This is a genomic window from Nocardia sp. NPDC056952 (assembly GCF_042674185.1).
In the GTDB taxonomy this organism is placed as follows: Bacteria; Actinomycetota; Actinomycetes; order Mycobacteriales; family Mycobacteriaceae; genus Nocardia.
Genome location: NZ_JBHURA010000010.1, coordinates 115,344 through 173,014 on the forward strand (window position 1 = coordinate 115,344; position 57,671 = coordinate 173,014).

General features: G+C 68.9%; 51 protein-coding genes and 1 riboswitch (2 of these 52 cut by a window edge). Of the genes, 25 read left to right on the forward strand and 26 right to left on the reverse strand.

Annotated features, from left to right (window positions below; all coding sequences use genetic code 11):
• The 4 genes from ACFTS5_RS27890 to ACFTS5_RS27905 all read left to right on the forward strand — a co-directional run.
• Positions 1 to 80, forward strand: partial view of a heme-copper oxidase subunit III gene (locus ACFTS5_RS27890; RefSeq protein WP_301905794.1) — the final stretch only. It extends 532 nt beyond the left edge of the window; 80 of the gene's 612 nt are visible here — the last part of the coding sequence; its start codon lies beyond the left edge, outside the window; it ends in the stop codon at positions 78 to 80.
• 57 nt (positions 81 to 137) lie between these two features.
• Complete coding sequence (locus tag ACFTS5_RS27895; RefSeq protein WP_378636596.1) at positions 138 to 1,010, forward strand: c-type cytochrome; 873 nt, start codon at positions 138 to 140, stop codon at positions 1,008 to 1,010.
• 73 nt (positions 1,011 to 1,083) lie between these two features.
• Positions 1,084 to 2,223, forward strand: a complete 1,140-nt coding sequence (locus ACFTS5_RS27900) for a ubiquinol-cytochrome c reductase iron-sulfur subunit (RefSeq protein WP_358071506.1) — start codon at positions 1,084 to 1,086, stop codon at positions 2,221 to 2,223.
• The gene (locus tag ACFTS5_RS27905) at positions 2,220 to 3,842 is read left to right on the forward strand and encodes a cytochrome bc complex cytochrome b subunit (protein WP_378636599.1); all 1,623 of its coding nucleotides are present in this window, start codon (positions 2,220 to 2,222) and stop codon (positions 3,840 to 3,842) included. Before ACFTS5_RS27900 ends, ACFTS5_RS27905 begins: the two co-directional genes overlap by 4 nt.
• Before the next feature lie 77 nt (positions 3,843 to 3,919).
• Here ACFTS5_RS27905 and ACFTS5_RS27910 read toward each other — a convergent pair whose 3' ends face one another.
• Complete coding sequence (locus ACFTS5_RS27910) at positions 3,920 to 4,417, reverse strand: polyadenylate-specific 3'-exoribonuclease AS (RefSeq protein WP_378636821.1); 498 nt, start codon at positions 4,415 to 4,417, stop codon at positions 3,920 to 3,922.
• Positions 4,418 to 4,595: 178 nt separating this feature from the next.
• On the opposite strand from ACFTS5_RS27910, the gene ACFTS5_RS27915 reads away from it, so the two are divergent.
• Positions 4,596 to 5,981: a class II 3-deoxy-7-phosphoheptulonate synthase gene (locus ACFTS5_RS27915; RefSeq protein ID WP_378636602.1), complete on the forward strand. Its 1,386-nt coding sequence runs from the start codon at positions 4,596 to 4,598 to the stop codon at positions 5,979 to 5,981.
• A gap of 78 nt (positions 5,982 to 6,059) precedes the next feature.
• Here the strand turns inward: ACFTS5_RS27915 and pknB are convergent, their stop codons facing one another.
• Positions 6,060 to 7,985, reverse strand: coding sequence for a Stk1 family PASTA domain-containing Ser/Thr kinase (gene pknB, locus ACFTS5_RS27920; protein WP_378636824.1), 1,926 nt, complete (start codon positions 7,983 to 7,985; stop codon positions 6,060 to 6,062).
• Positions 7,986 to 8,110: 125 nt separating this feature from the next.
• Here pknB and ACFTS5_RS27925 point away from each other — a divergent pair, with 125 nt between their 5' ends.
• A complete protein-coding gene (locus tag ACFTS5_RS27925) occupies positions 8,111 to 8,479 on the forward strand; it encodes an Rv2175c family DNA-binding protein (protein ID WP_378636605.1) in 369 nt (122 codons plus the stop codon).
• A 32-nt stretch (positions 8,480 to 8,511) separates the two neighbouring features.
• Here the strand turns inward: ACFTS5_RS27925 and ACFTS5_RS27930 are convergent, their stop codons facing one another.
• From ACFTS5_RS27930 to ACFTS5_RS27945, 4 genes are all read right to left on the reverse strand, one after another.
• The gene (locus tag ACFTS5_RS27930) at positions 8,512 to 9,624 is read right to left on the reverse strand and encodes a phytoene/squalene synthase family protein (protein ID WP_378636608.1); all 1,113 of its coding nucleotides are present in this window, start codon (positions 9,622 to 9,624) and stop codon (positions 8,512 to 8,514) included.
• Between the two features lie 38 nt (positions 9,625 to 9,662).
• A complete protein-coding gene (locus tag ACFTS5_RS27935; protein WP_378636611.1) occupies positions 9,663 to 11,324 on the reverse strand; it encodes an alpha-(1->6)-mannopyranosyltransferase A in 1,662 nt (553 codons plus the stop codon).
• 101 nt (positions 11,325 to 11,425) lie between these two features.
• A complete protein-coding gene (gene crtI / locus ACFTS5_RS27940) occupies positions 11,426 to 13,012 on the reverse strand; it encodes a phytoene desaturase family protein (protein ID WP_378636613.1) in 1,587 nt (528 codons plus the stop codon).
• Positions 13,013 to 13,025: 13 nt separating this feature from the next.
• Positions 13,026 to 14,180: a polyprenyl synthetase family protein gene (locus ACFTS5_RS27945; protein WP_378636827.1), complete on the reverse strand. Its 1,155-nt coding sequence runs from the start codon at positions 14,178 to 14,180 to the stop codon at positions 13,026 to 13,028.
• A 250-nt stretch (positions 14,181 to 14,430) separates the two neighbouring features.
• Between ACFTS5_RS27945 and ACFTS5_RS27950 the strand changes: the two genes are divergently transcribed.
• The gene (locus ACFTS5_RS27950) at positions 14,431 to 15,432 is read left to right on the forward strand and encodes a methylenetetrahydrofolate reductase (protein ID WP_378636616.1); all 1,002 of its coding nucleotides are present in this window, start codon (positions 14,431 to 14,433) and stop codon (positions 15,430 to 15,432) included.
• 9 nt (positions 15,433 to 15,441) lie between these two features.
• Here ACFTS5_RS27950 and ACFTS5_RS27955 read toward each other — a convergent pair whose 3' ends face one another.
• Both ACFTS5_RS27955 and ACFTS5_RS27960 read right to left on the reverse strand, forming a co-directional pair.
• On the reverse strand, positions 15,442 to 16,020 hold the full coding sequence (locus ACFTS5_RS27955; RefSeq protein WP_378636619.1) for a DUF2867 domain-containing protein: 579 nt from the start codon (positions 16,018 to 16,020) through the stop codon (positions 15,442 to 15,444).
• Between the two features lie 146 nt (positions 16,021 to 16,166).
• Positions 16,167 to 17,744: a DHA2 family efflux MFS transporter permease subunit gene (locus ACFTS5_RS27960; RefSeq protein ID WP_378636622.1), complete on the reverse strand. Its 1,578-nt coding sequence runs from the start codon at positions 17,742 to 17,744 to the stop codon at positions 16,167 to 16,169.
• An 84-nt stretch (positions 17,745 to 17,828) separates the two neighbouring features.
• Here ACFTS5_RS27960 and ACFTS5_RS27965 point away from each other — a divergent pair, with 84 nt between their 5' ends.
• Entirely contained in the window at positions 17,829 to 18,311 is a 483-nt protein-coding gene (locus tag ACFTS5_RS27965) for a MarR family winged helix-turn-helix transcriptional regulator (protein ID WP_378636625.1), read from the forward strand.
• A gap of 40 nt (positions 18,312 to 18,351) precedes the next feature.
• On the opposite strand, the gene ACFTS5_RS27970 is transcribed toward ACFTS5_RS27965, so the two are convergent.
• From ACFTS5_RS27970 to ACFTS5_RS28025, 12 genes are all read right to left on the reverse strand, one after another.
• Complete coding sequence (locus tag ACFTS5_RS27970; RefSeq protein WP_378636628.1) at positions 18,352 to 19,500, reverse strand: LLM class flavin-dependent oxidoreductase; 1,149 nt, start codon at positions 19,498 to 19,500, stop codon at positions 18,352 to 18,354.
• Positions 19,497 to 20,306 (reverse strand): DUF1684 domain-containing protein, encoded by an 810-nt coding sequence (locus ACFTS5_RS27975; protein ID WP_378636630.1) that lies wholly within the window; start codon positions 20,304 to 20,306, stop codon positions 19,497 to 19,499. The genes ACFTS5_RS27970 and ACFTS5_RS27975 overlap by 4 nt, the downstream gene beginning before the upstream one ends.
• Entirely contained in the window at positions 20,303 to 21,670 is a 1,368-nt protein-coding gene (locus tag ACFTS5_RS27980; protein ID WP_378636633.1) for an NtaA/DmoA family FMN-dependent monooxygenase, read from the reverse strand. Before ACFTS5_RS27980 ends, ACFTS5_RS27975 begins: the two co-directional genes overlap by 4 nt.
• A complete protein-coding gene (locus ACFTS5_RS27985; protein ID WP_378636636.1) occupies positions 21,667 to 22,794 on the reverse strand; it encodes an LLM class flavin-dependent oxidoreductase in 1,128 nt (375 codons plus the stop codon). Before ACFTS5_RS27985 ends, ACFTS5_RS27980 begins: the two co-directional genes overlap by 4 nt.
• On the reverse strand, positions 22,791 to 24,458 hold the full coding sequence (locus ACFTS5_RS27990) for a dipeptide ABC transporter ATP-binding protein (protein ID WP_378636638.1): 1,668 nt from the start codon (positions 24,456 to 24,458) through the stop codon (positions 22,791 to 22,793). The genes ACFTS5_RS27985 and ACFTS5_RS27990 overlap by 4 nt, the downstream gene beginning before the upstream one ends.
• A complete protein-coding gene (locus ACFTS5_RS27995; RefSeq protein ID WP_378636830.1) occupies positions 24,455 to 25,282 on the reverse strand; it encodes an ABC transporter permease in 828 nt (275 codons plus the stop codon). The genes ACFTS5_RS27990 and ACFTS5_RS27995 overlap by 4 nt, the downstream gene beginning before the upstream one ends.
• 67 nt (positions 25,283 to 25,349) lie before the next feature.
• Positions 25,350 to 26,399, reverse strand: coding sequence for an ABC transporter permease (locus ACFTS5_RS28000; protein ID WP_378636641.1), 1,050 nt, complete (start codon positions 26,397 to 26,399; stop codon positions 25,350 to 25,352).
• 2 nt (positions 26,400 to 26,401) lie between these two features.
• Positions 26,402 to 28,021: an ABC transporter substrate-binding protein gene (locus tag ACFTS5_RS28005; protein ID WP_378636643.1), complete on the reverse strand. Its 1,620-nt coding sequence runs from the start codon at positions 28,019 to 28,021 to the stop codon at positions 26,402 to 26,404.
• The gene (locus tag ACFTS5_RS28010; RefSeq protein ID WP_378636646.1) at positions 28,018 to 29,088 is read right to left on the reverse strand and encodes an LLM class flavin-dependent oxidoreductase; all 1,071 of its coding nucleotides are present in this window, start codon (positions 29,086 to 29,088) and stop codon (positions 28,018 to 28,020) included. The genes ACFTS5_RS28005 and ACFTS5_RS28010 overlap by 4 nt, the downstream gene beginning before the upstream one ends.
• Before the next feature lie 28 nt (positions 29,089 to 29,116).
• Positions 29,117 to 30,076 (reverse strand): ABC transporter substrate-binding protein, encoded by a 960-nt coding sequence (locus ACFTS5_RS28015; protein ID WP_378636648.1) that lies wholly within the window; start codon positions 30,074 to 30,076, stop codon positions 29,117 to 29,119.
• A gap of 32 nt (positions 30,077 to 30,108) precedes the next feature.
• A complete protein-coding gene (locus tag ACFTS5_RS28020; RefSeq protein WP_378636651.1) occupies positions 30,109 to 30,870 on the reverse strand; it encodes an amino acid ABC transporter ATP-binding protein in 762 nt (253 codons plus the stop codon).
• Entirely contained in the window at positions 30,867 to 31,877 is a 1,011-nt protein-coding gene (locus ACFTS5_RS28025; protein ID WP_378636654.1) for an amino acid ABC transporter permease, read from the reverse strand. The genes ACFTS5_RS28020 and ACFTS5_RS28025 overlap by 4 nt, the downstream gene beginning before the upstream one ends.
• A gap of 110 nt (positions 31,878 to 31,987) precedes the next feature.
• Positions 31,988 to 32,081: riboswitch (SAM riboswitch) on the reverse strand.
• 153 nt (positions 32,082 to 32,234) lie between these two features.
• On the opposite strand from ACFTS5_RS28025, the gene ACFTS5_RS28030 reads away from it, so the two are divergent.
• Entirely contained in the window at positions 32,235 to 33,080 is an 846-nt protein-coding gene (locus ACFTS5_RS28030; RefSeq protein WP_378636657.1) for a hypothetical protein, read from the forward strand.
• Positions 33,081 to 33,173: 93 nt separating this feature from the next.
• Here the strand turns inward: ACFTS5_RS28030 and ACFTS5_RS28035 are convergent, their stop codons facing one another.
• From ACFTS5_RS28035 to ACFTS5_RS28055, 5 genes are all read right to left on the reverse strand, one after another.
• A complete protein-coding gene (locus ACFTS5_RS28035) occupies positions 33,174 to 34,346 on the reverse strand; it encodes a glycosyltransferase family 2 protein (protein WP_378636659.1) in 1,173 nt (390 codons plus the stop codon).
• Between the two features lies 1 nt (position 34,347).
• Positions 34,348 to 35,103, reverse strand: a complete 756-nt coding sequence (locus tag ACFTS5_RS28040) for an LppM family (lipo)protein (RefSeq protein WP_378636832.1) — start codon at positions 35,101 to 35,103, stop codon at positions 34,348 to 34,350.
• A 146-nt stretch (positions 35,104 to 35,249) separates the two neighbouring features.
• Complete coding sequence (locus ACFTS5_RS28045; protein WP_378636662.1) at positions 35,250 to 36,248, reverse strand: carotenoid biosynthesis protein; 999 nt, start codon at positions 36,246 to 36,248, stop codon at positions 35,250 to 35,252.
• A 4-nt stretch (positions 36,249 to 36,252) separates the two neighbouring features.
• A complete protein-coding gene (locus tag ACFTS5_RS28050; protein ID WP_378636665.1) occupies positions 36,253 to 37,818 on the reverse strand; it encodes a phytoene desaturase family protein in 1,566 nt (521 codons plus the stop codon).
• The gene (locus tag ACFTS5_RS28055; RefSeq protein WP_378636667.1) at positions 37,815 to 38,441 is read right to left on the reverse strand and encodes a GNAT family N-acetyltransferase; all 627 of its coding nucleotides are present in this window, start codon (positions 38,439 to 38,441) and stop codon (positions 37,815 to 37,817) included. The genes ACFTS5_RS28050 and ACFTS5_RS28055 overlap by 4 nt, the downstream gene beginning before the upstream one ends.
• Positions 38,442 to 38,558: 117 nt before the next feature.
• Between ACFTS5_RS28055 and ACFTS5_RS28060 the strand changes: the two genes are divergently transcribed.
• From ACFTS5_RS28060 to ftsZ, 15 genes are all read left to right on the forward strand, one after another.
• Positions 38,559 to 39,008, forward strand: coding sequence for an SAV_6107 family HEPN domain-containing protein (locus ACFTS5_RS28060; protein WP_378636670.1), 450 nt, complete (start codon positions 38,559 to 38,561; stop codon positions 39,006 to 39,008).
• Between the two features lie 125 nt (positions 39,009 to 39,133).
• Complete coding sequence (locus ACFTS5_RS28065) at positions 39,134 to 39,562, forward strand: DUF3040 domain-containing protein (RefSeq protein WP_378636672.1); 429 nt, start codon at positions 39,134 to 39,136, stop codon at positions 39,560 to 39,562.
• Positions 39,563 to 39,964: 402 nt separating this feature from the next.
• A complete protein-coding gene (gene mraZ, locus ACFTS5_RS28070) occupies positions 39,965 to 40,396 on the forward strand; it encodes a division/cell wall cluster transcriptional repressor MraZ (protein ID WP_056816815.1) in 432 nt (143 codons plus the stop codon).
• A gap of 193 nt (positions 40,397 to 40,589) precedes the next feature.
• Entirely contained in the window at positions 40,590 to 41,588 is a 999-nt protein-coding gene (rsmH, locus tag ACFTS5_RS28075; RefSeq protein WP_378636675.1) for a 16S rRNA (cytosine(1402)-N(4))-methyltransferase RsmH, read from the forward strand.
• Positions 41,585 to 42,610, forward strand: a complete 1,026-nt coding sequence (locus ACFTS5_RS28080) for a hypothetical protein (RefSeq protein ID WP_378636677.1) — start codon at positions 41,585 to 41,587, stop codon at positions 42,608 to 42,610. Before rsmH ends, ACFTS5_RS28080 begins: the two co-directional genes overlap by 4 nt.
• Complete coding sequence (locus tag ACFTS5_RS28085; RefSeq protein WP_378636680.1) at positions 42,607 to 44,484, forward strand: peptidoglycan D,D-transpeptidase FtsI family protein; 1,878 nt, start codon at positions 42,607 to 42,609, stop codon at positions 44,482 to 44,484. Before ACFTS5_RS28080 ends, ACFTS5_RS28085 begins: the two co-directional genes overlap by 4 nt.
• 170 nt (positions 44,485 to 44,654) lie before the next feature.
• On the forward strand, positions 44,655 to 46,244 hold the full coding sequence (locus ACFTS5_RS28090) for a UDP-N-acetylmuramoyl-L-alanyl-D-glutamate--2,6-diaminopimelate ligase (protein ID WP_378636683.1): 1,590 nt from the start codon (positions 44,655 to 44,657) through the stop codon (positions 46,242 to 46,244).
• Positions 46,241 to 47,737, forward strand: coding sequence for a UDP-N-acetylmuramoyl-tripeptide--D-alanyl-D-alanine ligase (gene murF, locus ACFTS5_RS28095; protein ID WP_378636685.1), 1,497 nt, complete (start codon positions 46,241 to 46,243; stop codon positions 47,735 to 47,737). Before ACFTS5_RS28090 ends, murF begins: the two co-directional genes overlap by 4 nt.
• On the forward strand, positions 47,734 to 48,810 hold the full coding sequence (gene mraY / locus ACFTS5_RS28100) for a phospho-N-acetylmuramoyl-pentapeptide-transferase (protein WP_101463569.1): 1,077 nt from the start codon (positions 47,734 to 47,736) through the stop codon (positions 48,808 to 48,810). Before murF ends, mraY begins: the two co-directional genes overlap by 4 nt.
• Positions 48,811 to 48,860: 50 nt before the next feature.
• Entirely contained in the window at positions 48,861 to 50,297 is a 1,437-nt protein-coding gene (gene murD, locus ACFTS5_RS28105) for a UDP-N-acetylmuramoyl-L-alanine--D-glutamate ligase (RefSeq protein WP_378636836.1), read from the forward strand.
• A 45-nt stretch (positions 50,298 to 50,342) separates the two neighbouring features.
• A complete protein-coding gene (gene ftsW, locus ACFTS5_RS28110; RefSeq protein ID WP_378636688.1) occupies positions 50,343 to 51,836 on the forward strand; it encodes a putative lipid II flippase FtsW in 1,494 nt (497 codons plus the stop codon).
• A gap of 55 nt (positions 51,837 to 51,891) precedes the next feature.
• A complete protein-coding gene (murG, locus tag ACFTS5_RS28115) occupies positions 51,892 to 53,007 on the forward strand; it encodes an undecaprenyldiphospho-muramoylpentapeptide beta-N-acetylglucosaminyltransferase (protein WP_056816454.1) in 1,116 nt (371 codons plus the stop codon).
• Complete coding sequence (gene murC / locus ACFTS5_RS28120) at positions 53,004 to 54,518, forward strand: UDP-N-acetylmuramate--L-alanine ligase (protein ID WP_378636691.1); 1,515 nt, start codon at positions 53,004 to 53,006, stop codon at positions 54,516 to 54,518. Before murG ends, murC begins: the two co-directional genes overlap by 4 nt.
• Positions 54,519 to 54,526: 8 nt before the next feature.
• A complete protein-coding gene (locus tag ACFTS5_RS28125; protein WP_378636838.1) occupies positions 54,527 to 55,204 on the forward strand; it encodes a cell division protein FtsQ/DivIB in 678 nt (225 codons plus the stop codon).
• A gap of 160 nt (positions 55,205 to 55,364) precedes the next feature.
• Complete coding sequence (gene ftsZ, locus ACFTS5_RS28130) at positions 55,365 to 56,624, forward strand: cell division protein FtsZ (RefSeq protein WP_378636693.1); 1,260 nt, start codon at positions 55,365 to 55,367, stop codon at positions 56,622 to 56,624.
• Positions 56,625 to 56,692: 68 nt separating this feature from the next.
• Here ftsZ and ACFTS5_RS28135 read toward each other — a convergent pair whose 3' ends face one another.
• Entirely contained in the window at positions 56,693 to 57,238 is a 546-nt protein-coding gene (locus ACFTS5_RS28135; protein ID WP_378636696.1) for a hypothetical protein, read from the reverse strand.
• 178 nt (positions 57,239 to 57,416) lie between these two features.
• Between ACFTS5_RS28135 and ACFTS5_RS28140 the strand changes: the two genes are divergently transcribed.
• Positions 57,417 to 57,671: the beginning of an AAA family ATPase gene (locus ACFTS5_RS28140; protein ID WP_378636698.1), read on the forward strand. Its footprint extends 2,535 nt past the window's final position; only the first 255 of its 2,790 coding nucleotides appear in the window; its start codon is at positions 57,417 to 57,419; the stop codon falls past the right edge of the window.

Sequence of the window (57,671 nt, forward strand, 5' to 3'; positions counted from 1 at the left end):
CGATCGTGGTGTCCTACTACTGGCACTTCGTCGACATCGTCTGGATCGGGCTGTTCGCCACGATCTACTTCGTCCGATAGCGCGCGGCGCACACAGCATTTGCACAAGTCGGTTCCGTCTACTCCAAAGGGACACAGATGAGTTCATCTCCCCCGTCGGCCCCAGAGCCCGCCGGCCACGGCGCCGGGCAGGACGCACAGGCCGCCAAGGCGCGTAAGCAGCGCCGTGCCCGTCGTCGTATCGCGGGTGCTCTCGCGCTGATGATCGGCTTGGTCGGAGCCGGCTTCCTGGCTACTGCGCTCACCCCGCAGGCGCAGGTCGCGACCGCGCACGAGGACCAGTCCGCGCTCATCCGCGAGGGCAAGCAGCTCTACGACACCTCCTGCGTGACGTGCCACGGCGCGAACCTGCAGGGTGTCGCCGACCGTGGTCCGAGCCTGATCGGCGTCGGCGAGGCCGCGGTCTACTTCCAGGTCTCCTCCGGTCGCATGCCGATGGCCGCCAACGGCGCCCAGGCGCTGCGCAAGCCGGAGAAGTTCGACGCGCACCAGACCGACGCGCTCGGCGCGTACGTCGCCGCCAACGGCGGTGGCCCCTCGGTGATCCGCGACGCCAACGGTGAGATCGCCCAGGAGTCGCTGCGCGGCGACGACATCGCCCGTGGCTCGGAGCTGTTCCGCATGAACTGCGCCTCCTGCCACAACTTCACCGGTCGCGGTGGCGCGCTCTCCGGCGGCAAGTTCGCGCCGCCGCTGGCCGAGGCCAGTGAGCAGCAGATCTACCAGGCGATGGTCACCGGCCCGCAGAACATGCCCAAGTTCTCCGACCGGCAGCTGACGTCGGAGGAGAAGCGCGACATCGTCGCCTACGTCAAGAACTCCGCCGAGGAGAAGTCACCCGGCGGCTGGGATCTCGGCGGGTTCGGTCCGGCGACCGAAGGTTTGGCGATCTGGGTCATCGGCATCACCGCCGTGGTCGGCGCCGCGATGTGGATCGGATCGCGGTCATGATCGGTCAGCGCGCGGAGGCGGCAGCGCAGCGTAACCACGCAGCGCGCCCGAGCATGACGAATTGGATGCAGCCATGAGTGGACAGGAGCACAGCGACATGGGTCGCGAACCCACCGAAGACGAACTGGACGCGATGTCGCGTGACGAGCTGGTCGAGCTCGGCACCAATCGCGACGACGTCGATGTCGTCTACCGCAACGAGCGGTGGCCGGTGCCGGGCACCAAGGCCGAGAAGCGCGCCGAACGTGCGGTCACGTTCTGGTTCGCCGTCTCCGGCCTCGCCGCCGCCGCGCTCATCGGTGTCTTCCTGTTCTGGCCGTGGGAGTGGAAGGGCTACGGCGACGAGGGCCACAGCGCCTACTCGCTGTTCACCCCGCTCGTCGGCCTGACCTTCGGCATCTCGGTGCTGGTCATCGGTGTCGCGGTGGTGCTGATCCGCAAGCGGTTCATCCCCGCCGAGATCTCGATCCAGCAGCGCCACGACGGCCCCTCCGACGAGGTCGAGCGGCGCACCCTGGCGGCCGAGCTGCAGGACGCGCTCGACACCTCCACCCTCGGTCGTCGCAAGATGATGCTCGGTACCGCGGGCGCCGGTGTCGGTGTGCTCGGTATCGGCGCACTGCTGGTGTTCGTCGGCGGCATGGTGAAGAACCCGTGGGCCAAGGGCGACAAGTCGCCGCTGTGGGTCTCGGGCTGGACCCCGGACTACCCGGGCGAGACCGTCTACATCCGCCGCGACACCGGTCGCCCCGGCGACATCGTGCTGGTGCGTCCCGAAGACCTGGACGCCGGCTCGATGGAAACCGTGTTCCCGTGGAAAGAGAAGTGGCGCGGCGATGAGCACGCCACGCTCGAGTCGCTGCGCGGTATCCGCAACGCGGTCATGATGATCCGGTTGCGCACCGAAGACGCCGAGAAGGCGATCAAGCGCAAGGGCCAGGAGAGCTTCAACTTCGGCGACTACTTCGCCTACTCGAAGATCTGCACCCATCTCGGCTGCCCCACCTCGCTGTTCGAGCAGCAGACCAACCGGATCCTGTGCCCCTGCCACCAGTCGCAGTTCCTCGCGACCGAGTGGGCAAAGCCGGTCTTCGGTCCTGCCGCCCGCGCACTGCCTCAGCTGCCGATCACCGTCAACTCCGAGGGCTTCCTGGTCGCCGCAGGCGACTTCATCGAGCCGCTCGGCCCGGCCTTCTGGGAGCGTCGTTCATGAGCGTTGTGGCCAATCAGGCAAATGAGATGGACGAGCGGTATCGCGCCGCCGCGTTCATGAAGCGTTCGATCAACAAGGTCTTCCCGACCCACTGGTCGTTCCTGCTGGGTGAGATCGCGCTCTACGCGTTCATCATCCTGCTGCTGTCGGGTGTGTACCTGACGCTGTTCTTCGACCCGTCGATGACCCACGTGGTCTACGACGGCGCCTACCAGCCGCTGCGCGGCGTCGGCATGTCGCGGGCCTACGAGACCGCGCTCAACATCTCCTTCGAGGTGCGCGGCGGTCTGTTCGTCCGGCAGATCCACCACTGGGCGGCCCTGCTGTTCGCGGCGTCGATCATCATCCACCTGTTCCGCATCTTCTTCACCGGCGCGTTCCGCAAGCCGCGTGAGGCGAACTGGGTGATCGGCTCGCTGCTACTGATCCTGGCGATGTTCGAAGGCTTCTTCGGCTACTCGCTGCCCGACGATCTGCTCTCCGGTACGGGTCTGCGCGCCGCGTTCTCAGGTATCACCATCGGTGTCCCGGTCGTCGGTACCTGGCTGCACTGGCTGATGTTCGGCGGCGACTTCCCCGGCGACATCATCATCCCGCGCCTCTACATCGCGCACGTGCTGCTGCTGCCCGGCATCATCCTGGCGCTGATCGGCGCGCACGTCGCGCTGGTCTGGTACCAGAAGCACACCCAGTTCCCCGGACCGGCCCGCACCGAGCACAACGTCGTCGGCGCGCGCATCATCCCGGTGTTCGCCGCCGACCAGGGCGCGTTCTTCGCGTTCACCCTCGGCATCGTCGGCATCATGGGTGGCGTCCTGCAGATCAACCCGATCTGGAACCTCGGTCCGTACAACCCGTCCCAGGTGTCGGCGGGTTCGCAGCCCGACTTCTACATGATGTGGACCGACGGTATGGCGCGTCTGATGCCGCCGTGGGAGCTCTACCTGGGTCGGTACACGATCCCGGCGGTGTTCTGGGTCGCGCTCATCATGGGCCTGGTGTTCACGCTGCTGATCGCCTACCCGTGGATCGAGAAGCGCCTCACCAACGACCACTCGGCGCATCACAACCTGCTCCAGCGTCCGCGTGACGTGCCGGTGCGTACCGCGATCGGCGCCATGTCCATCGCGTTCTACGTGGTGCTCACGCTGTCGTGTGTCAACGACATCATCGCGCTGAAGTTCGACATCTCGCTGAACGCGACCACCTGGATCGGTCGTATCGGCGTGCTGTTGCTGCCGCCGATCGCGTACTTCATCACCTACCGGTTCTGCATCGGTCTGCAGCGCAGTGACCGGGCGGTGCTCGAGCACGGCATCGAGACCGGTGTGATCAAGCGTCTGCCGCACGGTGAGTACATCGAGGTGCACCAGCCGCTGGGCGGGGTCGACGCACACGGCCACGCCATCCCGCTGGAATACCAGGGCGCCCCGGTGCCCAAGAAGATGAACAAGCTGGGTTCGGCGGGCAAGCCCGGCACCGGTAGCTTCCTCAAGGCCGATCCCAAGGCCGAGGGCGAGTCCTGGGCCGAGATCGAGGAGAACGAGGAGCACCGGATGCTCACCGTTCTCGCCGAGCAGCAGGCGATCGCGAACAACAGCGAGCCGTTCGGTCACTGATCGAGCATCGCGAACAACGAAGGCCCCGAGTCGAATTCGACTCGGGGCCTTCGCTTTTGTCCTACCGGCGCGGTGTTCTACAGGCGCGGAGTGCGCCGATATGTCTCGATGGCCTCGAACTTGGCCAGGTTGTGGCGGGCGTCGGCGAGTGCGTCGTGCGCGTCATCGGGGATAGGCGGCAGGGCGGGGCTGCCGTTGACGGCCCAGTGCTGGCGCAGTTCGTTGGTGTAGCGCGGCATGCCCTTGGGCAACGCTGTCATGTCACCCCACAGTTGGCACAGCGCCACGTGGTCGTACGCGCCGACCCAGGCCCACAGCTCCGGCTGCACGCTGGGCCGGGGCAGGAAGAACTTGAACAGGTCGTCGCGGATCTGTTCCCTGGTGCGATACAGCGGCGACCCGGCGGCCGGCAGCTTCGGCAGCACATGCTTGCGCACCCACGGCCCGGCCCGCCCGGCGTCGAATTCGGTGGAGACCGCGTAGTACTCGCGCCCGTCCTCACAGACGACGCCGATCGAGATCAGGTCGATCGTCACCCCATCCTCGATGAATTCCGAATCGTAGAAATATCGCAGGGAGATCGCCTCTTCGTGCCGGTGGGTTGCTCGTGGGCTCCGGCGCGACGGGCGATGGACCCCACGATGGGTCGACGAAACCCTATGTGGGCGCTCTGTGCGTGCTTCGCACGGGTCGGCGGTGGCTTCGCGGGTACGCCGGATAGTCGCCCGTGCGCGCGGGTCGTATTCTGATCTGGTGACCTGGACCGTCGACGTACCCATTGACCGCCTGCCGGAACTGCCGCCGCTGCCCGAAGAGCTGCGTGGTCGCCTCGATGCCGCGCTGGCCCGGCCCGCTCTGCAGCAGCCGTCCTGGGACGCCGACGAGGCCGCCACCATGCGCACTGTGCTGGAGAGCGTGCCACCGATCTGCCTGCCCGCCGAGGTGGAGGACCTCAAGGCACAGCTGGCCGCTGTCGCGCGCGGTGAGGCGTTCCTCATGCAGGGCGGTGACTGCGCGGAGACCTTCGCCGACAACACCGAGCCCCACATCCGCGGCAATATCCGCACGCTGCTGCAGATGGCCGTGGTGCTCACCTACGGCGCGAGCATGCCGGTGGTGAAGGTGGCGCGGATCGCGGGCCAGTACGCCAAGCCGCGCTCGTCCGACACCGATGCGCTGGGCCTGAAGTCCTACCGCGGCGACATGGTGAACTCGCTCGTCGCCGACGAGGCTCTGCGTCGCCACGACCCGTCGCGTCTGGTCCGTGCGTACGCCAACGCCAGCGCCGCGATGAACCTGGTTCGTGCCCTGACCAGCGCGGGCACGGCCGACCTGCACCGCCTGCACGACTGGAACCGCGACTTCGTCGCCCAGTCGCCCGCGGGCGCGCGCTACGAGACCCTCGCCGAGGAGATCGACCGCGGTCTGCGCTTCATGGCCGCCTGTCAGGTCAACGACCCGAGCCTGAAGACCGCGCGCATCTACGCCTCACACGAGGCGCTGGTCCTCGACTACGAGCGCGCGATGCTGCGGCTGAGCGAGTCCGAGACCGGTGAACCGCTGCTCTACGACCTGTCCGCGCACTTCCTGTGGATCGGTGAGCGCACCCGCCAGCTCGACGGCGCCCACATCGCGCTGGCCGAACTCCTCGCGAACCCGATCGGGCTCAAGATCGGGCCCACCACCACGCCGGAACTGGCCGTGGAATACGTCGAGCGGCTCGACCCGAACAACGAGCCCGGCCGGCTCACCCTGGTCGCCCGCATGGGCAACGGCAAGGTGCGCGATGTGCTGCCCCCGATCATCGAGAAGGTGCAGGCCACCGGCCACCAGGTCATCTGGCAGTGCGACCCCATGCACGGCAACACCCACGAGTCGTCCACCGGTTTCAAGACCCGCCACTTCGACCGCATCGTCGACGAGGTCCAGGGCTTCTTCGAGGTGCACCACGCCCTCGGCACCCACCCCGGCGGGCTGCACATCGAGCTGACCGGCGAGAACGTCACCGAGTGCCTCGGCGGCGCCCAGGACATCTCCGATCTCGACCTCGGCGGCCGCTACGAAACGGCCTGCGACCCGCGCCTGAACACCCAGCAGTCCCTGGAACTGTCGTTCCTGGTCGCGGAAATGCTGCGCTGAATCAGCGGGACGAGCCCGGGGCGGTCAGCGGGGACCGCGCCCGGGCTTTTCTTTGTCCTTCTCGGGATCCTTGCCCCTTCAAGGCAGGGCGGTGAGCGTGACGACGCTGCCCGCCTCCACATTCGAGTTGAAGCCGGGTACCTGGCCGATGACCAGGGAACTGTCCGAATCGGTGAGGGATTTGACCTCGACCCGTAGACCGAGCTGTTGCAGTTTGGACCGGGCACTGCCGACGCTTTGACCCATCACATTGGGGACCTTGACCGCATTCGACACGATCAGCGTCACGGTATCGCCCGATTGCAGGGTGGTGCCGACGGCCGGCTCGGTGGCGATGGCCTTGTCGCCCTCGACGCTCTTGTCGAACTGCACGCGTGTCTCGCGAACGACCAGGCCCGCGGTGGTCAGCGCACTCGCTGCCTCCTCGGCGGTCTTGCCGCGGACATCGGGCACGTTCACCGGCTGGGAACCCTTGCTGCGGTACACCTTCACCTGCGCGCCCATCGGCAGGATCGTGCCCGGCGCGGGCTCCACCTTGGCCAGCGAACCCTTCGGTGCGGTACTGGCCGCCTCGCCGCTGTCGATGGGCTGCAAACCGGCATCGCGGATCGCCTGGTTGGTGGCGCTGAGCTGGTCGCCGGGCTTGATGTCGGGCACCCGCGGTTTGCCGTTGGAGATCAGCACCGCGACCGTGGAACTCTTGGTCACCCGCGACCCGGCCGACGGATCGGAGCCGACGACCCCGCCCACCGGGACCGTGTCGGAGGCCTTCTGCCGTAACTCCGTCTCGAAACCGGCTTCCTGCAGGACCGCGACGGCCCGCTCGGAGTCCATGCCCGCGATCGGCGGCACCGCGGTGTAGCGACCGACGCCGATCCACCAGCCGCCGATACCGACCAGCAGGGTCAGCGCGGTGACGATGCCCACCCACACCAAACCTGTTCGGCGCGAATGATCGTCGCCACCGCCGAACGCGCTCGCCGCCGGTGCGGGGGCGGGGGCGTACTCCTCCGGGCGCGGGCGCGGTGCGGTGACCACCCGGGTGTGGTGCGGTTCGGGCGCGGGGGAATGGTGCGCGGCCATCGGCGGCGGGGTCGCCGGGCGCTCGCCGGGATGATGCGCGGCACCGGTCTGATAGCTCTCGCTGAGATGTTCGGCCGAATCGCGCGGTGCGGGCACCCGGTAGGGCGGCAGATTCAGCTCCATCGCGATCGTCTGCAGTTTCGCCGCCATCTCGTTGGCGTCCGCGAAGCGCTGCGCGGGGTCGCGGGAGGTGGCCTTGGCGACCAACGCGTCGAATTCGGGCGGTACGCCACCGATGAAGTTGCTCGGGGCGGGCACATCGTTCTCGACCCGCTGATACGCCACCGACAGCGAGTTGTCGCCGGTGAACGGCACCCGCCCGGTGAGCAGTTCGAAGATCAGGACGCCGAAGGAGTACACGTCGCTACGGGCATCGGCGGTGCCGGTGGTGACCTGCTCGGGGGAGAGGTAGGCGGCCGTGCCGAGGATCACGCTCGCGGAGGTGGTGTTGGCCGCGGCCACGGCACGGACCAGGCCGAAGTCGGCGATCTTCACCTCGCCCGCGTCGGAGATCAGCACGTTCTCCGGCTTCACATCGCGGTGGACCAGGCCCGCGTCGTGGGCGGTGCCGATCGCGCGCAGCACCGGCTCGGCCACGGCGCGCACGGCGTGTGGCGGCATCGGCCCGCGTTCGCGCAGCAGCTCACGCAGCGTGCCGCCCTCGACCAATTCCATGATCAGGAACGGGTATTCGCCATCGACGCCCTGGTCGTACACGGCGACCAGCGACGGATGCTTGAGCTTGGCCACCGCCCGCGCCTCGAACTCGAAACGGCTGAGGAACTGCGGGTCACCGGCGAACTTCGGGTCCATCACCTTGATCGCGACGGGGCGATCGAGCCGGGTGTCGGTCCCGCGGAAGACCATCGACATCCCGCCGCGAGCGATCGGCGCATCGATGCGATAGCGCCCTTCCAGCATCTGGCCGATCAAGTGATGTCCTCCGGCATTCAACCGGCCGCCGTGTGCGGCCACCACGATGGTAACCGGGTGGTGTGGGCATGCCAGACGATGCGTGCGCGCCGACACGTACTACCGTTGTGGGAGTGAGTGCCTTCCCCTGCAGCGACGACGTGCTGCCCGACACCGAAACCATCGTCTCGCTTCCCGAGGCGGCCGATATTCTCGGCATCCCGGTCACCTCGGTGCACCAATTGCTGCGTGACCACCAGATCCTCGCGATCCGCCGCGACGGCGTCGCGGGCATTCCGTCCCGCTTCTTCGATTCCGAGGACGAGATCGTCCGCATGCTTCCGGGCGTGATCACCGTCATGCGCGACGCGAAGTACACCGACGAGGACATTCTCGGCTGGCTCTACACCGACGACCCCTCCTTGCCCGGCCGCCCGGTGGACGCTCTGCACGGGCAATTGGCCCGCGAGGTGGTTCGCCGCGCGCACGCCGAACCCTTCTGACCGTCACACCGCAGGATCGCGCGCGACCACGATCAGTGGCCGTTGCCGGCGAACCGCAGTGACCAGCGGTGGCCGCTGGGGGTCGTGAAACCCTTGGCGGCGACCAGGATTCGGCGACGGTGGGGGACCGTGGCCCGGGTGGTGAAGACCTGGTAGTCGGCCGCTTCGATGCGGTCCAGGATTTCGGCGTAGAGGACGGCGGCGGTGGTGATCGCCGGGCGTACGCGGGGGGCGAGCAGGGCGATGCCGGGGAGGGCTTGCCGGTAGATGTCGCGGTTGACGGCGATCAGGTGGGCCAGCGCGCGCCGCAGCGGTGCGTCGGTGTGGCCCCGACGACGGCAGTCGCGCAGGTGGGCTTCGTCCACGCCGAACGCCGTCAGCTCGTCGAGGGGCAGGTAGACGCGGTCGCGGTCGAGGTCTTCGGCGACATCGCGCAGGAAATTGGTGAGCTGGAAGGCCTCGCCGAGGGCCGCGGCGGCCGGTTCGGCCTCGGTGACGGGGACGACGGTGCCGAGGACCGGCAGTAGTTGCAGGCCGATGGCCGCGGCGGATCCGCGCATGTACTCGCGGAGCTCGCTCATCGTTGCGTAGCGGGTGCGGTGGGTGGCCGTACCGGGGACGTCCATACGCATGGCGTCGAGGAAAGTCCAGATGTGGGTGTGCGCGATGTCGTAGCGGCTGATGGTGTCCGCGGCCGCGGTGATGATCTGATGGCGGCGCGGGTCGGTGGTGTCGAGGTCGCCGTGTTCGAGGGCCAGTCGCAGGTGTTTCTCGACGAGGTCGAGGTGCTGGGCGGGGGAGACGTCGACGACCTGCGGAGGTTCACTCGGTACGGGAGCGTGCGGCTGGGCCGAGGTTCCGGCGAGCCGCGCTGGGGCGCGTCGACCAGCGATGAGATCGGTCGGAGCGAGGCTGTGCGGGGCGCCGTCGCGGGGGTCGAGGACGCGGGCTGGGTTGTCGGCATGGTCGACGATGTCGTCGACCATCCGGGCGAACGCGTACAGCGCGTGTACGGCCTGCCGACGTTCCGGTGAGAGCAGTGTGGTGGCCACGTAGTAGGTGCGCCCGTGCTCGGCGGCGATCCGCCGGCAGCTCGCGTAGGCCGCATCCAGATCGGCGGTCAGCGGTCGGGCATCTCCGGACACGTTCACTGTGTCGTGTCGAAGCCTCTGCGCGCGAGGGCTCATGCTCGAACTGGCGGCGCCGATTCCGTGGCAACGGCCTTCGAACCGGCCGAACGCAGATGCAGCGGATCGACGGTGCGCAGCGACACCGCCGCGACCACGGCGGCGAAGGTCGCGAGCGCGACATGCCAGAAGTTGTAGAGGCCGATCGACCCGTCGGGCTGGAACACCAGCATCAGCCATGTGCAGATCCCGACCAGCCACATCAACGTGCGGGTCGACATCGCGAACCCGGCGGCCAGCGCGAGCGGCCACGAGTAGTACCAGGGCAAAGCGGCGGGGGAGAGCAGCACGATCGCGACGAAGGCGATGATGATGCCCATCACGGCCTCACGCTCACTGTGCCGGAACCGCCACCAGGTCGCGACGAGCAGCGCGACCATGGCGATCTGGCACAGCAGGCGGGTCACGTCCAGCACGGAGTTGAAATCGAGCGGGGTCACCCAGGTGACCATGTGCGCGAGGATCGTCGGCAGCGACAGCCAGTTGATGATCTTGTTCGAGCCCTGCAACGCGGTGACCCAGCCGAAACCGACTCCCGCGATCACCGACGCCGCGCCGAACACCAGCGCGAACACGCCCACGCCGATACCGGCGATCTTGGCGAAGACGAACAGCGGGTGCGGCATATCCGCGGACGGTCTGGCAGCGTCGGGGTGTTTCTGTTCTTCGGCGAGTGCGGCGTCGGAATCCACCGCGGCTCGCCGCTCGGCGGCTCGCCGTTCCTTCTCGTGCAGAATCCAGATCCACACCAGGAACGGCAGTGCCACGCCTGCCGTCGCCTTGATCGCCACGCCGATGGCGACCACCACGATGCCGGCCACATGATGGCGTTCGAGCACGAGCGCGACGCCCGCGCACATCAGCCCGACCATCAGCATCTCGTTGTGCACGCCACCGATCAGATGCACCAGCACCAGCGGGTTGAGCACGGCCAGCCACAGCGCGACCGTCGGCTTTCCGCCCAGATGCTTGGTCAGATACGGCACCGCCCACATCATCAGCGCCAGTCCGGGCAGCATGACGACGCGCAGCGCGATGGTCCCGGCGATGACGTTCTCGCCGGTGAGCGAGGTGATCGCACGGCCCATCAACAAGAAGACGGGGCCGTACGGGGCGGTGGTGGTGGTCCAGACCGGGCTCACGTTGTCCAGCAGCACGCCGGGATTGGCGACGGGACCCACCTGATAGGGGTCGAAACCGTCACGCAACAGGGCACCCTGGGCGAGGTAGGAGTAGGAGTCACGGCTGAACATCGGCGCCGCGAACAGCAGGGGCGTGATCCAGATTCCGACGATCGCCCGCAACTCGTTGAGCGTGACCGTCGATTCGCCCTGGCCGATGGTGGTGCGACCCAGCCGGACCCACGCCGTGATCATCAGCAGCACGCCGATCCAGATCACGATCGTCGACAGCACGTATCCGTGGCCGAATCGCAGCCACGACAGGTGCAGCGCTTCGAGCAGCGGATCGCGTTTGCGAACAGCCCCCGCACCGAAGCCACCGAAGGTGATCATCATGGCGCCGAAGAAACCCATCAGAGCGGCGTGGCCCTCGGGGCTCCTGGCGAACTCGCCTGCGGTGCGCAGCCAGGTCCGGACGCCCGGGTCGCTCCCGGCGGGTAGGTGACGCTGGCGCTCGAGGGTGCGCGTGTTGTCCATGGTGCCTACGGTCGTCTCGGAGGGCGGCATGTTCGGTCGGTCCCCCCGGATGGTCGGCGGTCGCAACCGCGAGCTGATAAGTCGGCCGTCAGTTTACGGCTTCAAGTTGGAACACTAACCCGGTGGTCGGTACCGGCGTGTGCCCGGCTGCCGGTGATTCGTGCCGCCGCCAGCTTGCCGGACAGCAGTGTGGTGGGCACACCCACCCCCGGAGTGGTGCCGCAACCTGCGAGAACGACGTTGTCCACACCCCTTGGCAGATTGCGTGGCCGGAATGGCCCGGTTTGCCGGAATACATGGGCGAGGGAGAACGGAGTGCCCGCGATCATGCCCTGGGCGGCCCACGTGGCGGGTGTGTCGAGGTGGTCGACGCGGAAATGTTCGGCGATGCCGGTGTAGCCGCGCTGCTCCAGTACCCCGAGCAGCTCGCGCAGGTAGGCGGGGGCGAGCCGGTCCCAGTCGAGCGGGGCGGCGGTCAGGTTGGGGCACGGCGCGAGCACCGACAGTGGTTCGAAGCGCCCGGTGGCCCGGTCGACGAACTGGTCGGCGTCGGTGAGCGCGGGCCGGGTGAGCAGCAGCGACGGATCGCTCATGAGCCGGCCGCGGCCCTTGCGCGCGGCGATCTCGGCGAAGGTCTGTGCCCAGGCGGCGCCGAACTCGATGGTGTGATGGGCCTGTACGGGCCAGCGTGCGGCGACTTCGGCCGGGATGGTGCCGTGGGCGACGACGGCCGAGGGAGAGGCGCGCAGGCCGCGACGGTGGCGCAGGCCGAATGTCGGCAGTGAGCCGATATCGGCGGTGAGGACCACCGCGTCGCAGGGGTAGGTGCGCCCGTCGGCGGTGCGCACCGCTTCGGCGCGTCGGCCACGGCCCTTCTGCCCCTGTCCGTTCGGTGTCCGTGCGGGGCGATAGTCTATGCCGTCGACGTCGGCATTCAGTACGAGCTGACCACCCGCGGCCGTGAACGCCTCGGCGAGCGCCGCCGTGATCGCGCGCATTCCGCCTTCGGGGAAGTAGACACCCAGGCAGGTGTCCATGTTCGGGATCGCGCCGTAGACGGCGAGCGCGTCGTCCGGCGACATGCCCGCGTACAGCGCCTGGAAGGTGAACAGCCTGGTCAGTCGTTCGTCGCCCAGAAAGGACCGTACGCGTGGCCCGAGTTTGCCGAAGCCGCCGAGCTTGGCGAGCGCGGTGAGCGCGGCCCGGGAGCGCGGTGTGCGCACCATGTCGAGCGGCGAATCGAAATCGGCGTTCATGAACTCGTCGAACTCGGCGTCGTAGACGCGGCCGAGCCAGTCGCGCAGTCGGCGGTAGTTGCGCGCTTCGGTAGGCCCACAAGCACTTTCGACCTCGGCGGCCATCAGATCGGCGTCGTCGAAGACGCGGATGTCGCTGCCGTCGGCGAAGCGTGCGTGATAGGCGGGCGCGAGGCGGTGGATGCGCAGGCCCACGCTCTGCCTGGTGTGCCCGACGGCGGCCAGCGCGTCGTCGATCACCTCCGGCAAGGTGAGTACCGTTGCGCCGCTGTCGATCTCGTAGTCGTCGAACCGGTATCGACCCACCCGGCCGCCCGGATGATCGGCCCGTTCCAGCACCGTCACCTCGCGACCCGCGCCCCGCAGGTGCAGCGCGGCCGCCAGACCTGCCAGCCCGGCTCCGACTACGACGACGTGATTCCCTTGTCCCACAACACTTTTCCTATCAGGCTGCGCGGCGAGTGGCAGCCAGTGCCATGGTGTGGAGCAACTGCTTGGCCTCCGGCGTCGCGGAACTGGTCGCGATGGCGGCGAGCCCGGTGTCGGTGAGCTCGGTGATCCGGCGCTCCACGTCGTCGACCGCGCCCAGGTCGGTGAGCACTGCGCGCAGCCGGTCGACGGCGTCGTCGTCGAGGTCCGTGCCGAGGCCGGTCCGGATCAGCGCGGCGGAGGCCGGATCGGCCCGGCGCAGCGCCTCGGCGATCAACACGGTCCGCTTGCCCTCCCGCAGGTCGTCGCCCGACGGCTTCCCGGTCACCGCCGGGTCGCCGAACACGCCGAGCAGGTCGTCACGCAGCTGGAACGCGATCCCCACGTCGGTTCCGTAGATCCGCAGCGCGTCCACCAGTGCCTCGTCGGCACCCGCCAGCGCCGCGCCCAGATGCAACGGCCGTTCGATCGTGTACGCGGCGGTTTTGTACCGGTTGATCCGCAACGCGGCCTCGACCGACTCGTCGCCGCCCGCCTCGCCGTTGATGTCGAGGAGTTGCCCACCGAGCACCTCGGTCCGCATCCGGGCCCACACCGGCGCGAACCGGGCCAGCGCCCGCGGGCTCAAACCGGCCTCGTGCACCAGATCGTCCGCCCAGGCCAGCGCGAGATCGCCGATCAGAATCGCGACCGCCGAGCCGTAGGCGGCGCCGTCGCCGGGCCAGCCCGCCGCCGCGTGCCGATCCTCGAACTCGATGTGCACGGTCGGGAACCCGCGCCGAGTACGCGAGGAGTCGATGATGTCGTCGTGCACGAGCGCGCACGCCTGCACCAATTCCAGGGCCGAACAGGCGGTGAGTACGGCGGCGGCATCCGGCCCGGCGGGATCGCCACCGGCGCCCAGCCAGCCGGTCCACGCGAATCCCGGTCTCGTGCGCTTGCCGCCACGAACCACGAACTGTCCGAGCGCTTCGACGGCGTCGAGGAAGACGGGCCCCAGCGGCTCGACGATCTCACGCCGGGTGGCGAAGAAACTGGTCAGCACCTGTTCGACAGCGGCGACGAAGGCCGGTGTGCCCGGGGTCAGCGCGACGAGATCGACCGAGGTCAGAGCGTCGGCGGCGGACCGGGATAGCGGGGTACCGATTCCGGCGGACAGGGCGGCCTCCAGGGGCGAAGTGGGCGAACAGCGGGACCGGTTGGGCACTCGGTGGTGCGGTCACCAGCGTTGTCTCGAACGATACGCGGGCGGACCGGGCGCGCTCGCGGCGCACAGGGCCGCTGCGACGCAGCCCACATCCGGGTTTCCGCGGTGCTGCCGCCCGCGGGCATGTCCATCGGCCTTGACGCATTGTCCGATGTTCGGCGCCCGGTTTCCCAGTCGGTGCCGGGGCGTCATCGCCTCCCACTAGACTGAGCCGGTGGATTTCGACAATGGACGGGGAAGTTCGACCCCAGATCGACCCGCCCAGCGGCCGTCGATCGTCTCGAACACCCCCTCGGTGGTGCAGAGTCTGCGCACCCATTCGGGCAACGGCGTGCCGTTCTCCGTGGAGTTCAATCCTCCGCGCGACGAAGCGGGCGAGGCTCGGCTGTGGCGCGCGGTTCGCGAGTTCGAACGCATGCATCCCGCCTTCGTGTCGATGACCTACGGTGCGGGCGGGTCCACCCGCGACCGCACCGTGCGTATCACCGGTGCGCTCGCGCAGGAAACCACCCTGCTGCCGGTCGCCCACCTCACCGCGGTCGGGCACAGCATCGCCGAACTGCGCTCCCTGATCGGCTCGTACGCCGACTCCGGCATCTGCAATGTCCTGGTCCTGCGCGGTGACCCGCCCGGTGACCCGCTGGGCGAATGGGCCAAGCACCCCGGCGGGGTCGAATACGCGGAGGAACTGGTCCGCATCGTGCGCGATCTCGGGGACTTCCACGTCGGCGTCGCCTCGTTCCCCCAGGGCCACCACCGCTCGCCCGACCTCGACCACGACACCCACCACCTGGCGGCGAAACTCCGTGCGGGAGCGGAGTATTCGATCACCCAGATGTTCTTCGACGTCGAGCACTATCTGCGTCTGCGCGACCGCGTGATCGCCATGGACCCCATCGAGGGCGCCAAGCCGATCATCCCCGAGCTGATGCCCATCACCTCCCTGCGCACGGTCGCCCGCGCCGAAGAACTCAGCGGCCGCCCCGTCCCCGCCGACGTGGTAGCCCGCCTCACCCGCGCGGCAGGCACCGGCCCGGAGGAAGACCGTGCCGCCGTCCGCGCCGAAGGCATCCAGATCGCCACCGAAATGGCCCAGCGCCTCACCGAAGAAGGCGCCCCCTGCCTCCACTTCATCACCTTGAACTTCGCCAAGGCCACCAGCGAAGTCCTCACCAACCTCGGCTACGGAGTATCCGCCGCCCCCCTCAGCGCCTAGGAACAGCGCTTACCGCTTGACGGCCAGGTCGTTCCAGGTGTGTTCCCAGCTGCGGGTCATCGCCGGGTAGACGATGCCGTAGCGGAAGGGCTTGATCAAGGCCATGTAGAAGCGGCCGAACCAGCCGTTGGGCTTCACCAGGACGGCCATTTGTAGGTGGTAGCCGGTGTTGTCGGGGACCCAGCCCAGGTGCATGATGCCGTGCATCGTGCCGTTGGCGATTTCGGCGGCGTATTCGTTGTCCAGGACGTAGAGGGCAGTGAGGGGGCTGTCGTCGGTGGGGACGTCGGTGTCGCGCAGGTCGGCGGGGAGGCGGTCGCGGAGGGAGGCGACCCGGGTGCCGGTGCCTGCGTCTTCGCGGTCCCAGCCGAACAGTTCGCCCAGCTTCCAGCGGATCTTGAACAGCAGGCCGCTGATGCCGGTGGACTCGGAGGCGCGTTCGGCCTGGAGGGCGGCGAGCAGGGCGGGGAAGTCGTCGGGACCGCCACCGGGGGTCCGGAATTTCCAGATGTCCTCGACATGGAAGTCGGGAGCGATCTCGTGGATGCGCCAGGGTTGGCCGGTGTGGGCCGATTCGGGTAGTCGCATAGCTGGAACCTCCATGTGTACGGCGGCGTATAAGTCGAGAGTAGCGCTGATATACGCCTACGTATAGAAGGGGGAGTGTGATTGATGCGGGCTTGACGAGAGCGTGGGGGCCGCGAAACGAGTCCGGGCCCCCGGGTGAACTGGTGCTACTCGTGTCGTTCGGGTTTGACGAACGCCGTAGTGGCCAAGGCGAGCACGAGCAGGCCGGCGCACAGGTAGCTCGCCACCTCGATGCCCGCGGCCATGGCCGCGCGCGCCGCTTCCGCGATGGGCACTGTGTCCGGGTTTTCGGCGAACGCTCCGATCGCCGAACCGGCGCTGTCGGTGACGGTCGGCTCCAGTTGCCGCACTTCGGGTTCGGGCAGGCCCGCGTCGGTCAGGCGGTCGCGCAGGCCGGTGCCGACGGTGCTGAAGTAGATGGTGGTGAGGACGGCGATGCCCAATGCTGAGCCGAGTTCGCGTGCCGCGCTTTGAATTCCCGAGCCCTGTCCCGCGCTCTCGCCCGGCACGTCGGCGAGCACGATATTGGTGACCTGGGCGGTAGCGAAGCCGACGCCGATGCCGTAGACGAACAGCGCGAGCGCGATCGACCACCAGCTGCTGTCCGCCGCGGCGAACAAGCCGAGCAGCGCCAGTCCGGCCGCTTCCAGCAGCAAACCGATCCTGACCTGGCCCAAGGCCGAGACCGAGGCCGTCAGTGAGAAACTCGCGCCGCTGGCGACGAAACTGCCGATCGCGAGCGGCAGGAGGGCGAGCCCGGCCTGCAGCGCGGTGTAGTCGAGGGCGAATTGCATCCACAGCGGCAGGACCGCGATGATGCCGAACTCGCCGACGCCGACGATCAGTGTCACCACATTGCCCCTGCGGAACGAATCGATCGAGAACAGCCGCACGTCGACCAGCGGTTCCCCGTCGGTACGTCCGAGTAGCGCCTGTCGGCGCCAGAAGAGCCCGAGGGCGAGGGCGGCGCCGACGAACGCGACGAGAACTGGTGAAAGCCCACTGCGCCAAGCGAACCCGCCGATGCTCAGCGGCTCGGTGACGACCAGCCATCCGTAGTGCCGGCCCTCGATCATGGCGAAGGCGAGCAGCCCGAGGCCGAGTGCGGACTGGGCCGCTCCGAGCCAATCGACGTGACCGGCGTTCTTCGGTGCGGCGGGGAGATGGATCAGCACGGCCACCATGATCAGCGCGACCGCGGGGATGTTGATGCCGAAAGCCCACCGCCAGGAGAAGTCGGCAAGCCAGCCGCCGAGCAGCGGGCCGAGCGCCGCGGCCGCGCCGATCGTGGATCCCCAGATCGCGAAGGCCTGTCCGCGAGCCTTTCCGGTGAATGCCGCGTTCACCAGAGCCAGCGAGGTCGGCAGGATCATCGCCCCGCCGACGCCCTGCAGGAAGCGGGCCGCGATGAGCAGGCCGCCACTGGGCGCGAGCGCGGCGAGCAGGCTGGTGGCGCCGAAGACGACCAGCCCGATCAGGAACAGCCTGCGTGCGCCGTAGAGATCGCTGAGTCGGCCGGCGACCAGGAGGAGCGCGGCGAAAACGATCGCGTACGACTCCTGGATCCATTGCGCCTGAATCGAGGTGATCGCCAGGTCCTCGACGATCGGCGCGAGGATCACGTTCACGATCGTCAGGTCGACCACGATCAACGCGACGCCGAGTGAGACGGCGATCAGCCCCAGCCACAAGCGCAGCGGTGGAGTCTCGGTTTCTGTCCGCACTATACCTCCGTCGTAAAGTTACTTTACGATGAAGGTAAATGGCGGGCAGGTAAGTTGTCAATCGGTGGTCGACGAGAGGACGAGATGGTGGAGCAGACGTCCGGCGATGTCGCGATGCGGCGGCAGCGGCTCGCCGCGGGGCTCATCGACTACGGCGCGAGCTTCACCGAACTGGGCCGCCGATTCGCGGAAACGCTCGGCGTGCACTCCACCGACGCCTTCGCGCTGATGGAGATCGCGGCCGCCGAACACGCCGAAGAACCGCTGTCTCCCGCGCTGCTGAGCAAGCGGATCACCCTGACCTCGGGGGCGATGACCACCCTGCTCAACCGGCTGGAGCAGGCGGGATATATCACCCGCAGCCGCGAGCACGCCGATCGCCGGGTCGTGACGTTGCGGTGCAGCGCGAACGCTCGACAGCTGGCCGACGAGTTCTTCCACCCGATCAACGCCGAGCAGGACGCGATCCTCGCCGAATACGAGCCCGACCAGCTCGCGCAGTTCGAGCGGTTGCTCGAGCGGTTGCGCACGGCGATGGACCCCGGACAGCCGAAGGGCGCCCCGTAGTCGAGTCGACGTTGCGGGGCGCCCAAGGGTGGTCGGCCGATCAAGCCGCGCGGGCCGCCCGCAATCCCCACGCATCGGCCAGCAGGCGGTGTGATTCGAGCCGGTCGGCGTGGTCGTGGGTGATGGTGGTGATCAGCAATTCGTCTGCGCCGGTAACCCTTTGGAGGGCCTCGAGCCGTTCGACCACGGTGGTGGGCGAGCCGACGATCTGCGAAGCCAGGCGATCGTCGACGAGGCGGAGTTGATCCGGGGTGAGCGGGGACGCTGTTGCGGGATCGGGGTATTCGGCCGCGCCGCCGCTGCGGATGCTGTGAACCCAATGTCCGTACGTGCTCGCGAGGTGGCGGGCGGTGTCGTCGTCGGCCGCGGTGACGACGTCCGCCGAGACGATCACGTGCGGTTCGGCCAGCTGAGCCGACGGCCGGAACGCCGCCCGGTACGCCTCGACCGCGTCCAGTGCGGACCCCGGCGCGACGTGGTAGGCGGCCGCGAACGGCAACCCCGACTTGCCTGCCAGCTCGGCGCTTTCGCCCGCCGAACTGCCGAACAGCCACAGCTCGGTGTCGATGCCCTCGCCGGGAACGGCGTGCAGCTCGACACCGCCTGCGGTGAAGTAGCGGCCGTCGAGGAGCGCTTGCACCTCGGCCACCTGGTCGGCGAAGTCCAACGACTCCGCGCCGGGCTGCTGCAGCGCCTCGGCCGAGGCGAGGAACTTCGTGCGGTCGGTGACGCGGCGTGGATCGAACGGTGGCGGCACCACCACACCGTCACGCACCTCGGTCCGGCCGGTGACCGTGTCCAAGATCGGGTGCCCGCCCTTGGTGGTCGTGGCCGCGGCGCCGAACTGGCTGCGCCGATGCCCCGACCGGCCCAGACCCAGATCGAGTCGTCCCGGGTACAGCGCGTCGACGGTGCCGAAGGCCTCCACGATCGAGGCCGAGGTGTGATGGCCCACCTGTACCGCGCCGGTCCCCACCCGGATGCGCGAGGTCGCCGCGGCGACCAACCCGAGCAGCGTCAGCGACGACGAACTCGCCACCGACACGAAATGGTGTTCGGCCAGCCAGTATCGGCGATACCCCCACTGCTCGGCCTGCCGGGCGAGGTCGACGGTATTGCGCAGTGCCTGTGCGGCACTGGAGCCTTCGCTGATCGGTGACAGATCGAGAATCGACAGCGCGACGCTCATAGCTTCGGATCCTGTTCTCCCGCTTCGATCGCCACGCGCAGCCGGTTCTCGCGCGGTGCGACCGGGCAGGTGGCGAAGTCGGTGAACGCGCACGGCAGGTTCACCGCCCGGTTGAAGTCGAGCGTGACGGTGCCGTCGGCCTCGACCGCGCCGACGGCGAGCGAGCGGGCGGCCGGGTAGGTGGTGACGCCGCTGGTGGCGTCGGTGAACAGCACCTTCAGGTCGTCGGGGGTGCCGAAGGCGAGCAGCGCCTCGTGGCTGTCGCCGATGCGGAATTCGATGATTCCCGCGGCGCTGTGGTGGTGCTCGAGCCCGTCGACCACGGCGCCGGTCGTGACGGTGCGTGCTTCGCCGAACGCGGTGAAGCGCCCGGTCACCACCCAGCGGGCGTCGGCCGGGTAGGCCGCGACCCCGGTGAACGCGGTCAGTGTCGGCGCGGCCGGATCGTGCACGCGCACCGCGTACTGACCGGAGCGCCGGATCACCTCGAGGACCCGCTCCTCGTTGAGCACGCTCACCCCCGGCGCGCCCTCCACGGGCGTCACGATCTGCACGCCGCCGATCCGCTCGCCGTCCACATCGAGCCGGTCGGCGGGCTGGGCGGTGATGAACACCTTGTCGTCGGTGACCCACCAGGTGCCGGGGACGCCGTCCAGGCGCGCCGGGCTGTCGGTGAGCCAGTGCAACCCCGCCAGGCTGAGCCAGCCGAGAGGATCGCGCAGGCCGTCCTCGCGGGCGTGATGCCAGCGCGCCCAGTCGTCGGCGAATGTCGTGGTGGGGGTCGGGTTCTCGACGGTGATCGTCATGACGCGCGTGCTCCTTCGGCGACGGTGTGGTGGTGGGGGTGACGCAGACCGAGATGGTCGCGCAAGGTAGTGCCGGTGTATTCAGTGCGGAAGCTGCCGCGTTCCTGCAGTTCGGGGACCACGGTGTCGACGAATTCGTCGAGCCCGCCGGGTGTCAGGTGCGGGACGAGGATGAAACCGTCGGACGCGTCGGACTGCACGTACTGGTCGATCTGCTCGGCGACCTGGGCGGGTGTGCCGATGAACTGCTGGCGGGCGGTGACCTCGATGATGAGTTCGCGGATGCTGAGGTCGCCCGCCTCGGCCTGTTCCCGCCACGCCTTCGCCACGGCCAGTGGATCTTTCGTGTGCCGGACCCGGCCGCGGGTGATCTCGGCGGCGGCGTCGGGCTCGACATCGGGCAGCGGGCCGTCGGGGTCGTAACCGGAAAGGTCACGGCCCCAGACCTGTTCGAGGAAGGCGATGGCGGTCTGCGGGCTCACCTGCTGGTAGCGGATGTCGCGAGCCCGTTCGTGCGCCTCGTCGGTGGTGTCGCCGAGGACGAACGTGGCCGCCGGCAGCACCAGCAGATCACGGTGTGCGCGACCGTATTTCGCCAGCCGGCCCTTGACGTCGGCGTAGAATTTCTGGCCCGCCTCCAGGGTGCCGTGCCCGGTGAAGATCGCGTCGGCGGTCTTCGCACCGAACTCGCGGCCCTCGTCGGAATCGCCCGCCTGCAACAGCACCGGATGCCCCTGCGGACTCGGCGGAACGACGAACGGCGCCGCGAAGTCGAATTGTGAACTGCGGAAGGCGGTGACGGGAATGTCGCGGGCGAAGATTCCCCGCTCGCGATCGATCACCAGTGAGTCGGTGGGCCAGCTGTCCCACAGTGCCCTGGTCGCGGCGACCACCTGTTCCGCTCGCCGATACCGCTCACCGTGTTCGAGGTAACCACCGCGCCGGAAGTTCTCGCCGGTGAACGCGTCCGAGGAAGTGACCACATTCCACGCGGCCCGACCGCCGGAGAGATGATCGAGCGAGGCGAACTGCTTGGCGACCTCGAAGGGTTCGTTGTAGGTGCTGTTGATGGTGCCCGCCAGCCCGAGCCGCTCGGTCACCGCCGCCACCGCGTTGAGCACGGTGAAGGTGTCCGGCCTGCCGACCACATCCAGGTCGTGGATCTGCCCGCGATGCTCGCGCAGCCGCAATCCCTCGGCCAGGAAGAAGAAGTCGAAGAGGCCGCGCTCGGCGGTGCGCGCCAGATGCTCGAAGGACGCGAAATCGACCTGCGATTTCGAGGCGGGATCGGCCCAGACGGTGGTGTTGTTCACGCCGGGGAAGTGCGCGGCGAGGTGGACTTGCTTGCGTGGTTTCGAGGTCACCGCGCTGCTCCTGTCGTGGCGTATCGGCTGAGTGGACGGGGGAGACCGAGGCGCTCACGCAGGGTCGCGGTGGTGGTGCTCGGCGCGACAGCGGACCGATGGGTGGTGAGCTCGGCCAGCGAGGCGTGCAGGGCCAGCGGTCGCAGGACCACGCCGTCGACGGCGTCGGCGCGCGTGATCTCGGCGAGGAGATCGTCGAGCGCGGCGGCGGTACCGACGTGGTGGAATCCGAGCGGCGGGTGGTCGGCCGCCCAGTGATCGAGCTCGCGCACCTCGGCGAGTGCGGCGTCTGCCGAATCTGCCAGGTGCACAGGCAGATCAAGCAGGATCTGCACCGTGTCGGGATCGCGGCTCTCGGCGGCGATCGCCGCGCGCAAGGCCACGCGATGCGCGGCGGCGGCCGCGAGATCGGGGGCGCTGATGCGGATGATGTCGGCGCGGCGAACGGCTACCTCGGTCGACTCGGGGGTGTCGGCGCGGACCGTGATGACGGGTTGGCCCTGCGGCGAACGCGGGGTGATCGACGGGCCCTTGACCGAGAAGTTGTCGCCGGTGAAGTCGATGTAGTGCAGGCGGTCACGGTCGATGAACCGGCCGGTGGGTACGTCGCGGATCTCGGCGCCGTCCTCCCAGCTGTCCCACAACCGGGTCACCACCTCGATCGCTTCGTCGGCCTCGTGCCACAGCGACTTCGGATCTTGTACCGCTTTGCGCCCGAAGGCCTTCGCCTCCACCTCGGTGGTGGACACGGTCACCTCCCACCCCGCGCGGCCCAGGCTCGCGAAGTCGAGCGCGGTCACGGCCTTGGACGCGTGGAACGGTTCGGTGTGGGTGACCGGTACCTGCGGGATCAAGCCGATCCGGCTGGTCAGCGGGGCGGTGCGGGCGGCGATCGCGACGGCGTCGAGCCTGCCGCGGGTCACGGCCGCGCCCCCGGACTGGATGCCGAACGAGTCGGGCAGGAAGACGGCGTCGAACCCGAGCTGCTCGGCCGAGGCGATCACGGCGGTCCAGTAGCCGGCGGTGAACAGGTCTTCGGCGCCGGAATCGGTGCGCCGCCAGGACGCGGGGTGCGTTCCGGTGCCCACCGTTTCGATGCCGAGGAACAGTCTGGGCTGGCTCATCGGGTGTGGTCCTTTCCGTCGAGGGGATCGATCCGGGCGCCCGGCGCGGGAATCGCCGCGAGCAGCTCCCTCGTGTACGGGTGTCGCGGATCGGTGAACAGGGTTGCGGTGGAACCGGTTTCGACGACGCGACCGTGGCGCATCACCGCGACCCGGTCGCTGATCCGGCGCACCACGGCCAGGTCGTGGGAGATGAACAGGTAGCCGAGGGCGAGTTCGTGCTGGAGGGTGTCGAGCAGGTCGAGGATCTGCGCCTGCACCGAGGCGTCGAGCGCGGACACCGGTTCGTCGAGCACCAGCAGGTCGGGGTGTAGGGCCAGCGCGCGGGCGATCGCCACGCGCTGTCGTTGTCCGCCCGACAGTTCCGCGGGCCTGCGTTTCGTGAAATCCGCCGGTAGCGCGACCTGTTCGAGCAGCTCGGCGACTCGTTTCGTCCGGTCGCCGATCCCGTAGGCGCGCAGCGGTTCGGCGATGATGTCGGCGACCTCCCAGCGTGGATCCAGCGAGGAGTACGGGTTCTGATACACCACCTGGAACCGTCGACGCAGCGTGCGCAGGCGGTTTCGGCGGGCGCTGGTGAGGTCGTGGCCGTCGAAGGTGACCGTCCCGCTGTCGGCGTCGGTGAGTCGCAGAGCGATACGCGCCGTCGTCGACTTGCCCGAACCGGATTCGCCGACCAGCGCGAGCGTTTCCCCACGATCGAGACTGAACTCCACATCGTCGACGGCGGTGATGGAGCCCGCTCCCGCGTGGAAGCGCTTGTGCAGGGCGTGAACCGACAGCAACGGCTTTTCCGCTCGGGGTCGCAGGGGCCGGAATTCGGTGGGCGACAGGGCCGGGGACGCGGCGAGCAGGCGCTGCGTGTACGGCTGTGCCGGGTGGTGCAGAACCTGTGCGGTAGTGCCGGATTCGACGACCTTGCCCTGCTCGAGCACCACCAGTCGATCGGCCCGTTCCGCGGCAACGGCCAGGTCGTGGGTGATCAGCAGGACAGCCGTCCCACGGGCCGCGATCCGCTCGGCCAGCCGATCGAGCACCTGCCGCGCCACCGTCGCGTCGAGTGCGCTCGTCGGCTCGTCCGCGATGATCAGCTCCGGCCCGCACGCCAGCGCGATCGCGATCAGCACGCGCTGACACTGCCCGCCGGACAGCTCGTGCGGATACTGCCGCGCCCGCACCTCCGGGCGATCCAGCCCGACCTCTTCCAGCAGGTCGAGAGCCTGGAGTGCCGCCCCGCGCCGGTCGGCCAGCCGATGCACCAGCAGCGCCTCGGCGACCTGATCACCCACCCGCAGCACCGGATTGAGGGACAGGCCCGGATCCTGTGGCACGAATCCCACCCGCGCCCCGCGCAGCCGCCGTAGCGCCTTCTCGTCGCCCGGATCGACCCGCTCACCGGCGAACTCGACCTTGCCCGCCACGATCCCCGCCGAATCCCCGAGCAGCCCGATCACCGCGTGCGCCAAGGTCGATTTTCCCGACCCCGACTCGCCGACGAGGGCGAGGACCTCTCCTCGCGCCACCTCGATCGACACACCGCGCAGCGCGGACACCGGCCCCGCACTGGTCCGATACTCGATATGCAGATCTTCGACCCGGAGCAACGGCTGGTCCGTTCCGGCCGAGCTCAGCGTGGGGCGCGTTCCGTTCGTCGTGTCGCTCATCGTGTTTCGGTCCTTCCAGCGAATCGACCCACCCGCTGAGCCGACAACACCACGGCGATGATGACCAGGCCGGGCAGCGTCGTCAGCCACCAGGCGGAGGCGAGGAAGTTGCGGCCCTCCGAGATCAGCGAACCCCATTCGGGGGTGGGTGGTTTGGTGCCGTAGCCGAGGAAGCTGAGCGAGGACACAGCCAGCACCGCCATGCCGAATTCGACCGCGGCCAAGGCCAGGACCGGCTGGAACGCATTGGGTAGCACATGCCGGACGAGCACCGCGTACCAGCGCACGCCGGACGCGTGCGCGGCCTCGACATAGGGCGCGTGCCGCACCCGTAGCACCTCCGAGCGCATCACCCTGGCGAAGTTCGCGATCAGCGAGACACCCACGGCGACAGCCACATTGCGGGTGCCGAAGCCGAGCGCGGTGACCAGGGCCAGCGCGAGCAGCAGCGACGGGATGGACAGCAGCACATCGACGATCCGCATGATCGCGGTGTCGACGATGCCGCCCGCGGCGCCCGACAGCAGCCCGAGTACCGACCCGACCACCAACGCGATCCCGACCGCGGTGAGCGTGGCGGTGAGCGAGAGCCCCGCACCGTGCACCATCCGCGTGTACAGGTCGCGCCCGAGATTGTCGGTGCCGAACCAGTGCGCCGCGCTGGGGGCCTGGAACTTCTCCGCGGGCACTCCGATCAGCGGATCGCCGGAGGCGAACACCGAGGGCGCCACCGCCCAGCCGACCGCGACGGCCAGCACCACGCCCGACACCACCAGGCCCAGGTGCGCGCGGGCCCATCGGGCAGTTCGGGCCGCTCGGTGCACGCGCGCGATGCCGTGATCGGTCACCGATTCGGGCCGTGCGGTCGGCGCCGGTCGGCGCACGAGGATGTCAACCACGTTCACTCCTTTCGGTGTCGGTGTTCGAGCCGTCCGATTCGCTGGACTTCCCAGCGACGGACACGGCTTCGGCGGGGGTGCCCGCGATCGGTACGGCACGACTGCGCCGCGTCCCGGTGATGCGCGGATCGAGCAGCGGATAGAGCAGGTCGACCGCCAGATTCACGCCGACGAAGATCAGCGCCGAGAGCAGCACCACGCCCTGGACCACGGGGATGTCCTGGTTGAGCACGGAGGTCTGGGTGAGCCGGCCGACGCCCGCGCGGGCGAACACCGACTCCACCACCACCGACCCGGCCAGCATCGTGCCGACCAGCACCCCCGCGATGGTGAACGCGGGCACGCTGGCCAGCCGGGCGATATGACGGCGCTGCACCCACCAGCGGGACGCGCCCTTGGCCAGCGCCACATCGGTGAACGGCTGACGCCAGGTCTGTTCCAGCCCGGCGGCGAGAACCTGGGCGAGCACCGCCCCGATCGGTAGCGCCAGCGTCAGCGCGGGCAGTAGCGTCCCGCGCAGCCCGGTCCCGCCGAAGGCGGGGAACCAGTGCAGCCGGAAGGAGAACAGCTGCAACAGGAGCAGGCCGGTCCAGAATGTCGGCACCGAGACGCCCAGCGGTGGTAGCGCACTCAGGGCGTTGCGCAGCCAAGGCCGTTGCGTGTAGGTAGCGGCGAACGCGAGGATCGTCCCGCCGATGATCGCCAAGAGCAGTGCGAGAGCGGCCAGTCCGAGAGTGGGCGGGACAGCGTCACCGATGGCTTCGGTGACCGGCTGGCCGGTGTTGATGGAGCGGCCCAGATCGCCGCGCAGGGCGTTGCCGAGCGCGGTCAGGTACTGCTCCCACAGCGGCTTGTCCAACCCGTACCGGGCTTGCATCTCCGCTACGGCCGCCTTGTCGACCGGGGTGCCGAGGCCGGCGCCGTCGGCCGCCATCGAGACCGGATCCGAGGGCAGCGCGTACAGCACGAGGAAGGAGATCGTGAACGCCGCCCACAGCACCCAGATCGCCTGCAGTACGCGCGAACCCACGTATCGGCCCATGATCAGTGCCCGCTCAGCCAGGTGTCGAAGAACTGCAGTCGGGCCGAGGCCTCGAACTTCACGTCCTGGGTGTGTCCGGCCACGCCGATCGCCTGCGACAGTTCGATCGTCGGCAGGTAGAGGCCGTTGTCGAGCACCAGCTTCTGCACGGTCGCGAGCAGTTCCGCGCGCGCCGCCGGGTCGTTGGTGGCCAGCTGCTTGTCCAGCGCCTCGTCCAGGGCCGGGATCGGGCCACGGGCACTGAGATTGCGACCGGTCAGCGAGAACGAGGTCCGCAGGATGTCACCATCGGCGCGGGTGGAGTTGCCGTAGAAGGAGTCGTAGTCCTTGGTGTTCATCTTCGCGGTGCTCTCCGGTCCGGAGACCAGGTCGAGCTTCAGATCCACCCCGATCTGGCGCAGCTGCTGCTGGGTCAGTTCCAGAATCGCCTGGTTGCCCGCGAACACCTGGCTGAACGTCACCGAGAAGCTCAGGCGCTCACCGTTCTTGGTACGGATGCCGTCGGCGCCGGGCAGCCAGCCCGCCTGGTCGAGGGCGGCCTTGGCCTTGGCCGGGTCGTAGGCGAGCCGGGCCGACTGATCCAGGTACGCCGGGGTGGCCGAGGCCAAGCTGCCGGTCGCGTACTTGAACTGCGGGCCGAGCACGGTGTCGACGAGCTGCTTGCGATCCAGTGCGGGCAGCAGCGCCTGACGCACGGCCTGGTCACGCAGCGGACCACGAGTCACATTGAGCTGGAGGCCGAACGGGGTCCCCGGGTTGGAGGTGGACAGCACCCCGCCGCCCGCGGCCTCGATCTGCGGCGCGTCCTGCGGCAGCGCGTCACTGATCGCGTCGAGCTGACCCGAGGCCAGGCTGCCGGTCCGCACACCCGATTCCGGGACCACGGTGAACTCGATCCTGTCCAGATACGCCTCGCCCTTGTGCCCGAAAACGGCCGAGCCCCAGTTGTATCCGGCACGCTTGGCCAGCGTGGCCGAGGAGTCCTGCTTCCAGCTGGTGTAGGTGAACGGTCCGCTGCCGATGTTGTCGCCCGCGCACCGAGCCTCGGCGGGCTTGGCGTTGGTGGACTGGGCGAGGATGCCCAGCTGCGGGGTCGAGGTGGCCTGCAGGAACTGGGCGTTCGGCTGGCTGAATTCGACACGGGCGGTGAGCTTGTCGACCGCGGTGGTGCCGACATAGTTGGTGAGATAGCTGACCCCGAGTGCTGCCTTCGCCCCGCCGAGCTTGATCGTCGCGTCGAAGGTATCGCGCACCGAGTCCGCGGTGAGCGCGGTGCCGTCGCTGAATGTCACGCCGTCGGCGAGCTTGAAGGTGAACACCTTCGCGTCCGGGCTGACCTCCCAGGTCTTGGCCAACCAGGGTGTGATCGCGCCGGTCTTCGGGTCCTGATCGGTGAGCGAGTCGACGATCTGGCGGGCGACGTAGATGGTCTGATTACTGGCCGACTGAGCCGGATCCGAGCAGGTCGGGGCCTGGGAGAGACCGTAGCGCAACGTGCCACCGGGCTGCGGCGGTCCGGCCTGACCACCCGAGCCGCCGGTGTCGCTGCCACAGGCGACCACCGTGGTGACGGCGGCCAGGGCGCCGACGGCGGCGGCGATGCGATGACGAGGACGGATCACGAGATAACTCCAGATAATTGGCGGCCAGCGGCCAGAGGACGACTCGGAATGCGGCGGCGCAGCTCGGGCGCCACCTCGGCCTGGAACAGTTCGAGACTGCCCAGGTACTCGGATTCGGTGCGGCCGTCACGTTCGGCGGACAGGTGGATCACCTCGTGCCCGAACTGTTCGTGATAGCGGCCGACCTTGTCGATCACCTGCTCCGGGCTGCCGACCAGCGCCGACGAGCGGGTGACGAAGTCTTCGACGGTCTCGAACACGACCGGATTACCGACCTTGCGCTGCAGCGAGGTCCGCGCCTCGAACAGCGGGCGGAACACCTCGACGGCCTCCTGCGAGGTCCGCGCGACATGCAGGCCCGCGGTGCCCGCGCCGACCAGCGCATCGGCTGGGTCGTGACCGTAGTGCGCCCACCGCTCGCGATAGTGGCGGATCAGCGCGGCGTACGGCTCGATCGGATTGGTGACATTCGCCGAGAACACCGGATCACCGTGGCGCGCGGCCAGTTCCACCGACTCCTTGCTCGTCGCACTCCCGTGCCAGATCCGCACCCTCGGCTGCAGCGGTCGGGGCAAGGCCTTGGCCGCGGCGAGCGAAGGCCGGAACTGTCCCGACCACGTCACTTCCTCGCTGTCCCACAGCGCCCGGAACAGTTCGTACCCTTCCCGATTGCGCTCCCACTGATCCTCGGTGGTGACGTGGTAGAGCTGCGCCTGCGCCGCGCCGTTGCCCTTGCCGATGATCAGCTCGAGCCGGCCCTCGGACAGGTTGTCCAGGGTGGAATAGTCCTCGAACGCACGCACCGGATCGAGCAGACTCAACGTGGTGACCGCGGTGAACAGGCTGATCCGCGAGGTGAGGGCCGCGATATGGCTCAGCACCACCGGGGGAGCGGCCGACAGGAACGGATCCTCGTGCCGCTCACCGACAGCGAACCCGTCGTAGCCGAATTCCTCGGCGCGCCTGGCCTGTTCGACCACCTCGTGCAGGCGATCACGTGTCGTCGGGACCACACCGGTGACCGGATCGGGTACCCGGGTGATCAGCGTCATCAGCAGGAACTTCATGCGCGGTCTCCCAGCTCGTCGAACGACCTCATGCGGCGGGCTTCTTCGGCAGACCGGGCGGGTTGATCCGCGACTCGGTGACCTTCTCCGAATTCAGGCCCCATCGGTCGAGGATCTTCTGGTAGCTGCCGTCGGCGATCGCGTGCTGCAGCGCCTTGTGGATCGGGCCGATCAGGCCGTTGTCCTTCTTGGTGAGCGCCGCGATCTCGCCCTGCAGCTGCTCACCCGCGCCGGAGAAGGTGGCGATGATCTTGCCGTCGCTGGTGGCGGAGTGGTACACGGCCGCGGGGTTCGGGCCGATGTAGCCGTCGATGCGCTTGGAAGCCAGCGCCAGGTAGTAGTCGGTGCTCTGCTGGTAGTAGGCGATGTCGACCGGGGGCAGACCCTCGGCGACGTTCTGCTCGTTCCAGCTCACCAGCAGCTGTTCCTGATTGGTGCCCGCGCCGATACCGATCCGTTTGCCCGCCAGGCTCTTGCGGTCGGTGTAGGTGAGCGGACTGTCCTTCGGGACCTCGAGAGCGACGGTGTCGGTGCGGTAGGTAGCGAAGTCGTACTTCTCCTTGCGCTCCTCGGTGACGGTCACATTCGAGATGAACGCGTCCACCTCACCGGAATCCACCCGCACGAAGTTCTGCGACCAGTCCGCCACCTGGATATCGAGCTTCAGGCCCAGGATGTCGGCCACCAGGGTGGCGAAGTCGACCTCGGAGCCGATCACGGTCCGGTCGTCGGTGGCATAGAACCGCAGCGGCGGCACGGAACCGGCGGGACCGGTCACCACCAGCGTGCCGCGGTTACGGATGGCCTGGGGCACCTCGGCGGCGATCGCGTCGACCTTGGCGGCCCGCACCCTGCCCTCCTGGGCGGGGGACAGGTCGTAGGTGATCGCACCGGCCTGCACGGTGTCGGCGGCCTCGGGCTCGGCGGTGCAGCCTGCCGTCAACAGCGTGGCCGCCGCGACGATGCCGATCAGGGTGGAGAGCTTCATCAGTGTCGAAACCTGTTCGTGGGAAGGGATGTTCAGCGGACGCGGGACAGGAACGCCTGCGTGCGCGGGTGTTCGGGGTGGTCGAGAACGCTGGCGGCCTCGCCCTGTTCGACGATCACGCCCTCGTCGAGGAACACGACCGTGTCGGCGACCTCGCGGGCGAAACCGATCTCGTGGGTGACGATCACCAGCGCGGTGCCGCTGTGCGCGAGATCGCGGATCACCGCGAGGACCTCGCCGACCAGCTCCGGGTCGAGTGCGGAGGTGGGTTCGTCGAACAGGATCAGCCGTGGTTTCAAGGCCAGGGCCCGCGCGATGGCCACGCGCTGCTGCTGACCACCGGACAGCCGCCGGGGATAGGCGTCGACGAAATCGGCCAGTCCTACCCGTTCCAGAAGCTGTTTCGCCTCGGCGACCACCTCGCCGCGTGGGCGCCGCTGCGCAGAGACCGGGGCGAGCGCCACATTGTCGAGCACCGTGAGATGCGGGAACAGATTGAATTGCTGGAACACGAAGCCGATGCGGCTGCGCTGGGCGCGCACCGCGTGGTCGGGCAGCGAACGCAAGATGTTGCCGCGTTGCCGGTAACCGATCAGCTCACCGTCGATGTGCACGGTGCCCGCGTCCTGCGCTTCCAGATGGTTGAGCACCCGCAGCAGCGTGGACTTGCCGGAGCCGGAGGGCCCGATCACGGCGACCACCTCACCGGCGCGTACCGCCAGATCCACGCCACGCAGTACCTCGATGCCGCTGTAGGACTTGCGGATTCCGCGCGCCAGCACCGCTGCGGTCATCGGGTTGCTCCTCGGGGTGCGGCCGCACCGGCGGCGATCTCGGTGACCTTGGCGCGGACCCGCTGCCACGGTGTCGGCGGCAGCGCACGCTGCGCGCCCTTGGCGTAGTGCCGTTCGATGTAGTACTGCAGGATCGACAGCGCCGTGGTGAGCGCGATGTACCAGACGGTCGCCACCATCAGCAGCGGAACCACCCGGCCGTTGCGGCCGAAGATCACCTGCACCTGGTAGAACAGCTCGGCGATCGCCATCACCGACACGATCGAGGTGCCCTTGAACAGGCTGATCACCTCATTGGCCGCGTTCGGCAGAATCGAGCGCATCGCCTGCGGCAACACGATCGTGCGGAACTGGCGCCAGCGCGGAATCCCCAGCGCCGCCGCCGCTTCGAGCTGACCGTCGTCGACGGCGAGCAGACCCGCCCGGATCAGTTCGGCCGAATATGCCGCCTGATGCAGGGCCAGCCCGATCACCGCCGCGGTGAAACCGCTGATCACACCATTGACATCGAACTCGTAGAAGCCGGGGCCGAACGGAATGCCCACGGACAGGCGGGGATACAGGTAGGCGATGTTGAACCAGAACAGCAGCTGCACGATCAGCGGGATCGAACGGAAAGCCCAGATATAGGTCCAGGCGATCACCCGCAGCACGGGATTGTTCGACACCCGCCCGATCGCCAGCAGGGTGCCGAACACGAAACCGAGGGCAGTGCCCCACAGGGTGAGCTCGATGGTCACCCGGAGCGCGGCCAGCACCGACTTCGCGGTGAAGTACTGGGCGAAAGTGCCCCAGTCCCACCCCGGATTGGTGATCAGGCCGTGCGCGAACTGGGCCACCAGCAGCAGAGCGATCACCGCGACGACCCAGCGCCACGGGTGCCACGACCCGGCGATCCGGGGCAGGTCGCCGGCGGGCGCCTTGCCGCCGGATTCCGGATCGGCGGGGAGAGCGTCGCCGGGCGGTGCGGGCGCGGTCTCGGCGCCGGAAACGGCAGACGCGGTCATGGGAATCCTTCGGAAAACAGTGGAACGAGGCACAGTGACCTCCACCCGGCCAGCAACGGGTTCGCGATCTGGCGGCGCTCAGGCCGGACAGGTAGACAGCACGAAAATCTCCTCCATCGAACCCGGCAGAAGCACCCACACCCCGAAACGGGCGGGTTGCTGCGACGTCATCGAGCCAGGTCTCTCGGTCGCTCTGGATGGTTGCGCCCCGGTTTTGTGACCCGAGCTGAATCAGCATGTGGCACATGTGCGGTACCCACAACGGTAGAAATCAGCGTGAGCACAGAGGTTGGAACCGGGCGCGAGCACGGGCACAATTGCCCCGGTTCGGCGTGGTGGGGGACCCGCGGACCGGGGGTGAGCGGCGATCGGTGGGTTCGCTGGGAAATTGCGACGCGCCGAACGGGCGGTTACTTCACCTGTCCGGAATCCCGCATCGCAGGCGGTAGCGTCGGGGTTCTCTGCGTCGATGAGGAGTACGTCGTGATCATGCCGCGTCGTTCCACCGCACTGACCGCCCTGACGGTTTGCGCCGCTGCGTTGCTGTCGGCTGTGCCGTCGGCTGTTGCCGAACCGGCCGTGCCGGTGGCGCCCGCTGTCACTCGGGACGCACCCGGTGTCACGCCCGCCGCGGGGGCGGGGGATCTTCTCGGTGCCTATCAGAGTGTTGTCGAGACGCTGAAGGCGCTGGGTATCCAGCCGTTCCTCTACCCGACGGTGGCGGCGAACTGTACCGGTGACGGAGCGGGGCTTGTTCCGGCTGTTGCGGGGGCGGTGCCGGGGCCGTGGCCGGCCAACACACTGCCGATACCCGGGCTCGATCTGTCCGCGGTGAAATCCGGGCAGACTCTGTTCACGTTCCTGCCCTATGGGCTTGCGGCCGATACCGCGGCTACGAAGACGTCCGGGATGCAGGTGGCGTGGCTCAATGTGAGTACCGGGCGTGGGGGGATGGCCTCGATGGGGTCGATTGCCGACATTGTGCGGGCGATGGTGCCTGCTGAGGTTCCTGGTGAATTGCGGCCTCTTGCTGAGACGGCTATTCGGGACTTTCTCTTCGCCGCTATTCCTGTGGGGGGTGTGCGGGCTGTGCCTGTGGATACGGGGCGGGGGACTGTGTTGGCTGCTGTTTTCGGTACTACTGACAATGGTGGGCGGTCGTGCTTCTTCTTTCCGACGGTGGGGATCACCGAGGTGGCTTGAGGGTGGTTGCTCGACTCGGTGTCGAGCGGGTGCGCGCCTGCCCCTCACCCGCTCGGCGGCCCTGATGCGCCTGCGCCGTCGCGGAACTGCGGGTCAGGCGTGGTGGGCTATCGGGTCTTCGGGGGTTACCAGGGGGCGCTGTTTCCAGTGCAGGCGGCCGGTGCGGTGGCGGTGGTGGGAGCGGGTCCACAGGCTGAGGTAGTGGGCCACTGACAGGGGGTGGGCCACAGCTGAGGCGAGGTCAGTTCCGGTGGGGGGCTTGCGGGTTTCGATGGTGCGGGCGGTGAGGCGGCTGGTGACGGCGGCCAGGTAGCCGAGCAGGCCCGCGCGGCGGGTTCGGCCTCGGCCGAGGATCGCGGCCAGCGGGGGAATCCAGTAGGCGAGGGCGGCGAGGATTCCGATGGCTGCGCCGGTGTCGCGGCGGCCGCCGTAGGCCGACCACAGCCAGCGGGTGTAGCCGTCGGTGAGTTCGGTGGTGCCGGTATACATTCGGGTGCTCGCGGCGGGGCCCGCGGTCACCAGGGCGGTGCGATGGCCTGCTCGGCGGATGGCGCGGGCCAGGTCCAGGTCCTCGGTGGCGCTGGCCGCTACGGCCGCGTGGCCGCCGCCGGCGCGGTAGGCCGCGGCGTCGACGGCCAGGAACTGGCCGCACGCTACGGCGGTGGACGGGCGCAGGCTGTGGTTGGCGGGGCCGACGGGCAGGGTCGAAGCCCACGACCAGGCCAGCAGGGGCTGGATCAGTCGCTCGGCGGTCGAACCGGCGTCCTGTCTCGGCCAGGCCGAGACCAGACCTGCTCCGCGCCTGCGTAATTCGGTCACCGCCGCGGCGATCGCGTGGGGGGCCAAGCGTACGTCCGCGTCGATGAACACCAGGGCGGCCGCGTCGGTGCGGGCGGCCAGGCGCGCGCACGCGGCGGCCTTGCCGGTCCAGCCGGGGGCGGGGTGGGCGGCCGAGCGCAGGACGGTGAAGCGCTCGTCGTCGGCGATCGCGTCGAGTGCGGCTTCGTAGGTGCCGTCGGTGGACGCGTCGTCGAGAATCAGCACGCTCAGGCGGGGGACGCCGATCTGCGCGCGAAGGTCGGCGATCAGCGCGGGCAGGCGCTGCGATTCGTCGCGGGCGGGGACGCACACCGTGACCGGTTCGATCACGCCGGCGACCCCGCGCGGCAGGGTGCGCAAGGTAACCAGGTTGTAGGCGGCGGTGGCCGCGCCGAGTGCGGCCAGACCGGTGCCCGCCCAGGTGAGGTAGCGGGCCGCCGCGCTCATGTCAGCGGCCCAGTCTGCGACTGGAGATTTCGCGCCACATCTCCGAGGGGGAGAAACCGCCGCGCGGTGCGTTGGGCGGGCCGGGGTTGCGGTCGCGGAACGCCAGGCCCGCGATCAGCGCGGCCACCGCGAGGGTGATGCCGCCGACGATGCCCGCCCAGCCCGCGAACGAGCGGGTGTTGGGGTCGGCGTACTTCACCTCGGCACGCAGGGTCGACACCTCGCCCGCGGGCAGCTTCCACGACACCGTGTTCTCGCTGTCGGTGGTCTCACGGGTGCCGTTGGTCTTGGCGACGCGGGCCGGGAACGCAACGGAGAACTGCACGTCCGACCCGTGCGGCGGCACCGATTCCAGATCGACGCGCCCGGTGAGACTCACCAGATCGCCGCTGCGCTGGAATTCGAGCGTGAACATGCCCTGTGTCTGATCCGACAGGCCACCGAGCTGGCCGACCTCGCCGAAGGACAGATCGTCGAAGAACACCTGGGTGCCGACGTACCCGTCCTGGTTGTAGTTCTCCACCCGCACCTTCGCCGCCAGTTGCTCCGGCGCCTTCAGCTGCGGCCCCTTGTCGTCGGGCCCCGTCGGCACCACCGCGGCGACGATCCGCCCCGACACGCGATCGTTCGACGACACCCCCATCGACACCTGCACGCGCAGGCACCCGGCCAGCGCGGGCACGAGCAGTGCCAGCAGGACGGCAACGGCCGCGACGCGCCGCGCGGGCACGAAACGACGCGGCGAAGGAGCGGGCATGTCGGCGACGGGACTCGGCTGCACGGTTGACATCGTGCCAGGCTCAGGCCCGAGAGCCCACACGACGGGCCCAGCACTCACCGCCCACCCATGCCGATCAGGCATTTTCGCCCCGAATCGGGGTGTGTCGCCGCGGGGTCGGCCGCTCAGAACGCGCGTCGTGCGGCCCGCGCACGCAGAAACAACGGGATTCCGAGCACACCGAGACCGAGGAAACCCCAGATCGCCGACGCGGGAAGGCCGAGGAACACCGCGTGCGCGAGGGCCGAGCCGAGCCAGGTCCACGCGAACACCGCGACCGGGACCGCCACCGACGGGTCGCGCGGCGGCGGCAGGAAATGATCGAGCAGGGTGAGAATCACTGCCATGACCACGGCGACGAGCGCCCAGCCCAGGTAGTTGGTGTACGGGATCTCGGGGATGCCGGGCAGGCCCGCGTCGGTGACCGACCAGGTCCATTGGCCGTCGGCCACCATCTGCGGATCGAGGAACAGATCCCAGCCGACCGCGCCGAGGACGAACAGCCCCAGGCGCCCGGCATTCGACCCGCTGAGCAGCCGAGCGCCCGACGCGCTGGGTGGCTGGGCATGCGTGGATGCGGACCGACCGGGGCTCTGCGTGATGGAGGCGCCCGACAGGTGCGCACGGGACACGACCATGCCCGCGACGATCCAGATCGGGTACAGCCCGCCGGTCCACGCCAACGGCACGGCCAGCGGCACATCGGCGAACGCGGGCCCGAGCCGATCGACGGCGTAGGCGTAGCTGCCGAACGGGAATCCGGTCGCGGTGCCGACGATTTCGGCGGTGAGCCCCAGCCCGGACACGACGACGAAGAACCCGGCGGCCCACCGCAATCCGCGAGTGGTCGCCGCGTGCAGCAGGGCGGTCGAGGCGGACAGCACCACGACCGCGACGGTGATCCGGTCGCGCGCCACCCCCGCGCTCAACGGGTACGTGATCTGCGCGAGCACCAGTGCCAGCGCGGTCACGGCCGGTATCGCACGGCGTGGGTCGGCGCGTAACCAGGCGCGGATCGCGGCGAGGGTACGACGACCTGTGTCGAGGACCGTGCCGGTCATCGATGCCGCCGAACTGCCGGGCCGGTGCGGCCGTGATGCCGACTGCGGCGCTGTGGCGGGCATGCCTTCATCGCTTGCGCAGCGGTGTGAACCGGCGCTTGCGCCCGTCGCCGAGGACCAGGCGGGCCGCGCTGCGCCCGCTGGCTCCGGAAACTCCGCCGCCCGGATGGGTGGATGCGCCGGTGAGGTACAGGCCGGGAGCGCCGGGGACGCGCTGGTCCGACAGCTCGGGCAGCGGCCGCCACAGCATCATCTGATCGAGGGACATCTCCACATGCATGACGTTGCCGCCGCGCAGTCCCATCTCCCGCTCGAGATCGACCGGCGTCTGCACGAATCGCTGGAGCACCGACGAAGTGAAACCCGGGGCGTACCGGTCGACCTCGGCGATGATCCGGTCCGCCTCGTGCTCGGCGTGTGCTGCCCAGTCGCCGCCGTCGGCGAGTTCGTAGGGATGCCACTGCGCCCACAGCGACAGCTGATGTTCGCCCGCGGGTGCGATGGACGGGTCGAGCGCGCTGAAACTCATCGCCAGCACCACCGGGCGTGGCGGCAGCGAACCGGCCATGGCGGCGCCGTGAGCCAGTCGAAGCTGTCGGCGGTCGGAGACGAGAAACTGCAGACCACGGGCGGATTCGGCGGGGGAGGCGCCGGGGTATTCGGGTAGCCGGTCGGTGGCCAGGCGCACCACCATGCCGATGCCGGGGCCGACCCGGATGCGGCGCTGCCAGTCGTCGAGGACCCGGGGGTCGAAATCGCCCGCGCGCAACAGGTCGAGCGTGGACAGGATATGGGAGCCCGCGATCACTGTGTCGGCGTGCAGTGTCCGGCCCGATTCGGTCGTCACCTGCCACCCGGTGCCGGATCGGCGCAGCGAGGTGACGGCGTCGCCGGTGTGCAGCTCGCCACCGTCGGCCTGCAGGCGCGCGATCAACGCCGCGCTGAGCGCCCCACTCCCACCCACCGCACGCCCGGGCGGCAGTGTGTGCATGAGCGCGGCGAACCCGGCCATCGGCGCCGTCCCCGGCTCCGACATCGGCGGACCCGACTGCGCGCCGAACCACGCGAGCGACGCCTTGAGCCGTTCGTCGTCGAACCAGAAGTCCAGTAGCGCGTCACCGGACTGCAGGAACTCCCGTGACAACGCCGATCCGCCGGCCCGCGCGTCCAGCCCCCAGAACGAGCGAACGAGCCTGCCCGGCGTCGGCGGCCCGCCGAACGACCGCATCACCCGTGCGCTGCGCTCGCCCCACACCTCGACGAAGCGGCGATATGCGTCAGCGTCCTTGACACCGCAGGCGGCCGCGATCGAGGCGCACGTCTCGTCGAGATCACGGTGGAACACGATCGGCGGGCGCGCACCGTCGGACGGTGTGAAGCCCCATGGATCACAGTCGAGATAGCGCAACCCGAACCGTTCGAGCTCGAGCTCCTCGATGATCCCGGTGTGCCGGATCATGATGTGCGCCGAAGATCCACGATCAACGAGATGGCCGGGGAATCGCGCCACCGTCGACACCGCGCCACCGGGCACCTCGTCGCGCTCCAGCACCTGCACCCGGTGCCCGGCCCGGGCCAGATAACAGGCCGCGACCAGCGCGTTGTGGCCGGATCCGACCACCACCGTCGTCATGGGCGCGTGGGCGGCATCGGCAGCCTGCGCCCGAGGATGGCGAACGGCCGGGTATCGCCCGCGAACACGAAATTGCGGATCACATCGGTGAATCCGGCCCGCCGGTACAACTTCCAGGCCCGGTTCGCCTCCTCCGGGACTTCCGGGGTGGACAGCAGCACCGCGGCCTCGGCGCGGTCGGCCAGCAGCCGCTCGAGCAGGCGCGCGCCGATCCCACGGCCCTGCGCCGCCGGGTGGACGTGCAGCTCGGTGAGTTCGAAATAGTCGGCGAGCAGGTCACGGGCAGCGGCATCGGGCCATCCACAGCGCCGCATGCCGGTCTGTACCTGCTGGTGCCACCACTGCCGCGGCGCACCGCTGTACCCGTAGGCGATCGCCAGGATCGGCGCGGTGCGCAGGTCGACGCCGCCCGCGTCATCGGGCAGCACCGCGGCCACCGCCCGCCAGCCGGCCCTGGTGGTGTGTTCGGTCCACATCGGTGCGCGGTGATGTTCGGTGCCACGGGGGTAGTCCATGGCGGCGACATAGACCGACAGGGCGTCGTGCAGGCGTGCGCGCAGGGCGGCGACGCTGAGGTCGACGATGACGGGTGCGGGGGTGTGATTCGGCTTGACGGCTGTCATGGCTCTCGTCGATGGCGCGCGGACGCGGAAAGTTGTCGGTGGGTGTCCCTATATTCAATCTCAATTCAAACGTTCGAATGTTAGTTCGATCAGTGCGAGGGGCGAAAGGGGCAGCAGATGGCTGGTCACAACGATGGTCGAGCGCACGCGGGCCACGACGGGCGCGCAGGCGGACTACTACGCCAGGCCGATGCGCTGCTCACCGATTCCGCCTGGGAGCACGAACCGGGGGAGCGGTTCCGTACCGCGTACCTGGCCGCGCTGCGCGGCGCCGGCTCGATGATCGCGCTCACCGGCGCCGATCGCGCGCCGCGAGCACGGTCGCGTAGCGCCTGGGTGTTACTGAGACGCGCCAGCCCGGAGTTCGTGATGTGGGCCGACTACTTCGAGGCGCACTCGCAATTACGGGCCGCGTTGGAGGCCGGATTGGACCGAGCGATCACCGACACACAAGCTGACGAGTTCTGCTCACGGGTGGGCGCATTCCTCTACGACGTCGACGATGCGCTGGTAGCCGCGGCTAAGAGCCTCCCGCAGCCGAGTCGTGGCCGCGACATGACCGCTTAGTTATGACCGAGTAGGTGGTACGCCACCGATCGAACTCGTATCATGGGGAGCAGATAGCCGCCAAGGTCGGCTACCCGTCGCCTACCCGGAGGCGACCAGCCACGCCTAGTGCCGGGGGAGGTACCGTGCCACTCTCCGAGCACGAGCAGCGCATGCTCGAACAGATCGAGAGCGCTCTCTATGCTGAGGATCCGAAGTTCGCCTCGTCCGTCCGCGGCGGACGTCTTCGCTCCACGTCGAGTCGACGCAGACTCCAAGCTGCGGCGTTGTTCGCCGTCGGCCTCTTTCTGCTCGTCGCCGGCATCGCCGCCCCGTTCAAGCCGGGCGGTTTCCCGATCATCAGTCTCGTCGGATTCATCGCCATGTTCGGCGCTGGTGTCCTGTTGATGATCGGCAACTCGCGTCGCGCCGCCCGACCGGACGCGACCGAGCCTCCCGCGGCGGGCAGCGGCCCGACCACGGGGCACCCGGCCCGTGGTGGTCGCCAGCGCAAGTCCGGCGGCTTCTCCGAGCGAATGGAAGACCGATTCCGGCGACGGTTCGAGCAGGAATAGCTCAGACCTAGCCGACTACGTTGGCGGCGCCACATCCAGTAAGGGTGTGGCGCCGCTTTCGTGCGTCTATGGGCGCGGTGACTGTCAGAACGCGAGGCCAGGGCGGTTCCCCCACCTTCCCCACCGCTCCCCACACTTGCCCCACCCGGTCACTCGGCCGACGTCGCACCTGCGATGTTTGCTGAACGTTGTCGGAACGAGGGGTTGCCGACCCGCGCGGGTTGCCCGAACACGGGATAACCGCGAATCTCAGTGATAGCTGGGATGACCTGCGGAATTGTGTTGGCGGGGAGCAGGATCACTCAGGGTTTCGATTGAAAGTGGGGGAAAGTGGGGTAATGTGGGTCGCGCACTACAGGAGAGGCCGTACGGCGAGGTGAATCCAGTAGGGAGGTGGCCGAGATGTTCCTCGGTACCTACACCCCCCGATTGGACGACAAAGGGCGGCTGACGTTGCCTGCGAAGTTTCGAGACGATCTGGCGGGAGGGTTGATGGTCACGAAAGGCCAAGACCACAGCCTGGCCGTGTATCCGAAAGACGAGTTCACCGCGCTCGCGCGGCGAGCCGCGTCGGCGTCCCGAAGTAACCCGCAGGCAAGGGCTTTCGTCCGAGCGCTGGCGGCGGGCACCGACGAGCAACGTCCGGACGCGCAGGGCCGGATCACGCTGTCGCCGGACCATCGGCGCTATGCGAACCTCTCGCGGGATTGCGTGGTGATCGGTTCGGTCGACTTCCTCGAAATATGGGATAAGCAGGCGTGGGAGACCTACCTCGAAGAACACGAGGAGGACTACGCGCAAGCCGGAGACGAGTCGCTGGGCGGAATCTTCTGACCCGGAGCACGCGAGTGCTGCGAGGCCTCTGCCCGGGCGTGGACCCTGACGTACTTCCCCGACGCCAGGTGCCTTGCCCCGGTCAGAGACCTCGAAGCATTCGCATCAACTCGTTCGACAAGCACTCATTCGAAAAGCACTGTGTGGCACGGCGATCCGTCTGCGACGCGAGGCAGTATCCCGGGAGGTCGAGGTGAACCATGACGCCGAGAACCCCCGTCATGTGCCGGTTCTGCTCGAGCGCGCCGACGATCTGCTCGGCCCCGCGCTGAGCGAACCGGGCGCCGTCTACATCGACGCGACCCTCGGATTGGGCGGGCACGCCGAGCATTTCCTGCGCACCTACCCGCAAGCGCGGCTGGTCGGTCTCGACCGCGACACCACCGCGTTGCGCATGGCAGGCGAGCGCCTGGCGCCCTACGCCGACCGGATCACGCTGGTACACACGCGATACGACGGCATCCCCGCGGCCCTGGCCGAAGCGGGGCTCGACGAAACCGGTTCCGTCTCAGCCATCCTCATGGATTTGGGCGTGTCCTCGATGCAGCTCGACGAGGCCGAACGCGGCTTCGCGTACTCCGTCGACGCACCGCTGGACATGCGCATGGACCCGACCACCGGGATCACCGCGGCCGACGTGCTCAACACCTACAGCCACGGCGACCTGGCCAGGGTGCTGAAAACCTATGGCGACGAACGGTTCGCGGGCAAGATCGCCTCGGAGGTGCTGCGCAGGCGGGCGGTCAAGCCGTTCGCCACCAGCGCCGAACTCGTCGAGGTGCTCTACGCGACCATTCCGGCCGCGGCGCGCCGCACCGGCGGACATCCGGCCAAGCGCTCGTTCCAGGCGCTGCGGGTGGAGGTCAACGGTGAGCTCGACTCGCTGCGGGCGGCCCTGCCCGCGGCACTGGATTCACTGCGTGTGGGCGGACGGATCTGCGTCATGTCGTACCAGTCGCTCGAAGACCGGCTGGTCAAGCACGAACTCGCGCCACGGATCGTGTCCCGGTCGCCGATGGACCTGCCGGTCGAACTGCCCGGCATGGGACCGGAATTCCGGATGCTGACCCGTGGAGCGGAAAAAGCGACCGAGTCCGAGATCGAGGTCAATCCGCGATCCGCGCCGGTGCGGATGCGCGCGGCCGAACGAATCGCGGAGAGGTCAGGGAGGACACAGGAGGGGACACGATGAGCGTGCGGACGAGCACAGTCGCGGTGCCGAGCAAGGCGGCCCGGCGCGTGGAGGCGGCCGAACGAGTGAAGTCCGGTGCGGCACAGCGGGCCTATGCCCGCAAGCGCACCAGGGAACAGCTGCTCGACGGCATCGAACTGCCCGAACCGTCCTCGACGATGGCGGGGCGGATCCCGTTCGTCACCGCGATCATCGGACTGCTCGGCTGCGGCCTCGCCCTGACCCTGTTGCTCACCACTCGTGCCGCCGAGGACAGCTACCAGCTCGGTGACGCCAGGGCGGTCAACCGCAAGCTCGACGACGAGCGGGCCGCGCTGCAGCGCGAGGTCGCCGCCGCCGACTCCGCTCCCGAATTGGCCGCCCGTGCACGTGAGCTCGGCATGATCCCCGCGAAGGATCCGGCCCGGCTGGTGATCGGCGCCGACGGCGAGGTCACCGTGATCGGTAACCCGACGCCCGCGCAGGGTGCGCCGGTGCCGCCGCTCAACGGTCCGCCCACCACCGCCCCGAACACCCCGGCGCCGGGACACGCCCAGGCCCAGGGCGAGCGGGTCGTCCCGGTGCAGCCGGGTGCGGCCACCGCGAGTCCGAGCGCGCCCAACGGTGCCGCGCCCAACAGCGTTCCGGCGAACGTGCTCGCGTCTCCGCCCGCGCCGACGGCCCCCACCGTGAACGCGCCGCAGCCCGCGGTCGCTCCGGCCCCGGTCGACGCGGCCGTCCCCGCTCCGGCGAACGGTCAGGCACCGGCGGCGAACGGTGAAGCCCCCGCTCTGGACGGCGCTGCCCCGGCCCCGCTCGCCCCGGCGACGGTGCCCGATCGCATCGACGTCGCGGGTCAGGGCGAACCACTGGTCTCGGCCGACACGCCCGCGCTCGCACCGGATGTCGTGGCCGACCCGCCGATTCCGGCCGGTGCGCCGTTACCGGGTGCGGTGGCTCCGGCCCCCGGACTACGAGCCCCTTCGGCCGGACCGCCGAGTGAACAGCCGCAGGTTGTCGAATCGCAGGATGGTCCTCGATGAAGCAGAGCGGGCCCGCGTCGCAGCAGCGACGCGGGCCGGTCTCGTCGAGGGCCCGCCGCGCAGGCTCGCTCTCGCCGGACCGGCCGATCCGCCTGCGCCTCGGCGTCGGCCGGGTCACCCTGCTGGCCACGTTGGCCGTGGTCGCGTTGCAGCTGCTCTACATTCAGAGTCTCGCCGCTCCCGCGCTGTCGGCGCAGGCGGCCTCGCAGCGCACCATCAAGGCCACCGAGGCGGCCGTGCGCGGCCCCATCACCGACCGGCACGGCAACCAGCTCGCCTTCACCCTCACCGTGAAAGCTCTGACCTTCCAGCCGGTGACGGAGCGCGAGAAAATGGTCGAAGCCAAGAAGCTGAAGCCCAGTGCGCCGGACCCCGAACAGCGGCTGAAGGACATCGCGAAGTTCATCCACGAGAAGCTCGGCGCGCCCACCGAGCAGGAACTGCTCGACAAGCTCAAGAGCGACAAGAAGTTCCACTATCTGGCCAAGAACGTCGATCCGCGCGTGGCGGCCGAGATCACCGCCAAGTTCCCGGAGGTCGGTGCCGAACGGCAGGACCTGCGCGAGTACCCGGGTGGCTCGCTGGCGTCCAATGTCGTCGGCGCGATCGGCGGCGATCGGCACGGTCAGATGGGGCTGGAATCGGCGCTGGACTCGGTGCTGTCGGGTACCGACGGTTCGCGCACCTACGACCAGGGTTCCGACGGTGCGGTGATCCCCGGCAGTTACCGGGATCTGCAGCCGGCGGTGAACGGCTACGGCGTCGAGCTGACTCTCGACGCGGACCTGCAGTACTACGTGCAGCAGCAGGTGCAACAGGCCAAACAGGTGTCCGGCGCGTCCTCCGCCTCGGCGGTGGTGCTCGACGCCAAGACCGGCCAGGTGCTCGCGATGGCCAACGACGGTACCTTCAATCCCGCACTGGGCCCGAACCATTGGGCCTCGGGCAAGATGGGCAACCCCTCGGTCTCCGAACCCTTCGAACCCGGCTCGGTGAACAAGATCATCACCGCGGCGGCCGCCATCGAATACGGCGTGACCACCCCTGACGAAGTACTCCAGGTGCCGGGCTCGATCCGGATGTCGGGCGTTACGGTGAACGACGCGTGGCAGCACGATGTCGCGCCCTATACGACCACCGGCATCTTCGGAAAGTCCTCCAACGTCGGCACTCTCATGCTGGCCCAGCGCGTGGGCGAGGACCGCTTCGCCGACATGGTCACCCGCTTCGGGCTCGGCCAGCGCACCGGCGTCGGCCTGCCCGGCGAGAGCGGCGGCCAGGTACCCGCCCGCGACCAGTGGTCCGGCGGTTCCTTCGCGAATCTGCCCATCGGTCAGGGACTCTCGATGACGACCCTGCAGATGACGGCCATGTACCAGGCCATCGCCAACGACGGCCTGCGGATCCCGCCGCGCATCGTCAAGGCCAAGGTCGCCCCCGACGGCACCCGCACCGAGGAGTTGCAGCCCGACGGCGTGCGCGTGGTCAGCCCGCAGACCGCGCACACCCTGCGTGAGCTGTTCCAGGCGACCGTGCAGAAGGACCCGATGGGCGTGCAGATGGGCACCGGCGCGCCCGCCTCGATCGAGGGGTACCAGGTGGCGGGCAAGACCGGCACCGCGCAGAAGGTCGACCCCGCGTGCCGCTGCTATTCGACCTCGTCGTTCTACAGCACGTTCGCCGGGATGGCGCCCGCCGACAACCCCCGCTACGTGATCGGCATGATGCTCGACGCGCCCGTGCGCAGCTCCGATGGCACCGGGGGCGGCTCGGCCGCACCGCTGTTCCACAGCATCGCCTCCTGGGCGTTGCAGCGCGACCGGGTGCCGCCCTCCCCGGAGGCCAAGCGACTGGTGCTGGAGGCGGTGTCATAACGGCTGGTGCCGCAGTTCTCGGCCCTTTCGTCGCACCTTCCACTCAGTCCGGCGGCGGGCGGGCCGAGAACACCGATTAACTCAACCCGCGTTGTCCGACCGACACCGCGCGTCGGTAACCTGACTGCTCGTCTCGCCCACGCGCTCGATCACTCTCAGAGAGGAGCCTTGTGCCCGCGCAGTCCAGCCCGCACGCGCTCCGGCCAACCACTCCGCTGTCGACGTCGCTGCAGGCCGTGGCGGACCTCACCGGTGCCACGTCGGTGCCCCCGGCGTCCGCCGAGGTGATGGTCACCGGCATCGAGCAACGATCCAAGGCGGTGCGCGCCGGAGACCTGTTCGCCGCGCTCCCCGGCGCGAACTCGCACGGCGCCCGATTCGCCGCCGACGCGATCGCGAACGGCGCGGTCGCCGTGTTCACCGATGCCGCGGGCGCCGAGCTGATCGGTGACGTCGCGGTGCCCGTGCTGGTGCGCGAGCAGCCCCGTGCGGTACTCGGCGAGCTGTCCGCCGAGATCTACGGCCACCCCAGCGATCGGCTGCGCATCATCGGCATCACCGGCACCTCGGGTAAGACGACCACTTCGTATCTGGTGGAAGCCGGTCTGGCCGCGGCCGGACTGTCCACCGGGCTGATCGGCACCATCGAAACGCGGATCGGCGGGCAGCGGGTGCCGAGTGCGCTCACCACGCCCGAGGCGCCGCAGCTGCACGCGATGTTCGCCGCGATGGTCGAGCAGGGTGTCGACGCGGTCGTGATGGAGGTGTCGAGCCACGCGCTCGCGCTGGGCCGGGTCGACGGCGTGCGGTTCGCGGTCGGCGCGTTCACCAACCTGTCGCAGGACCATCTCGACTTCCACAAGGACTTCGAGGACTACTTCGCCGCGAAACGTCGGCTGTTCGACGCGGATTCGCCGGTTGCCGCGCGCACCGCGGTGATCTGCGTCGACGACGAATGGGGCACCCGCCTGGCCGGTGATCTGGTCGAGCCGGTCACCGTGTCGACCACCGGCGCGGCGACCTGGCAGGTCAGCGGTGACATCAAGACCACCGGTGGCGAGCAGGAATTCACCGCTGCCGGACCCGACGGCGAACTGACGGTGCGCCTGCGCCTGCCCGGCCGCTACAACGTCGCCAACGCGCTGCTGGCCGTCGCCACGTGCGCCGCGGCAGGCGTCGATCCGGCGATCGCAGCTCCGGCGCTGGCCGTCGTGGACGTGCCGGGCCGGATGCAGCGCGTCGAGCGCGGCCAGGACTTCCTCGCCGTCGTCGACTACGCGCACAAGCCCGCCGCCATCGAGTCCGTGGTCACCACCCTGCGCGGCCACCTCGTCGAAGCGGGTACGGGCAGGCTGGCTGTCGTGCTCGGCGCCGGTGGCGACCGTGACGTGGCCAAACGCCCGCTCATGGGCGCCGCGGCGGCCCGCGCCGACTTGGTGATCGTCACCGACGACAACCCACGCACCGAGGACCCGGCGGCCATCAGGTCCGCCGTGGTGGCCGGTGCGCACGAACTCCCGGCCACCGACCGCGGCGAGATCCGTGAGATCGGTGACCGCGCGGCGGCCATCGCCGCGGCCATCGCCTGGGCGCGCGCGGGCGATGTGGTGCTCGTCGCGGGCAAGGGCCACGAGGCGGGCCAGGAGATCAAGGGCGTCAAGCATCCCTTCGACGACCGCGAGGTGGTCGCGGCGGCGCTGGATGCCCTGCGGATACGACACAGTCCGCACACGGACTCGGAGGACTTGACAGTTTCATGATCGAGATGACACTGCGGGAGATCGCGGACGTCGTCGGCGGCGAGCTGCACGACGTACCCGACCCCCAGGCACTGGTGACCGGTTCGGTCGAATTCGATTCGCGCCGAATCGGTTCCGGCGATCTGTTCCTCGCCCTACCCGGCGCCAACTCCGACGGACACGACTTCGCCGCGAAGGCGGTCGCCGCCGGGGCGGTCGCGGTACTCGCTGCCCGCCCGGTCGGCGTGCCCGCCATTGTGGTGGCCCCCGACCTCGGTGCGGTTCCGGGGACGTCGGTGGCGCTCAGCCACGATGACAGCGTCGGCTCCGGCGCGGCCGTGCTGGCCGCGCTGGCCGAGCTGGCCCGGGTCAGCACCGAGAGGCTGGCCGAGCGCACCGGTCTCACCGTCGTCGGCGTCACCGGGTCCTCCGGCAAGACCTCGACCAAGGATCTGCTGGCCGCCGTGCTGGCGCCGCTCGGTTCGGTCATCGCCCCGCCCGGCTCGTTCAACAGCGAACTCGGCCACCCGTGGACGGCTCTGCGCGCCGGCCTGGACACCAAGTTCCTCGCGCTCGAACTGTCGGCTCGCGGTGTCGGCCACATCGCCGCCGCGGCCCGCATCGCGCCGCCGCGGATCGGTGTCGTGCTCAATGTCGGCACCGCCCATCTCGGCGAATTCGGTAGCCGCGAGGCGATCGCGCAAGCCAAGGGCGAGCTCGTCGAGGCACTGCCCGCCGAGGGGCTGGCCGTGCTCAACGCCGACGACCCCAATGTCGCGGCCATGGCGTCGCGAACCAAGGCGCGCGTCGTGAAGGTCGGCCTGTCCGGTGACGCCGACATCCGCGCCACCGACGTGGTCACCGACGACCAGGCCCGCGCCCACTTCACCCTGCGCGTGGGCGGCGAATCGATCCCGGTGCGACTCGCTGTGCACGGCGAACACCAGGTCGGCAACGCCCTGGCCGCCGCTGCCGTCGCTCTCGAATGCGGCGCCGATCTGGCCACCGTCGCCCAGGCGCTGTCCGGCGCCACCGCGGCCTCGGTCCGCCGGATGGACGTGACTACCACCCCCGCGGGCGTCACCGTGATCAACGACTCCTACAACGCCAACCCCGACTCGGTGCGCGCGGCGCTCAAAGCGCTGGTCACCCTGGCGAAATCGGCCGACGAGCCCCGGCGCAGCTGGGCAGTGCTCGGTGAAATGGGCGAACTCGGCGACACCTCGGTGATCGAACACGACGCGATCGGACGCCTGGCCGTGCGCCTCGACGTCGACCGGTTGATCGTGGTCGGCACCGGACGACCCTCCCACGGCATGCACCAGGGAGCGGTGATGGAAGGCTCATGGGGCGAGGAATCGATCCTCGTTCCCGATATCGACGCGGCGATCGCGCTGCTCGACGACGAGATCGCCGCAGGCGATGTGGTACTGGTCAAGGCGTCGAAGGCGGTGGGCCTGTGGGCCGTCGCCGAGCACCTGACCGGGGCAGCGGAAGGTAATACAGCTCGATGAGGCAAATTCTGTTCGCGGCGGGGATCGCACTGGCGGTGTCGATCCTGCTGACGCCGTTGCTGGTTCGGGTGTTCGCCAGACAGGGCTTCGGCCAGGAGATCCGGGTCGACGGCCCGGCCAGTCACCAGGCCAAGCGCGGCACCCCGACCATGGGCGGTGTCGCGATCCTGATCGGCATGTGGGCGGGCTATCTCGGCTCGCACCTGATCGGCATCGGCTACGACGCGGAGGGCCCGACGGCGTCGGGTCTGCTCGTGCTCGGGCTCACCACCGCGCTCGGCGTCGTCGGTTTCCTCGACGACTTCATCAAGCTGCGCAAGCAGCGCAACCTCGGGCTCTCGGCCGCGGGCAAGTACATCGGGCAGACCGCCGCGGCGGTCATCTTCGCGGTGCTGGCCCTGCAGTTCCGCAGCACCGACGGGCTCAGCCCCGCCAGCAAGCACCTGTCGTACGTGCGCGACTGGAACACGGTGTCGATGGGCGCGATCATCTTCGTCGTCTGGGTGCTGTTCCTGGTCGTGGCCTGGTCCAACGCGGTGAACCTGACCGACGGCCTCGACGGTCTCGCGGCCGGTTCGATGAGCCTGCTGCTCGGCGCGTACGTGATCATCACCTTCTGGCAGTACCGCAACTCCTGCTCCACCAGCCCCGAAGCCGGGTGCTACAACGTGCGTGACCCGCTGGACCTGGCCCTGGTCTGTGCCGCCGCGGCCGCCGCGTGTATCGGATTCCTGTGGTGGAACGCCGCGCCCGCGCGAATCTTCATGGGCGACACCGGTTCGCTGGCACTCGGCGGCCTGATCGCCGGTCTGTCGATCACCACCCGCACCGAGCTGCTGATGGCCGTGATCGGCGCGCTGTTCGTCGCCGAGGCGGCATCGGTCATGCTGCAGGTGGCGGTGTACCGCACCACGCGCAATCGGTTGTTCAAGATGGCGCCGTTCCACCATCACTTCGAGTTGAGTAAGTGGGCCGAAACCACGGTGATCATCCGGTTCTGGATTTTGGCGGGCATCTCCGCCGCAGTGGGCCTCGGCCTGTTCTACAGCGAATATCTGTCACAGGTCGGGTGAGTAGAGACATGGTCGAACACTCTCCCCGCGCCCTGCGTTCCCCGGGCCCGATGCTCGAATTCCTGCGTGGCCGTGACGTTCTCGTCGCCGGTTGGGGCGTCTCCGGGCGCTCGCTGATCGAACCGCTGCGCGATATCGGCGCCCACCCCGTCGTCACCGACAACGGCGCGAAGGCGCTCGCCGAGGCCGCCGAACTCGGCCTCGAGATCGCCACCAGCGTCGAACTCGAAAGCGCCGACCTGAGCCGGTTCGCGCTCGTGATCACCAGCCCGGGCTGGCGGCCGGATTCGCCGGTGCTGGTCTCGGCGGTCACCGAGGGCGTGCCCGTCTGGGGCGACGTCGAATTCGCCTGGTGGGTCGATCAGGCCCGCATCTACGGCCCGGTCCGCAAATGGCTGGTGATCACCGGCACCAACGGCAAGACCACCACCACCCAGATGACGCACTCGATCCTGCGCGCCGCCGGCATCTCCAGCGTGGCCTGCGGCAATATCGGCCTGCCGATCCTGGACGCACTGCGCCGCAACCCCGGCCCGCAGGTTCTCGCCGTCGAGCTGTCCTCGTTCCAGCTGCACTGGGCGCCGTCGGTGCGGCCCGAGGCGGGCGTCGTGCTCAATGTCGCCGAGGATCACCTGGACTGGCACGGCGGTCTCGATGCCTACGCCGCCGCGAAGGCCCGCGCGCTGACCGGTCGCGTCGGCGTCGTCGGCCTCGACGACCCGGTCGCCGGCGCACTGGCCCGCAAGGCCAAGGCGCGGCGCACCGTCGGCTTCCGGATCGGTGTCCCCGCCGACGGTGAGCTGGGTGTGGTCGACGGCAAGCTCCTCGACCGCGCCTTCACCAAGGCCGCGATCCTCGCCGAGACCAGCGACATCAGCCCGCCGGGACCCGCGGGCATCGCCGACGCGCTGGCCGCGTCCGCGCTGACCAGGGCCATCGACGTGGCGCCGCAGTTCGTCAAGGAAGGTCTCGCCGAGCACAAGGTGGGCCCGCACCGCACCGCGTTCGTGCGCGAACTCGGCGGTGTGGAGTTCATCGACGACTCCAAGGCCACCAACCCGCACGCCGCGCGCGCCGCGATCATGGCGCACCCGCAGGTGGTCTGGGTGGCGGGCGGTCTGCTCAAGGGCGCAAGTGTCGACGATCTGATCGAAGAGATCGGTGACCGTCTGGTCGGCGCGGTGCTGTTCGGGGCCGACGCGCCGGTGATCGCCGCCGCGATGACGCGACACGCACCCGAAGTCCCGGTCATCGAGCTGGATGCGGGAGACGATGCAGACATGGAGTCGTCGAGATCGCAGCGAGCCGAGGCGGTCATGGGCCGCGCGGTGCGCGCCGCGGCGGGTCTGGCTCGCGCCGGAGACACTGTCCTGCTCGCGCCCGCGGCCGCTTCCCTCGACATGTACGACGACTACACCCATCGCGGACGCTGTTTCGTGGATGCGGTGACGGCACTGGAAGATGGTGACATCGGGCGGGCGCTGTGACGAAGGCGCGCCCGGCCGAGCAGTCACCGCCCAAGAGGGGGCAGCGTGGTTAAGAGCCGGGGCAGCGTGGACGACAGCCGGGTCGGTAAGGGCCAGGCGGGCGCGAGTACTCGCCGGAAGAGTTCGGGGCAGCCGAATTGGGCGGGGGAGCGCTTCGGCGCGTGGTTGGCCCGGCCGCTCGCGTCGTTCCATCTGATCGTCACCATCGCGACCCTGCTCACTGTCCTGGGTCTGGTGATGGTGCTGTCGGCGTCGAGCGTCGAGGCCTACGCCGGTGGTGGTTCGGCCTACGCGCTGTTCATCCAGCAGGCCATGTTCGCCGGGCTCGGTGCCATCGCCTTCTATGTGGCGTTGCGGTTGCCGCTGCGGTTCCTGCGCCAGTGGTCGTTCCCGATCTTCAGCATCTCGGTGCTCGCGTTGGTACTGGTGCTCATCCCGGGCATCGGCTCGATCCACGGCGGCGCGCGACGCTGGTTCGACATCGGCCCGCTGTCGATCCAGCCCTCCGAAGTCGTCAAGGTGACCCTGATCGTGTGGGGTGCGCATCTGCTCGCCTCGCGCCGGGGCGCCCAGCTCAAGGACATCCTGGTGCCGCTGGTGCCCGCCGGTCTGCTGGTGTGCCTGCTGGTGGTGCTCGAGCCGAACCTGTCGACCACCATCGCCCTCGGCATCGTGCTGATGGCGCTGCTGTGGTTCGGCGGGCTGCCGGCGCGGCTGTTCGTCGGGATCATGGTGACCGGTCTGGTCGCCGCTTCCGTGCTGGCACTCTCGGCCGGGTACCGCTCCGATCGTGTGCGGGCGTTCTTCAATCCCGGTGACGATCCGCAGGGGGTCAACTACCAGGCGCGTCAAGCCAAGTACTCCCTCGCCGACGGCGGTATCTGGGGCCGCGGCCTCGGGCAGAGCCGCGCGAAGTGGAGCTACCTGCCCAACTCGCACAACGACTTCATCTTCGCCATCATCGGCGAGGAACTCGGCTTCCTGGGCTGCATGCTGGTCTTGGCGCTGCTCGCCCTGTTCGTCTACGCGGGTATCCGCATCGCACTGCGCTCGGTCGACCCGTTCCTGCGCCTGCTCACCGCTACCGCCACCACCTGGATCACCGCGCAGGCGCTGATCAACATCGGCTATGTCGTCGGGCTGCTGCCGGTGACCGGTCTGCAGTTGCCGCTCGTCTCGGCCGGTGGTTCGTCGCTGGCGATCACGCTGTTCATGTTCGGCATCATCGCCAGCGCCGCCCGGCACGAACCCGAAGCGGTGTCGGCGTTGAAGGCAGGTCAGGACGGCAGGCTCAGCAGGCTGCTCCGACTACCGGTGCCCGAGCTGTACACCCCGCCGGCGCCACGCAAAGTCGCGCCGCGCGCCCGCACCGAACGACCACGTCAGGCCCCTCGCCGCCAGCCGCCCGCCGACCGCAGGCGACGGGTGCCGGAAAGCCGCGGCACGAGTTCGCTACGGTCGACAAGAGCATGGGAGCCGACCTACCCGATGCCACACCGCCCGGTGAAACGGCGGACCGGCGGAGGCGGCGGCGCATGACCACGCAGGCTTTCGCGAGATCGAATTCGATACAGAGAGAACGAGGTAGATCCAGGTGAGTAACCCGCGATCCGGGTTGTCGGTGATCGTCGCAGGCGGAGGAACCGCAGGCCACATCGAACCCGCGCTGGCTGTCGCCGACGCGCTGCGCAGACTCGACGACTCGATCCGGGTGACCGCCTTGGGTACCGAGCGTGGACTCGAGACGAAACTGGTGCCCGAACGTGGGTACCCCCTGGAGCTGATCCCGCCGGTGCCGTTGCCGCGCAAGCCCTCCGCCGACCTGCTGCGGCTGCCCGGCCGGGTGCTCGCCTCGGTCAAGGCGACCAGGGCGGTGATCGACGACGTGCAGGCCGACGTGATCATCGGGTTCGGCGGCTACGTCGCGCTGCCCGCGTATCTCGCCGCGCGCGGCGGGCTGTTCGGTCGCAAGCGCAAGGTGCCGGTGATCGTGCACGAGGCCAACGCGAAGGCCGGTATCGCCAACAAGGTCGGCGCGAAACTCGCGGCGAAAGTGCTCGCCGCCGTTCCGGATTCCGGACTGGCGGGCGCGCAGGTCGTCGGCATTCCGGTGCGTGCGTCCATCACCGAACTCGACCGGGCGGCCTTGCGCGCGGAAGCTCGCGCGCACTTCGGCCTGCCCGCCGAGGGACCGGTGCTGCTGGTGTTCGGTGGTTCGCAGGGTGCGCGCAGCCTCAACGAGGCAGTCTCCGGCGCCGCACCGCAACTCGCGGCCGCGGGCGTCTCGGTGCTGCACGCGCACGGCCCCAAGAACAGCGTCGAGGTGAGCACCGCCGACGCGCCCGCCCCCTATGTGGCGGTGCCCTACCTGTCGCGGATGGACCTGGCCTACGCCGCCGCCGACGCGGTGGTGTGCCGATCCGGTGCGATGACCGTGGCCGAGGTGTCGGCGGTCGGCCTGCCCGCCTTCTACGTACCGCTGCCGCACGGCAACGGTGAACAGGAATTCAACGCCCGACCAGTGGTCGCGCAAGGTGGTGGCACAATTGTGGCCGACGCCGAGCTGACCCCGAAATACGTGATCGATGAGGTGATTCCGCTGCTGCTCGACCCCGCTCGACTCGCGCAGATGAGCCGCGCCGCCGCAGGCGCAGGCCATCGCGACGCTGCCGACACGGTGGCCAGGATCGTCACCGAGGTCGCCCGATGAGCGAGCCGGACCAGCAGATCGGGGAGTCCGCGGGCGCGGCACTGCCACCCGAACTCGAACGCGTGCACATGGTCGGCATCGGCGGTGCGGGCATGTCCGGTATCGCGCGCATCCTGCTCTCGCGCGGGGGCAAGGTCTCCGGCTCCGATGCCCGCGAGAGCCGTGGCGTGCTGTCGCTGCGGGCCCGTGGCGCCGAGGTGCGCATCGGGCACGCCGCCGACGCGCTCGACCTGCTGCCCGGCGGCCCGACGGTCGTGGTCACCACCTACGCGGCCATTCCGAAGACCAATCCAGAACTGGTCGAAGCGAATCGGCGCGACATCCCCGTGCTGATGCGCCCGACCGTGCTCGCCGCGCTGATGCGCGGGCACAGGACCTTGCTGGTCTCGGGTACCCACGGCAAGACCTCGACCACCTCGATGCTGATCGTCACGCTGCAGCACTGCGGCGCCGACCCGTCGTTCGCGGTCGGTGGAGAGCTCAACGAGGCGGGCACCAACGCCCACCACGGCAGCGGTGACATCTTCGTCGCCGAAGCCGACGAGTCCGACGGCTCACTGCTGCAATACGACCCGGACGTCGCGGTGGTCACCAATATCGAATCCGACCATCTGGACTACTTCGGCACCGACGAGGCCTACATCCAGGTCTTCGACGACTTCGCCGACCGGCTCGCCCCCGGCGGCCTGCTGGTGGTGTGTCTCGACGATCCCGGTTCGCTCGCCTTGGCCCAGCGCGTCGCACCGCGCATGGCCGAACGCGGGATCGAGGTCCTCGGTTACGGATCGGGCGATCTCGATGACGCGCCCGTGCCCGTCGGCGCGCGGCTGCTCGACTGGCAGCCGCGCGATGTCGGCGGCATCGTGGAGTTCCAGCTCGACGGCGAGACGATCCCGCGGTCGTTGCGCCTGTCGGTGCCCGGCAGGCACATGGCCCTCAACGCGCTGGCCGCGCTGCTCGCCGCCCGCGCCACCGGCGCCGACATCGACGAGATCGTGCAGGGTCTGGAGGGATTCGGCGGCGTGCACCGCCGGTTCCAGTTCACCGGCCGGGAGAACGGGGTGCGGGTCTTCGACGATTACGCCCACCACCCCACCGAGGTCCGTGCGGTGCTGGAAGCCGCCGCGCAACTGGTCGCCCAGGAAGCGCGGGACGGCGCTCGCCTGCAGCGCGGCCGGGTGATCGTGGTGTTCCAGCCGCATCTGTACAGCCGCACCGCCACTTTCGCCACGGAGTTCGGCACCGCGTTGAGCCTGGCCGACGAGGTGGTCGTCCTCGACGTCTACGGCGCGAGGGAAGACCCGCTGCCCGGCGTCAACGGCGCGCTGGTCGCCCAGTCGGTGACCACACCCGTGCACTACCAGCCGGATATGTCCAAGGTCGGCAAGCAGGTTGCCGCGCTCGCGGGCGACGGTGACGTCGTGATCACCATGGGCGCGGGCGATGTGACGATGCTCGGCAGCCAGATCCTCGACGGCCTGCGGGCCAGGCCGCAGCAGGGCGGCCGGTGAGATTGCCGATGCCCGCCGCGCGCGGGTGGCACGGCTACCGTCTCTGGACGGTGGTCGGGGTGGTCGTGGTGAGTCTGCTGGTGGTGCTGGCCTGGTTCACACCGGCGTTGTCGGTGCGCACGGTGCGCGTCGACGGGCTGTCGGCGGTACCGGAGGCCGACGTGCGTGGTCGGCTCGAAATTCCGGACGGCCGTTCGATGTTACGGATCGATACCACCGCGATCGCCCAGCGCGTCGCCGCGATCCCGAAGGTACGTTCGGTCCGGGTGCAGCGTAAATTCCCCTCGACAGTGCTGGTCACCGTCGTGGAGCGAACACCGGTGGTGTACTTCGACGCTCCGGACGGCGCCCATCTGGTCGACGCCGAGAGCGTCGAATTCGCGATCGAGCCCGAACCACCCATCGGGGTGCCGAAACTGCTCACCGAGGGCTCGTTCACCGGGCCGGCGGCGGCCAGGGCTGCGGTGGATGTGCTGGTCACCCTGCCACCCGCCTTGTCGGTGCAGGTGGGCGAGGTTGTCGCACGGTCGATTTCGGACGTCTCGCTGAGCCTTCGTGATGGCAGGAAGGTAGTGTGGGGCGGCACGGGCGACGGTGAGCGCAAAGCTGCTGTCGTGTTGCCACTACTGACCCGTGAGGGGACCGTGTTCGACGTTTCGAGTCCGAATCTGGTCACGGTAAAGTGAGCGACATTCTTTGTGGCACAAGATTCTGGCTCTCATCTCGGCGCGCCTGCGCCGCGATCGCAGTGGCTGCGAATAGCGTTCCGCAGCAGTCGGATACTTGACATAACGCCAACCCTATGGTTGAGGTTGAGGGTTTAAGATCGAAGGAAGGCGAGAGCCCATGACGCCCCCGCACAACTACCTTGCAGTGATCAAGGTCGTCGGTATCGGCGGCGGCGGCGTGAACGCCGTCAACCGAATGATCGAACAGGGACTCAAGGGAGTCGAGTTCATCGCGGTCAATACCGACGCGCAAGCCCTGCTGATGAGTGATGCCGACGTCAAACTCGATGTCGGTCGTGAGCTCACCCGAGGCCTCGGTGCCGGAGCCGATCCGGAAGTCGGCCGCAAGGCCGCAGAGGACCACAAGGACGAGATCGAAGAGGTGCTCAAGGGCGCCGACATGGTCTTCGTCACGGCGGGCGAGGGTGGTGGCACCGGTACCGGTGGCGCCCCTGTCGTCGCCAGCATCGCCCGCAAGTTGGGCGCCCTGACTATAGGGGTCGTCACCCGGCCGTTCTCCTTCGAAGGAAAACGGCGCGGGAACCAGGCCGAAGTAGGGATCAACCTGCTTCGCGAGTCGTGCGACACCCTCATCGTCATTCCGAACGACCGGCTGCTGCAGCTGGGCGACGCCGCGGTGAGTCTGATGGACGCCTTCCGCTCCGCGGATGAGGTGCTACTCAACGGTGTTCAGGGTATTACCGACCTGATCACCACCCCCGGCCTGATCAACGTCGACTTCGCCGACGTCAAGAGCGTGATGTCGGGTGCCGGCTCGGCACTCATGGGCATCGGCTCGGCGCGGGGCGAGGGTCGTTCGGTGAAGGCGGCCGAGACGGCGATCAACTCGCCGCTGCTCGAAGCCTCCATGGACGGCGCGCACGGTGTGCTGCTCTCGATCGCGGGCGGTTCCGACCTCGGGCTGTTCGAGATCAACGAGGCGGCCTCGCTGGTGCAGGAGGCGGCCCACATCGAGGCCAACATCATCTTCGGTACGGTCATCGACGATTCGCTCGGCGACGAGGTGCGGGTCACCGTCATCGCCGCGGGATTCGACGGTGGCGGCCCGTCTCGGCGGAGTTCGGAGCCCAGCGCGGTCACGACCAGCCGGACCGGGACGAACCCGATCGGTTCCGGCCGCGCGGGGGAGATCGGCCAGGGACGTCCGTCGGAGGCGCCGTCGCGTCCCACCGAGCCCGCCACGGCCGGGGTGTCCGGTGGCCGGGCCGCCGCGCCGAACTACCGCGATACCGAGCGGTACCGGGAGTCGGAGCGTCAGCGGGTCACCGAACGCGCGATGAACCAGGTGAACAACCCGGAAGTGCGCGAAGGCGACGACGACGACGAGATCAACGTCCCGGACTTCATGCGTCGGTAAGCGTTCGCAGACACGAAAAGCGCCCGAACTCCTGTCGAGTTCGGGCGCTTTCGCGTGGTGGGAGGGGATCAGCCCTTGGCGCTGCCGAGGCAGTAAGTGATCTTCGGATCATTGACCACGAGCACCTGGTCGGCGTCCTCGCCGCACAGCTGCTCGTCGACCTGACCGTCGACGCGGGTGACGACCTTGAAGCTGGCGTCGGACGCGGTGCACGGCACGAACTTGTAGCCGGTCATCATGCCCTCGTTGTAGCAGCTGCCCTCCTTGAAGTTCGGGGCCAGACAGAGGAACGCGACCGTGCCGCCGCTGCCGAAGGTCTCCTCGTAGGACGTGTAGTCCTCGTGGCACTCGACCTTCTTGTCGTGGACCTGCACGACCTGGTAGACGGCGTTCTCGGCCGAGCACGGGACCGGCTCGGTCTTGGAGTCGATCACCGACGCCGAGATCACGTTGATGCACTCACCGACCTTCGAGCGGGCGGTGTCGGACTTGCTCGCGTCCTTGGCGACCTCGGTGACCTTGTCGACGGCCGAGCAACTCGCGGCACCGAGTGCCGCGACCGCCAGCAGTGCGAGCGAGAACCGCGAAACCATTCCCTTGCCGGTGAACGTCATGCGAACCTTCTTTCTGCAGAACCTCACCGCGGACCCTTCGGCGGTGTAGGCCCCGATCACCCAACCTCACCCGGCGCCGGCGAGCATCCGGGAAACCACGGTAATTCCGCCGCGGTGGCACCGTTATGCTCTGATCCGGCCGTCCACGGCCGATCTCGCCAGTGAGGTACGGAGTGTCATGTTCGAACGCGCATTCGTCGGCCGCACCGCCGAACTCGCCGCGCTGACGATGACTTTCACCGGCCCGGACGCGCCCTGGTTGCTGCTGGTCGACGGACCGGCCGGAATCGGCAAGTCCCGCTTGATCGCCGAGTTCGTCGGCGCGGCCCGCTGCCGGGTCCTGGTGGTCACCAGCGCCGAGGACGCCCAGTCGCAGCCGCACTATCTCGCCGATGACATCGTCGAACAGGTGGGCGGGAGCACGGGTGATGCG

Excerpts from the sequence above, each read along its gene's own strand:
- mraZ (WP_056816815.1), top strand. The coding sequence starts at position 39,965 with ATGTTCCTCGGTACCTACACCCCCCGATTGGACGACAAAGGGCGGCTG.
- ACFTS5_RS27975 (WP_378636630.1), bottom strand. The coding sequence starts at position 20,306 with ATGACGATCACCGTCGAGAACCCGACCCCCACCACGACATTCGCCGAC.
- ACFTS5_RS27985 (WP_378636636.1), bottom strand. The coding sequence starts at position 22,794 with ATGAGCCAGCCCAGACTGTTCCTCGGCATCGAAACGGTGGGCACCGGA.
- ACFTS5_RS28045 (WP_378636662.1), bottom strand. The coding sequence starts at position 36,248 with ATGCCCGCCACAGCGCCGCAGTCGGCATCACGGCCGCACCGGCCCGGC.
- ACFTS5_RS28000 (WP_378636641.1), bottom strand. The coding sequence starts at position 26,399 with ATGGGCCGATACGTGGGTTCGCGCGTACTGCAGGCGATCTGGGTGCTG.
- ACFTS5_RS28015 (WP_378636648.1), bottom strand. The coding sequence starts at position 30,076 with ATGAAGCTCTCCACCCTGATCGGCATCGTCGCGGCGGCCACGCTGTTG.
- ACFTS5_RS27990 (WP_378636638.1), bottom strand. The coding sequence starts at position 24,458 with ATGAGCGACACGACGAACGGAACGCGCCCCACGCTGAGCTCGGCCGGA.
- ACFTS5_RS28050 (WP_378636665.1), bottom strand. The coding sequence starts at position 37,818 with ATGACGACGGTGGTGGTCGGATCCGGCCACAACGCGCTGGTCGCGGCC.
- ACFTS5_RS28040 (WP_378636832.1), bottom strand. The coding sequence starts at position 35,103 with ATGCCCGCTCCTTCGCCGCGTCGTTTCGTGCCCGCGCGGCGCGTCGCG.
- ACFTS5_RS28025 (WP_378636654.1), bottom strand. The coding sequence starts at position 31,877 with ATGACCGCGTCTGCCGTTTCCGGCGCCGAGACCGCGCCCGCACCGCCC.
- ACFTS5_RS27955 (WP_378636619.1), bottom strand. The coding sequence starts at position 16,020 with ATGCGACTACCCGAATCGGCCCACACCGGCCAACCCTGGCGCATCCAC.
- ftsZ (WP_378636693.1), top strand. The coding sequence starts at position 55,365 with ATGACGCCCCCGCACAACTACCTTGCAGTGATCAAGGTCGTCGGTATC.
- ACFTS5_RS28085 (WP_378636680.1), top strand. The coding sequence starts at position 42,607 with ATGAAGCAGAGCGGGCCCGCGTCGCAGCAGCGACGCGGGCCGGTCTCG.
- ACFTS5_RS27970 (WP_378636628.1), bottom strand. The coding sequence starts at position 19,500 with ATGAGCGTCGCGCTGTCGATTCTCGATCTGTCACCGATCAGCGAAGGC.
- ACFTS5_RS28060 (WP_378636670.1), top strand. The coding sequence starts at position 38,559 with ATGGCTGGTCACAACGATGGTCGAGCGCACGCGGGCCACGACGGGCGC.
- murD (WP_378636836.1), top strand. The coding sequence starts at position 48,861 with ATGCTCGAATTCCTGCGTGGCCGTGACGTTCTCGTCGCCGGTTGGGGC.
- ACFTS5_RS28055 (WP_378636667.1), bottom strand. The coding sequence starts at position 38,441 with ATGACAGCCGTCAAGCCGAATCACACCCCCGCACCCGTCATCGTCGAC.
- ACFTS5_RS28135 (WP_378636696.1), bottom strand. The coding sequence starts at position 57,238 with ATGACGTTCACCGGCAAGGGAATGGTTTCGCGGTTCTCGCTCGCACTG.
- murF (WP_378636685.1), top strand. The coding sequence starts at position 46,241 with ATGATCGAGATGACACTGCGGGAGATCGCGGACGTCGTCGGCGGCGAG.
- pknB (WP_378636824.1), bottom strand. The coding sequence starts at position 7,985 with ATGCTGGAAGGGCGCTATCGCATCGATGCGCCGATCGCTCGCGGCGGG.
- ACFTS5_RS27900 (WP_358071506.1), top strand. The coding sequence starts at position 1,084 with ATGAGTGGACAGGAGCACAGCGACATGGGTCGCGAACCCACCGAAGAC.
- ACFTS5_RS28125 (WP_378636838.1), top strand. The coding sequence starts at position 54,527 with ATGCCCGCCGCGCGCGGGTGGCACGGCTACCGTCTCTGGACGGTGGTC.
- ACFTS5_RS27905 (WP_378636599.1), top strand. The coding sequence starts at position 2,220 with ATGAGCGTTGTGGCCAATCAGGCAAATGAGATGGACGAGCGGTATCGC.
- ACFTS5_RS27895 (WP_378636596.1), top strand. The coding sequence starts at position 138 with ATGAGTTCATCTCCCCCGTCGGCCCCAGAGCCCGCCGGCCACGGCGCC.
- ACFTS5_RS28035 (WP_378636659.1), bottom strand. The coding sequence starts at position 34,346 with ATGAGCGCGGCGGCCCGCTACCTCACCTGGGCGGGCACCGGTCTGGCC.
- ACFTS5_RS27935 (WP_378636611.1), bottom strand. The coding sequence starts at position 11,324 with ATGGACAACACGCGCACCCTCGAGCGCCAGCGTCACCTACCCGCCGGG.
- ACFTS5_RS28020 (WP_378636651.1), bottom strand. The coding sequence starts at position 30,870 with ATGACCGCAGCGGTGCTGGCGCGCGGAATCCGCAAGTCCTACAGCGGC.
- ACFTS5_RS28010 (WP_378636646.1), bottom strand. The coding sequence starts at position 29,088 with ATGAAGTTCCTGCTGATGACGCTGATCACCCGGGTACCCGATCCGGTC.
- ACFTS5_RS28080 (WP_378636677.1), top strand. The coding sequence starts at position 41,585 with ATGAGCGTGCGGACGAGCACAGTCGCGGTGCCGAGCAAGGCGGCCCGG.
- ACFTS5_RS27965 (WP_378636625.1), top strand. The coding sequence starts at position 17,829 with ATGGTGGAGCAGACGTCCGGCGATGTCGCGATGCGGCGGCAGCGGCTC.
- mraY (WP_101463569.1), top strand. The coding sequence starts at position 47,734 with ATGAGGCAAATTCTGTTCGCGGCGGGGATCGCACTGGCGGTGTCGATC.
- murC (WP_378636691.1), top strand. The coding sequence starts at position 53,004 with ATGAGCGAGCCGGACCAGCAGATCGGGGAGTCCGCGGGCGCGGCACTG.